The organism is Lentibacillus sediminis (assembly GCF_002763455.1).
In the GTDB taxonomy this organism is placed as follows: Bacteria; Bacillota; Bacilli; order Bacillales; family Amphibacillaceae; genus Lentibacillus_D; species Lentibacillus_D sediminis_A.
Genome location: NZ_NIXK01000013.1, coordinates 1 through 57,671, shown reverse-complemented (window position 1 = coordinate 57,671; position 57,671 = coordinate 1). Strand labels below are relative to the sequence as shown.

The window sequence follows — 57,671 nt, the reverse complement described above, 5'->3', positions numbered from 1 at the left end:
CGGTGGCGTATTTTTATGCCTCTTCCGCTTAATTTCAGCAAACAAATCCTCCTGCTGGTCGGGCGGCAGAGGCGTATTGTTCACATTTATTTGGCCTTCCTGCTGAGCATAGTACGCCATCCATTGATCCAGTTTATTCTCCAGCTGCTGCAAATCTTTTTTCGTTACAGGCTGAGCATCCGGTTTTAATGAATATCCCACCTGTCCGTTCGGCTCGAGTGTTGCCCATTGCACGTCACTGATCCGGGAAACATTCTGCTGTCGCAAATTCATTTCCAGCTGATCTGTTGTCAGCCGCAGTCGCTTCAATGTTTTTTCCTGAATGACACCATCTTCGATCAGTATCTTGGATTTTCCAGTAATCAGGTTTTCAAAAAAGTCTCCCTTAATTTGCAAATATTCCATCACAATCAAACACAATACAAGAACTGCCCCCACTGCCAGAGTCAGCCAGACATTTTCCCCAGCAAGCGGCTGAATGAGCAATGAACCAATACCAATCATGATGGCTGTCTGTGCCAGCGTCATTTGTGAGATGGACTTTCTTCCCGCCAGTCGTAAAAGAAACGTTCCGCCGACAATGATCACTGCCGCTTTCCATATCCAATCCAGTTCCATATGATCCAACCTTTTCTCTCAAAATATATGTCATCTTAGTTTGCCGGTCCCCCGGCTATATTATTCCCCGGGCAATAAATTAAGCGGACAGTTTGCTTGCAATAAGAGTCTCCAGTACTGTAAATTGAGTTATAAATATTCCGTTTTTTCAGGAGGATTGGCATGTGCATTTTGAATTTCTAATGGAAAAGACACCTCATCAGGAATGACATTTTAAGGAGGGCTTTTACATGGAATGGACAAAAGATTTTTACCATCAGCAGCTAGTCTGGTCGATCGATTCAGGAGCCGATTTGCATGGACTGAGGGATGACTTGGTGGATAAAATGGTGCGCCACAAGGAAAATAAGAGGACAAAAGTTTTGGAACTGGGCGGCGGACCAGGGCAATTTGCAGTTGCTGCAGCCAAGCGAGGGTATGAGGTAACCGTTATTGACATCGCCCCTGCTGCTGTCCGACATATTGAAAAGCTGGCCGAAGAGCATCAGGTCGAGCAGCATATCCGCGTGCTGGAGGCGGACTTTTATAAGGTGGTTTTCCGTGAACGATTTGATGTGATTTGTTATTGGGACGGCTTTGGCATTGGGAAAGACGCGGATCAGCAACAACTCCTGCAGCGGATAGCCGACTGGCTCAAGCCGAGCGGTGTCGCTTTGATTGACATCTATACACCATGGTACTGGGCGGCCACGGCCGGGCAGGAAATGCAAATGGGCGATATATCAAGACACTACGGATTTGACGCAGAAGGATCCCGGATGACAGATACATGGTGGCAGACTGGTGATAAGGAAGAAAGTATCAAGCAGTCACTAAGATGCTATTCCCCAGCCGATTTGCAGCTGTTGATGAAGGATATTAATCTGGTGCTTGTGGACTTGGAACCTGGCGGGGCAATGGATTATGAGCAGGGCAGCTACCGGGAACAAGTGCCGCTCGGTGAGGCGATGATGTTTATGGCTAAGCTGAAGTGGGGTTGATGGATGATGCAAGAATTGTTGCTAAAGTAACGATTCTTGCATCATAGGATGACAGTAAAAAACATGATAGCCGCTGTAGTAATATAAAAATAACCCATCTTCTGTTGCTTGTCATAGATCTTCTCGATTCCAAATAGTAAAAACATGACTGGCAAAAAGACAAAGATCATTGCGGAATAATGGATATTCTCGATAAAAAAATGGTAAAAAGCAATGCCCACAACCAAAATTGCAAGAATGAGATTTAGTGTCCTCAATATTTTCAACGTCTCCCCCCCTTTGTTTGACAAGCCAACAAGAAACACAAGGGCTTGTTCTGCCAAGCTTGTCCACTACAATTTCACCCGCTTCTCTTTCGCCCTCAACGCTTCCATCACAATCTCCTTCTCATTAAAAGGAATTTCCTGATCACCGACGATTTGTGTTGTTTCATGCCCCTTGCCAGCTATAAGAATAACATCATCCTCATTACTAACTCGTACCGCATATTCAATCGCTTCTTTCCGGTGAAGGAATGCATGATAATTACCGCCGTTTGCTTTCATTTCCTGGGAAATTTCCCGGATAATCAGCTTGGGATCATGATGCTTAGGGTTGTCCGATGTGACGACAGAGAGATCGGCATAGGTTGCTGCCACCCGTGCCATGCCACTGCGTTTCTCCCTGCCGCTTTCACTCTCATCTGCATAGACGCCGAAAACTAAAATCAGTTTACCCTTAACATAAGGTCGGATGGTTTTGAGTGCTTTTTCCAGCGCATCCTCAGTATGACAAAAGTCCACGACTACCTTGTAATCGCCGCTCGAGTACACTGTTTCCAACCGCCCTTTGATCCCGGCCACATTTTTCAACCCCTGCTGAATCACTTCAAACGAAATGTTGCTGCAATAGGCAGCGGCAGCAGCAGCCAACGAGTTATACACATAAATTTCCCCGGGTAAATTCACTTTTGCCTTAAAATTTCCGGTTGGCGTGTTCACCATGTATGTAGTGCCTTCAAAGGAATAATCAATGTCAGAAGCATAGATATCTGCAGTCGGGTTCAGTCCATAGGTAACCACAGCTGGTTCCTTCCCGCGCACCTTTTCCACCAATTTTTGCCCATAGGGATCATCCATATTGATGACGTTAAATCCGTATGTCTGGTCAAACAGCTTTGCTTTCACATGAAAATATTCGTCCATGCTCTTGTGCAGTTCCAGGTGGTCTGGCGATAAATTGGTAAACACGCCGGTGTGGAATGTGGTATATGCCGTGCGCTTAAGGTCTATCGCATGGGACGACACCTCCATCACACAGTCGCTCACCCCTCTTTTTTCCATCTCGGAAAAGAACTGCTGCAGCTGCAGCGACTCTGGGGTCGTATTCTTTGTTTCCAGCAGCTCACCATTAATTAATGTGCCGATCGTGCCAATGATCCCCGTCGATTTGCCGGTCGCTTCGAGAATAGATTGCAAAAAATAGGCGGTCGATGTCTTTCCGTTCGTGCCAGTGATCCCGATCATATTTAGCTTTTCCGACGGATATTGATAAAAATGTGCGGAAACCTTGGCTAAAGCGAGCCTTGCGTTCTTCACTTGTATCATGGTGACTGTTGCGTCGGAGGACACCGCCTCTCTTTCCACGATAACTGCCGCCGCCCCTCGTTTCACGGCTTCCCCTACATATTTGTGCCCATCAGAGGTGAAACCGGAAATCGCAACAAACAGATTGCCGGGAAGGACTTCCCTGGAATCGCAGGCAACCCCTGTAATCTCTTTTGCTAAATCCCCTTGTACGGACTCATATTCCAGTTCTTTTACAATCGATGCCAATTGCATAGCCAACACTTCTTTCAATGACATTTTTAATTTTTTCGAAGATACTCTGTTGCGATTTCTGCCCCGTCATCCATTCCCTGGCATCCGGCGAGCAGGACGAGGTCATTTTCCCCTGCCTCGGTAAGCGACTCGACAATCGCATCTGGCAGTTCTTTATACATTGTGACGTTAATGCCGGCATGATCCATTACTTCCATAAACGCCTCAACTTCTGCGTCTGTCACCTTATCTTTCGAAGTCGTGTGGGTCTCGCTTCTGGTTGCGGTGATGTGCTTAAGTCCCAAGTCCCCTGCCCACTTGGCAATCACTTCAGCATTATCGCGATTGATCCCAGGACCGCGCTGGCCGCGAATCGCATACACCATATGCAGCTGGTTATAGTCCATTTTATTTAGGGTTTCCAGAGTCACATCGATGTTCCCCGGATTGGCAAAATGGTCATCAACGATTTTGTAACGATCCTCATAAACGAATTGGAACCTGCGCGGAACGCCGTTAAATTCTTTCATCGCCGCCTGAATCGTTGCAACAGGAATTCCATTTAACAGTCCAATCGTAATGGCGACCATGGAATTATAGACGGAATGCAGTCCGGGTACCGAAAGTTCCACCTCGAATGAGCCTGGCTCCACGGTCTGGTCCTTTGCGGAAAATCCTTTGACAATCTCAAAAGTGAATCTCGCCCGCCCTGTTGAAAGATCCAGGTTCCGGCAGCGTATATTCCCTTCCTCATTCTCGATGCCAAAAGTAACAACCTGCGCCTCTGTCCGGTCAATCAACGATGCAGAATAGGAATCATCCAAATTCAGCACCGCCGTACTTTCTGCTGATACTTCCCGAATCAAGCGGGATTTCACTTCAAAATAGCGTTCAAATGAACCATGCGTATCAACGTGTTCCTCACTTATATTGTTCAATGTCACAATGTCATAATTTACGCTTTCCACACGATGCATCTCCATTGCTGCAGAGGAAACCTCCATCGTCACATGCGAGACATTGTTTCCCACCATTTCCTTCAAGAAATACTGCAGATCCAGTGATTCCGGTGTGGTCAGCTCGGACGGAATCGACTGATTCCCGTTTTTTACATTAACCGTACCGATCAGCCCAGTTGTCAGCCCGGCTTTCTCCAAAATTTCATTGGCCATATAAGAGGTCGTTGTCTTGCCATTAGTGGCCGTAATGCCGATCATCTTCATGCTGCTTGATGGCCGGCCGTAAAATTCCGCGCCAAGCCGTGCAAGCGCAATGCGGGCATCTTTTACCTGGTACTGCACGATGTCAATATGATCCTGGATTTCCTCCACAATGGCCACTTCTGCTCCGCGGTTTTTCACATCCTGCAGATATTTATGGCCATCGGTTTTATATCCCCGGATACAGACAAACAAATGCCCTGGTTCCACTTTTTGTGAGTGGTAGGAGATTCCGGAAACCTCGATATCATGCATATCCGGCCCCCCGACTAAATCAATGGAGCGAAATAATTCTTTTACTTTCATGTACTGCTTGCCTCCTCATTCTCATCTCTGATCGCTTTGACTTTTTATAAATGTTCGTGTGATGACTGGTTTATTTGGGATTTCAATGACTGCTTATGTACGTGATGATTCGATTATAACTGCTTTATTATATCATAGGCTGCCTGGCCATCTCCAATCTTTCTGTATCTGAAGGGTGACACCTTTTATTACATGGAAAAAATAAACAACCCTCACTCTTCAATTAGAGTGAGGGTTGTTTTAAACGTTCACTATATTTTTAAAGGGACTGAGCGATTTTACATGTTTTCCGGAAAGCCGAATAGACCGATCCACTAGCATTTCCAGAGCGTCTACACAGTAGGGATAGACAGTGTCACTCCAGTCTATGCAGGATAACTCAGTGCAACCGAGAATAAGACAAGTACACTTTTCCTGTTGAATTAACTGCTGCATAATCACTTCTGCCTCATCAGGCTGAACAGGTTTATCCTGTTTGTAATGATAAATCAGCCGCATGATCTTCTCCTGATTCTGGTCATCCGGCGTCCATGGCAGCAGTTGATGTCTCTCACAGCTTTCCTGATAAACACCGGTGCTGATCGTTCCATCTGTTGCCAGTATCCCCACTTTCGCCCCTTTTCCATATACATTGGCAATATGCTTGACCGTCTCGTCCACCATATTGATAATCGGAAGTCTGGTCATTTCCTGCATTTGCTCCATAAAGTAATGCGAGGTATTACAGGGAATTGCGATATTAGCAACCTCTGCCTGCTCAAACAGCCTCAGATCTTTCTCCACCGCCTGCAGGAACTCCTCTTCTTTCTGCTCCAGAATGACGTCCGTACGGTCAGGCAATGTTGTGTGGTTTAGCACCACTGTGTCAATATGCTCCTGATCTGCTTCGGCTTTTGTTTTCTTCACCATGTTTTCAAAAAAGACGGATGTCGCCATAGGCCCCATGCCGCCTAGTACTCCGAGACGCTTTCCTGTCATTGTTTTGCCAACTTCTTTTTCCTGTTAGCAGGCCGGTTTAAGATTTTCCCGAGTGTCATTTTAGTAAATGAAATGGCTGGCTTCGGATCCTTCCAATCCCAGATGGCATAGACTTTTGGTCGGAAATAGGTTTTCAGCACGTCCCTTGCTGACAATTGTTCTGTCTGTATATACGCTTTGACTGCCAGCATGTCTTCATAGCTGTACCAGAATGCAGTATTGGTGTTTTTCTCCAGCCCTTTTGCCGGGAGAGGATTGCCGGTCAGTTCACGATATTTGATGTGAGGAACATTCATCCCTACTTTGGCAAGCATGCTGTTGAACTTCGTGATGCGGGCATTGATTTCAATCAGGTAAAAATCGCCGGTTTCTGCATCCTTTTTGAATTCGATCTCCGCAAATCCTTTATAGCCGATAGCCTCAAGAAAAGCTGTTCCGATCTTCTCGACTTCCGGGACATGTTTTTGAATGGTGTATACTGAGGCCCCAAAATTAATCGGATACTGGCGGAATTTTTGGCAGGTGACCCAGTTCGTTACCTTGCCGTCCTGGTTCAAATAGGCATCAAAGGTATACATGTGGTCATCAAACCCTGGGATGATCCGCTGCACGATCACTTCCAGCTCAGCATCCCCTGCCTTCTTCAAGGCCTCATTTAGTTCTTCCTTTGTGTGCACTTTAAACAGCTTTCTGCGGAATCTGGCCACGAATGTAGGAGAATCGACTGGCTTAACCAGACATGGGTAGCCAATGGTGCTTTCGATCTTTTGATAAAAGTCAGCGTCATCCAACCTTACAGTCTCCGGCACCTTGACTCCCTTTTCCATGGCGAGCGCATGCAAGGTTTCTTTGTTCATGACACGCGTATAAAGCCCCTGCTCTGTCTGCGGGATGAAATAATGTTCTTTCAGTTGCGGCAAATACTCGTCTACCACCTCAACATACGAGTCATGGCAAGGGATGAGCACCGGCTTTTCTTTCTGCTTTCCAGCAAATTCAATTAGCGCTTCGACAAGTTTATCTGGTTCCCGTTTGTAATGCGGCACGATAATTTTCTCGGAACAGTGTTTGGACAGCGCCCCGTAACGTTCCTCCTCTGAATAATCCGCAGCAACCGTGTGTATTCCATGTTTGCCTAAACAGCGGATAGTGCTCAGACCAATATAGTAATTAGTCCCTAAGATCACGGCTTTGTTTAACATTTGACCCCTCCATTAATAGATTTTTTTCTCTCTCTATCTGTTTTTTTGTTTATCTATGTTGACTGCTTTTGAAAGTGCTTTCATTCTAGCACGTACACAGCAATAGAACTAGTCTATTTCTACTATTTTCTACATTTATTTTCCATTTTGTTCCTGATGGGTTGCTTGGTTAATATGACGTTTGTGGTTAGAAAAGGTTTCAAAAATTATAAGCGATTATCCAAAGTATATAGGGATAACCGCTTATTTCTGTAAAGTAAATTTAATTAAGGTCGGCTAATGGAATTGACTTTGCCACTTCTATTATTTCCTCTGCAGTGAGCCTATAGGAGGCAAGTGTGAAAGCATACTGAGGGGTAACTATATTTACCATTTTCAGGGTCTTCGTTCCGCCTTTTTTCGTGTAATAGATTGGATAATCATCCCATTCCAGCTGCCGGTCTGAATCAGCCTCCATTTGACTGAGTCTTTCTTTTCTGTATGTTTCACTTACCTTACTTATTTTTTCTTGTTGGAAGGTGAACACATCTTCTTTATATTTGTTGATGTATTGTACCGATACATGCGGGACATTCCCAGTTGGTCTTTGACGAATATTGACTGCTTCTGTTTGTTCTATTGGCGAGTATGTTGGCAATCTAACTTCAAAACCTCCCGCCTCAATCTCCTCAATGGCCGTTTGTTCTGCCTCGCTAATCTGTATCTGATCAGTCCCCCTATTGTCTGCGCTCTGTTTGGGTGTCCCCTGCTCTGCAATAGGCTGATCCGTCACCTCGCTTAGGAAGAATACCCCAGTTACCGCAAGAAGCATTATAAAAGCAAGCACAGGCGCCATATATCTTCTAATCCGACTCGCCTTTTCCGGGGAATTTGTATCGTTAAGCTGGGCTGCTAACCTCCGCCGGACTTGTTGCTGCCTGTCTTCGCTCCATCCAATTTTCGTATTCAGATTTCCCAGGGTATGCTCAAAATTCCTTTCTTCCTGTTTTGTCATATACACCCTCCTCACTGAGTCTGCTTTCCAATTTGCCAAGTCCACGGAATAACGTTGATTTCACTTTGCTTTCAGACCACCTCAGAATGCTTGCTGTTTCTTTAATTGAGAAACCTTCCACTTTCCGCAGTATAATTACTTGCCTGTAAGTCGTTTTTAGTGACAGCAGGTCTTCAAACACGTGTTCCGATTCCTCTCTGCCCTCAACGATCAGTTCAATTGATGCTCGACTGTCTTCCCTCTCAAAAAATACGTCCTTGAATAGCTGGATGGGGGAGTGCTTTCTTATATGGTCTACCGTGAGATTGTGAGCAGTACGGTACAAAAACGTTTTTGGGTTGTTTACTGATCTTTCGTTTTTCATATATTTGTATGCTCTTATGAATGTCTCTTGCGTTATATCTTCCGCCTGCTGCACATCATTTAGCATTTTCACGATATACTTGTATATCGCCATGCTGTACATGTCATACCACTCTATAATGTATTTTTGCACTGTATCTTCACTCGGCAATAGGATCCCCCTTTCGTCCTTCATCTTTAAGACGGATGAATGTGCTGGAGGTTGCGTTTTTAAGATAAAAAAACTGGTCTGAAAGAAAATATCTTTCAAACCAGTCTCTGTCCTTATTTATTCATGCTTGAGAAAAAGTCGCCCAATGGATCTTCTTCCTCTGTTTCCACTGTTTCTGCCTGCTCTCCATGAAGATCACCCTGTAAAATATCAAGGTCTACATCATCCAGTGAGGCACCTGTTGCTTGCTTGGGCTGCGGTTGCTCCGGTTCGGCAGTAGCAGCAGCCTCCTGAGGCAGCTCTGATTCTTGCAGATACAGGGCCTCCTCAATATTAGTCGTGTTGCTGTTCAGACCGGCCAGCAGCGTAGTCGCACGCATGGGGTCACTCAGCAAGTGATAGAGGATAGTGCCAATCAGCGCTTCAGAGTGCTCATGCTTCAGCCAACTTTTCTGTTCCTTGGTCAGCTGCTTGGGCATGGGGATCGTGATCGTTTCCTTTTCCCTGGAAGACGTCTCATTCACGCCTTTGAGCACATATTGGGCAATGGCACTGGAAAAATTCCTCCGCTCGGTTTCTTTCAGCTGCTGTAATTGTTTCAATAGATAATCCGGGGTATCAGAGGGAACGCGGAAAGTAATTGACTGCCCCCGTTCAATCCGTTTGTTTACCATCGTCTCACCCTACGATTCTTTGGTTGCTGCTGCTTCGTTTTCCTTGTTGTCAGCTTTTTGCGATTTGCGTACAAAATCCATGATCAGCTTATAGTAAGCATTGGCCATCATCCAGATGCTTTCCTGCTCGTCCTCGAAAAATTCGATATTGTAACCGTCCAGCTTGTTGTTCAGCGCCTTCAGATAATCCTTCAATACAGCAGAACCCCCGCCGACAAAATAGCAGATTTCCGCCTGTGAATTTTTCTGCCAGACATTTCTTAGATAGCGGTATTCTTTTTTCGCCAGTTCTAAGAGGATATGGTCGGTAATATTATGCACATTGGTGCGGCTGCCTTTGACCATGATATGGTGACGGTCGTTTTTACGGGTGATAATATCAACCACATCACGGCGGCTGTCCAGCTCGACACCATGTTTCGTGCGGATCTCCTCGCGAATTTCCTCCAGTGATTCCGATACACCCAAGTTGAAGCCCTGGGCCTTGTCATCATCCACATTGCGGTTGCGAATGACCGCGATATCTGTTGACAGGCCGCCGATATCTTGGATCAGAATTTGTTTGTCGATCAGTTCCTTGTTGATGACATTCAGTTCATTATCCATAATCAAGTTGACATAAGCGGCAAAGCCCTCTGGATAGACTTTCACTTCATCAAATTTAATGTTTACCTTTTTCCCTTGATGCTTTGGAGTGACGAGAAATTCCACCTGATGAACAGAGCCAAGCAGCTGGGAACGGTAGCCCACATCTTTTCCTTCTTTTACTTCTCTAAGCGGCAGCCCTGTGCCTAATGTGTAATTGGCATCAATTACGTCTTTCTTGCCCGGTTTAAAGGCGCCGCTTTCTACTGCGTCCAGTGCAATGGAAGCAAACAACATCACAAGCGTCTGATCCTCTTCTGACTTGCTGCCTCCCGGATCGAGTTCCGTGGAGTTCCCACTCTTGGTGGCCAGATTCCCTACACGGTATACCGCATTGTTTTCTTCCAGGGCTGGGGAGTGGACACGGATATGGAGATTATCCAGTACATCTTTTTCATCCAATTCTTCTATTCCGATAACCGGACGATCCTCCATATCCTGTGCAATCACATTTGGTATGTATAGATCATTCTCCAGCTTCCCGAAATTTGCCTTTAAAGCATCGTTTCCTACATCAACAGCAGCAATTCTTGATTTTGCCATGTTTGTTAACTCCTCTCAAGATAAAGTGAAACTTCATTCAGTGGGGGCTTTGCGGTTTTCCCACTGAATGTTAGTTGAACCAATCGGGCTTTTACAAGCAGTTCCCCCCTACAATATTCGGTCTGTTTCTATTTTTAAGGTGGGGGGCTACTGCCTGTTAACCTGCGATAAATACGTTCTATCTATAGATTAATAGTTTTTCCATTATTAATCAATCATGATTTTTCTTTGCGTGCTTTTTCGTTTTCTTGTTTACTTTTTCGTTTACTTGCATACATTCATGCACACGTTGAATAATCAATGCTTACACGTTTTTGTGTACAAGAAAACATTTTTGTATGCAAAAGAAAACAATCTTGTAAACATGCATACAAAATGTGTTTACACAAAAAAGGATGCCTGTTACATCCCCGCAAACAGAAAAAAGAGACAAGGGAAAATTAACCCTATCTCTTTTTTCTATTCCATATTTATTAAACTGTTTCACGTTCCCAGAAACGATGCTGACTGACAGCGTCAGCAAACCTGGTAACGAATCTATTCACATCATCTTCGGTAATTACGCCAGGCTCGTTGGTATACGCATCATCAAGCACTTGCTTTCCTTCATTCGTAGCGCCTATTGGTTTAAAGTGGGAAAATGCTTCTGATACATAATGTCCGGCATTCTGCATGAACTTTTTATCCATTTCCGCTCCACCGGCGACATAAACTGCATCAAACAGGACGGGATCTGCCGTGTCGAAGCGATGCAATGCTTCCACCTCTTTGCCGTTAGCGCCACTAACAGGGCCCTGCTTCGTACTGACAAATTCAGGCTCCATGCCCTTCTCTTCCAGCCCTTTCACCGCCTTGTTCACTTCAGAATCGTTAAAGCCATCTTTCACCAGCACCGCAACTTTGCGAGACTCTGGCGTTTTCGCTGTGTTCAGCTGACTGAGTGCCGGTGACTCTTTCGTAATATCAGAACCGCCCTCTGTCGGTTCCTTCACGCCAATATTCCCTGCTATTTCCTGGGCCATCCCCAGATTAACGTTGGCAAACATGTCCACGACTTGCTGACGAACATCCTTGCTATCACACTTCCCAAGCTCAAAGCTGAATGCTGCTTTGATATGCTCTTTCTCCGGATCGCTCATGCTATTCCAGAACAAGACTGCCTGAGAAAAATGATCTTTGAAACTGTCACTGCGGGCTCGAACTTTCCGTCCCTCTACTTTTTCAGGATAATGAACATAGCCGCCCTCTTCCTCGCTCGCAGGAGTCGGTGTATTGTCAGCAAGCGAGTTTTTATGGTAGCTTACCTGCCCAGTATTAATCGTCTGTCTGCCGTAGCCCTCTCGCTGGTTGTTATGGAACGGGCACACCGGACGGTTAATCGGCAGCTCATGGAAGTTCGGACCGCCAAGCCTGATCAGCTGTGTATCTGTGTAAGAAAACAGGCGTCCCTGCAGCAGAGGATCGTTGGTGAAATCAATGCCGGGAACCACATGTCCTGGGTGGAATGCCACCTGCTCTGTTTCTGCAAATATATTATCAATATTACGGTTGAGCGTCATTTTCCCGATGATTTTCACCGGCACATCCTCTTCCGGCCAGATTTTTGTCGGATCCAGGATGTCGAAATCCATCTTATGTTCATCTTCTTCATCAATAATTTGTACGCCGAACTCAAATTCCGGGTAATTCCCATTTTCAATTGCCTCATACAGATCAAGCCGGTGGAAGTCCGGATTTTTCCCGGAAATTTTTTGTGCCTCATCCCAGACAACCGAATGGACGCCAAGTTTTGGCTTCCAATGGAATTTGACAAAGAAGGCCTTGCCCTCGTCATTGACAAAACGGAATGTATGAACACCAAACCCTTCCATCATCCGGAAGCTCCTAGGGATGGAACGGTCAGACATATGCCACATGATCATGTGGGCAATCTCCTCGTTATTGGCGACGAAATCCCAGAATGTATCATGTGCAGAAGCAGCCTGCGGAATGCCATTGTGAGGCTCCGGTTTCACGGCGTGCACCAGATCCGGGAATTTATTGGCATCCTGTATGAAAAAGATCGGTATGTTATTGCCTACTAAGTCGTAATTTCCTTCTTCTGTGTAAAACTTCGTGGCAAAACCCCTGACATCACGAGCTAAATCAATTGACCCTTTCTCACCAGCTACCGTAGAAAACCGCACAAACACCGGTGTTTTCGTTCCTGGCTCCTGCAAAAATTTTGCCTTGGTATAGGGTTTCATTGATTCATATAATTCGAACTCGCCATGGGCAGCAGAACCACGTGCGTGAACCACCCGCTCCGGAATGCGCTCATGGTCAAAATGTGTCATTTTTTCCCGGAAATGAAAATCCTCCATCAGTGTCGGGCCGCGCTCGCCTGCTTTCAGCGAGAATTCATCCTCTGACACCCTGAGGCCCTGATTCGTTGTCATCTTCTTGCCCTTATCATCCACTCGGAACTCATCCAGCTGCTTGTCCTTGCTTTTGCCGTCTACTTTGCGCTTATCACTCACGAAACGGTTCCTCCTTTAGATAATAATTTACAGTCTATTGTCTTCCCGGTATATAAGTGGGATAAACTGAAAGTGGTATTTGCAAAAGAAAAAAGCCGCCGTATGGTGACTTTATGCTAAACATTCCTTTATCTTATTAAGTTAATTAACTACCAATGTTATTTCATTATCTTCTTTGTTAGCAGAAATAGTGAAACCTGGATTTTTTATTTTCCTATTTGACCGGATGGAGGCCTCGTACTTCTCTCCAACAATCAAAGTCGCTGTTGTCTTACCGTTCTTATCAGTAGGTTTTAATATTATCCCGTATTCTCCATCGCCTATCCTGCCAAGACTAATTTCCGCATCGCTTAAAGGTGTTTTATTCTCATCGACAACATGAAAAGTCACAAACTCCTCTTCAATTTCACTATTATCATCAGATTGGTTGGATTGTTGTTCTTGACAACCTGCCAAAAGGATAACAAAAAGAAAAAATAAACATAAAGATTGCCTCATAATTTATTCCTTCCAACTCGGAGTATTATCGAAAGCTGTGTCTATTATACATGTAGCTTAGCAATGATTCTAAAATTTGTAAATACAAATGATAAACGTGTACATGTCACAACAAACTAACGACATCCAGAATCAAAAAACGGGAGGCTCACCCTCCCGTCCTCCTATTTATCCGTAACAATTACCCTATCCCAATGCCTATGAGCAGCAATTGCCTCCGTGAACTCATTGACAAACTTCTGGTCATTGCCACTCACTACCCCAGGACTTCCCAGCATGCTATATTCGTCCAGCAATTTGGCGCCAGCTCCTGTTGCTCCAATCGGCTTATAATGCTTGAACGCTTCTTTTACAAAATACGTAGCATTTTGTTGGAATTCATCGTCCTCATCGCTACCGCCAACGATATAGAGCGCATCATACAGCACGGAATCCGTGGTGATAAATGAGTGGTCAACCATCAGTTCTTTGCCGCTTGTACCTTTGAGCATACCCTGCCTGCCGCTGATTATTTCATATACAATCCCATTCGCATGCAGTCCGTGCAAAATATCCGTGACCGCTGTATCATTAAAGCCATCTTTTATTATCACGCCAACCTTCCTCGTTAACGCCGTTTTTACCGTATTTGCCATGCTCACCGCGGGCGATGATTTCGTCACAGAAGATCCGGTTGTTGACGGCGGCTGTGAACCAATATTAGTGGCAAAAGCTGTGGCTAACTCTGTATCAACGTTTGCAAACATTTCTACAACTTGCTGCCTTACATTCATACTTTTCACCTTTCCAACCTCGAAGCTAAAAGCGTCAATGATATGTTTCCGCTCCACAGGACTCATGCTATTCCAGAAGAGTTTCGCCTGCGAGAAATGATCCTCAAAGCTGGCACTTCTCCGCCTGATTTTTCTCCCTTCCACTTTCTCTTCATAATGCACATAACCTCCCTCTGCCTCTGTCGCAGGTTTCGGGTGATTATTAGAGAGGGAATTATTATGGTAAGCTACCGGCCCTTTGTTGATGGTTTGCCTGTGATAGCCTTCACGCTGATTATTATGGAACGGACAAACGGACCTGTTGATGGGAATCTCATGAAAATTCGGCCCCATCAGGCGGATAAGCTGCGTGTCTGTGTAAGAGAATAGCCTTCCCTGCAGCAATGGGTCATTGGAGAAGTCAATTCCTGGGACCACATGCCCGGGGTGGAAAGCAACTTGCTCTGTTTCGGAAAAGAAGTTATCGACATTTCGGTTCAGCGTCAATTTACCAACGATCTTAACCGGCACATCCTCTTCGGGCCAGAACTTTGTCGCATCCAATATATCAAAATCGAAAGCAAATTCATCCTTTTCCTCAATGACCTGCACGCCAAGCTCCCATTCCGGAAAGTTGCCCATTTCGATTTGATCATACAGATCCTGCCGGTTGAAGTCAGGGTTTTTCCCGGAAATTTTCTGTGCCTCATCCCAGACCACGGAATGGACACCCAGTTTCGGCTTCCAGTGAAATTTGACAAAATGGGATTTTCCTTCTCCATTGACAAAACGAAACGTGTTAATCCCAAAACCCTCCATGGTCCGAAAACTTTTCGGTATACCGCGGTCCGACATCAGCCACATGATCTGATTGGCGGATTCCTGATTATTGGCCGCCCAATCCCAGAAGGTGTCATGCGCAGCAGTAGCCTGCGGGATCTCATTATGCGGCTCCGGCTTGATCGCATGGACAATATCCGGAAATTTCATTGCGTCCTGAATGAAAAAGATCGGCATGTTGTTGGCAACCAGATCATAGTTTCCTTCTTCGGTATAAAATTTCGTCGCAAAACCGCGCACATCTCTCGGAATATCTGTTGACCCGCGTTGCCCAACAACCGTAGAGAATCGAGTGAACGTGGGGGTCTTTTTCCCTGGCTCTGATAGAAATTTTGCTTTCGTGTATTGCTCCATCGATTCGTAGGCTTCAAAATAGCCATGTGCAGCAAATCCGCGAGCATGAACGACCCGCTCTGGGATCCGCTCATTATCAAAATGCGTCATTTTCTCCCGGAAATGGAAGTCCTCCATCAAGGTGGGACCGCGTTCCCCCGCTGTTAGGGAAAGTTCATCCTCGGACACCTTCAGCCCCTGATTGGTGGTCATCTTCTTATTCGAATCATCGACTTTATATTGTTCCAGCTGCTCCTGTTTGGTCTTTTCATTCACTTTCTTCTCATCACTCATCACGTGAGCCCCTTTCTATCATTTCTTACCTGTTGGTTAGATTGCCCAAAACGGCTTATTCTATAAAAAAACGAAAAGGATTTTTCTCCATAATTATTTTGAAAAAAATCACATTTCTGCTCTATATTGGACAAATTTATGGTATGATAAGGCAAAATAGGAATTTTTACCTATAAACAGGAGATGGCGGTCATGCGTTTGAAGGTTTTCATCATGAGCCTATTTCTGGGATCCCTCATCGTTGCTTTTACTTACGACGAAATAGGAATAGAAACTTCGGTGTATTTAACAGCTCTATTATTATTCTTGTTCTTCTCATTCCTTTATTCGTATATGAACGTCACCGTAAAAAAAGGGAATATACGATTTGACTATGGGATTTCCTATGGATTGGCATTCGGACTGTTCACCGGTCCGCTGGGCATATTTATCTTTGAAACGATTCACAGGTTCATGGTGTATTTTAACCGGAAACGTACCAAAACAGACGACCCGGATGAGTTTTTACATACGTTTTATAACATTGGGTCATTCTCACTGCGTTATTCCATTGCTTATTTCCTGTTTGTGCATCTCGCTCCTTTCTTTTCTGAGATCCCATTTGGCTTCTGGCTGCTGATTATTCTGCTGGTCATTACGGTCTCTCTGCTATCCGATACGTTTTTGATCGGGGTATTTTATTTACAAGGGGGAATTAAGTCCGTTAACGAAGCAATTGACTTTGTGAAAAGCAGAAACATTTCCGATATGGGAAAAGAGGCATTTTCCAATGGCCTCCTGCTAATGTTTCTTCAACAGCAACAGTGGGAGATGCTCATAGGCCTCTTTGTATTGAATTACCTTGTCAGTCGCTCCTTTATGGTAAAAACCCAAGGGCTGCAGCATAAAATTGAGCGGGATAAATTTGAACAGATGGCCTATACCGATTTCCTGACAGAGGTATACAACCGCACCTATATGAACAAAAAAATGAATGAGCTGGATGCATCCGGCGAGTACCTTGGCATGGTTGTCGCTGATATCGATTCTTTTAAGCGAATCAATGATACATACAATCACACCGTTGGAGATACGGTCATTCAGCATTTTGCCGCCAAACTGCAAAGCTATTTAACGGAGGATGATTATCTGTTCCGCAGCGGCGGTGAAGAGTTCACGATTATCTTGAGGGACCGTTCCTATGAAACGTGTGTGGAGCTGCTTAAGGAAATGCAGATTGGCGTGAAGGAAAATATCGCTAAAGCAGAATACGAGGCAATCATAGTGGAAATTACGGTGACTTCCTCCTTTGGCTTGTACTACTCAAGAGCGATGGAGGAAAATGATATTAAGAAGGCTTATGTTCGTGCTGATAATCTGTTAATGCAATCGAAGGAATATAAGAATAAAATTACAGCAGAGAATGGGGTTGTTGCTGAAAAAGATGAAGTAGCAGCAGCGGCTTTGAAATACTAAGCAATGTTGGCTTTTTGAGTGGCACGTTAGGGTGTGAACTCCTGCATCTTCCCTGTGAACTTCGGCATCTTGGACTGCATCTTTGGCATTTGCTCAAACCAGCCTCCCCGTAGAACCAATAAAAATAGCTGCCGGCATATACCGGCAGCTATTTTTTTACACTGCTTTCGTTTTTCTCGATTCCTTCTGCTTCTTAATCTGTTTACTGCGGAGCTGACCGCAAGCTGCGTCGATGTCAGCACCATTTTCCCAGCGTACACCGGCGTTAATGCCGTTTTCTTTCAGGGTTTCGAAAAAGGCCTGAATGGTTTCCGATTCGCTGCGCTGATACTGGTTATGCTCATCAACCGAATTATACGGAATCAGATTGACATAGGCGAGGTGCCGGTGGTTTTTCAGCAACTTTGCCAGCTGCACCGCTTCCTCCCGGTGGTCATTGACATCCCGGAGCATAATGTACTCATAGGTAATGCGCCGGTTCGTTTTTTCCAGGTAATAATCAACCGACTTCATCAGCTTTTCAATTGGAAATGCCTTGTTGATTTTCATAATCCGCGACCTGAGCTCATTGTTCGGTGCATGGATGGAAATCGCCAGGTTCACTTGTGTGCCAGTATCGGCAAATTCATAAATCTTATGAGCCAGACCGCTCGTTGATACGGTAATATGTCTCGCGCCGATATTAAGTCCGCGATCGTCATTCACCACATAAATGAAATCCATCAGGTTGTTGAAGTTGTCAAATGGCTCGCCAATACCCATAACGACAATATGGCTGACACGTTCGTCTTCACCCATTGCATCCAGGTGTTTCTGCACGTTCATAATCTGCTCTACAATCTCCCCGCTAGAAAGATCGCGGCTTTTCTTAAGAAGCCCGCTGGCACAAAAGGTACAGCCGATATTGCAGCCCACCTGTGTGGTCACACAGACACTCAACCCATAATTGAAGCGCATCAGAACTGTTTCAATCAGATTGCCATCCGCCAATCGGAACAAAAATTTGATCGTCCCGTCCTTGGATTCCTGCTTCACCGCTTCATCCAGCGTATGCAGGACAAAATTTTCTTCCAGTAATTCAATGGTTTCCTTATTTACATTCTTCATTTCGGCAAATTGCCCGACCCGCTTCTTATACACCCAATTCCACACCTGATCAGCACGAAATTTCTTCTGGCCGCGCTCCACCAGCCAATCGGTCAATTGCTCATATGTCAATCCGTAAATGGATGTTTTACTCATGGTATACCCTCTTTCGCTCCTATTGCTAACTTCCATCATACTTCATATAAGGGTTGAAAGGCAAATTGTTTTTTGATGTTCTTGCTGTGAAAGTGTTCGGGTTGCCGCTGTGGTAAGGTTGGTTAATCCTTTGGGAGGTAGTTTGTTCGACTTTGGGTGGTGGTCGCTCGACTTTGCGGGTGGCTCGCTCGACTTTGGGTGGTGGTCGCCCGACTTTGCGGGTGGTCGCTCGACTTTGGGTGGTGGTCGCTCGACTTTGCGGGTGGCTCGCTCGACTTTGGGTGGTGGTCGCCCGACTTTGCGGGTGGGTCGCTCGACTTTGGGTGGTGGTCGCTCGACTTTGCGGGTGGGTCGCTCGACTTTGGGATCCCCTGTTTAAAATCATCCTTTGCAAATTTAATCACTTCCTTCGTTCTCCAAGTTTTAGATAAAAACTACAAAAACCTCCGGGAAGCAACACTTCCCCGGAGGTTTTCATTCTATGGCAAAATAGTCTCACCCATCAAATAACGGTCACATTCTCTTGCTGCTTCTCTTCCTTCATTGATTGCCCAGACGATCAGGCTTTGGCCACGGCGGATGTCGCCCGCTGCGAAGACGCCTTCCACATTTGTCTGGTAGTCGCCATAGACAGCATCAACGGTTGATTTCGCTGTGGTTTCCACGTTCAGCTGCTCGATCAGGCTTTGTTCCGGACCGGTGAAGCCGATTGCCAGGAGAACCAGGTCAGCCGGCCAGACTTTTTCCGTGCCGGGGATCTCTTCGCGGATTTTTTTGCCTTTTTCGTAACGGGTTTTTACGTTAATGGTGTGCACTTCCTTAATATGTCCGTTTTCATCCCCAACAAATTTGGTGGTGGATACGGCATAGGCCCGCGGATCCTCCCCTAGCACACTTGCGGCTTCCGTGTGGCCATATTCTACGCGATGAATGGTCGGGTATTGCGGCCATGGGTTGGCTTCCTCATCACGCAGCAGGTTCTTTTTCTCGTAAATATCAAATTGCGTCAGGCTCTTGCAGTTATGTCGTACTGCTGTTGCAAGACAATCCGTACCGGTGTCGCCGCCGCCGATGACGATGACGTTTTTGTCTTCTGCGGAAATGTAATTGCCATCTGCATGCTCTGAATCAAGCAAACTCTTGGTATTGGCATGCAGGAAATCCATTGCCGGGTGGACACCCTTCAAATTATGCCCTTCCACTTCGATATTGCGGTGGACCGTGGCACCGCCGCAGAGGATGACCGAATCAAATTCTGCGTCCAATTCGGAGGTGGTAATATCTTTGCCCACCTCGGTATTGGTAATGAACTCAATGCCTTCTTGTTCAAGAATATCCACACGACGTTTGACGATCTCATAAGATAGTTTCATTTCCGGGATACCGTATGTCAGCAGGCCGCCGGGACGGTCGTCTTTCTCAAAAACCGTCACCGAATGGCCAGCTTGGTTCAGCTGAGCTGCCGCTGCGAGCCCGGCCGGACCGGAACCGACAACTGCGACGCGCTTGCCTGTCCGCATACGAGGCGGGTTTGGCACGACCCAGCCCTCCTCAAATCCCTTTTCGATCAAGGAGCGCTCCACAGAGCGAATGGCTACCGGATCGTCATTAATCCCGAGCACACAGGCCCCCTCACAAGGGGCAGGGCAAGCGATACCGGTAAACTCTGGAAAGTTATTCTTCTCATGGGCACGTTCCAAGGCTTCCTGCCATCTGCCCTCATAAGCGAGATGATTCCATTCTGGGATCAGGTGATACACCGGACAACCGGTGGTCACCCCATTGATTTCCATTCCGGAGTGGCATGTCGGCACACCGCAGTCCATGCAGCGCGCCCCTTGGATTTGGACTTCTTTGTCGCTCAGCGGTGCGGTATAATCATTCCAGTCCTTTGTGCGAACAGCCGGCTCGCGTCCTGGGCGAGCCTGGCGTTCATATTCCATAAAACCAGTCTGTTTTCCCATCAAAATCCTCCTCCTTTACTTTACTGCCACTTCTTCCATTTCTTCTTCTGGTAGTGGGTTTTTGCTTTCTTCAAATGCCTGCATTTCGGCATCAAATTTCGTTAATCCATTTGCTTGCAGTTCCTGAATCCGGTTCTGCACACGCAAGTACGCCTTTGGCACCACACGCAGGAAGCGGTCTTCATATTTCTCCCAGTAGGTCAAAATACGTTCAGCATGCTTGCTGCCGGTATAGGCAATATGTTTTTCAATCATCTGTTTGACTGCCGCCGTTTCCTCCACATTTGTCAGTGGCTCCACATTGACCAGATCCGGATTGACATGTGCCTGGAAATTTTCGTCCTCGTCGAATACATAAGCGACACCGCCGGACATACCGGCTGCAAAGTTTTTGCCGGTTTCTCCGAGAACGACTACCCTTCCGCCTGTCATGTATTCACAACCATGGTCACCGACTCCTTCGACAACGATATTGGCACCGCTGTTGCGGACGGCAAACCGCTCTCCGGCAACCCCGCGGATGTAAGCCTCGCCGCTGGAAGCACCGTAAAAGGCTACATTGCCGATAATGATATTTTTCTCCGGCGGGAAAGTCACAACGGAATCAGGATAGACGATGATCTTTCCGCCTGAGAGTCCTTTTCCGACAAAGTCATTGGCATCCCCGATTAAATTCAGCGTCATTCCCCGGGGAATAAAGGCGCCGAAGCTTTGCCCTGCCGAACCGTTAAACGACAGCTTGACGGTATCCTCCGGCAGTCCATGCTCGCCGTAGCGTTTTGTGATTTCACTGCCCAGCAGGGTGCCGGTTACCCGGTTGATGTTGCGGATGGCGGTAGTGAATTCGGCCATCTGGTCATTGCTCATCGCCTGCTGCCAGTTCTGGATCAGCTCCTGGTAGTCAATGCTTTTCTTAACCCCATGTTCGTGTGTCTGAGTCCGGTAACGTCCGACACTCGCAGGAACGTCAGGCTGGTACAGGAGTGGCGAAAGATCCACGCCCTTTGCCTTCCAGTGATCAATGGCTTCATTTGCCTCCAGCACATCGGTCCGGCCAATCATTTCGTTGATCGAGCGAAAACCGAGTTCTGCCATCACTTCACGCACTTCCTGGGCGATAAATCGCATAAAGTTGACGACATGGTCCGGGTCGCCGCGAAATTTTTTGCGCAGTTCCGGGTTTTGTGTCGCGATTCCGACCGGACAAGTGTCCAAATGGCAGACACGCATCATCACACAGCCCAGCACAGCAAGCGGGGCGGTGGAAAATCCGTACTCCTCCGCACCAAGCAGGGCGGCATGGACGACATCTTTTCCGGTCATCATTTTTCCGTCGGTCTCCACGACAATCCGGTCACGCAGCCGGTTCAAAAGCAGCGTCTGATGAGTCTCGGCTAAGCCAATTTCCCATGGCAGGCCGGTATGTTTCAAACTGGTACGCGGCGCGGCTCCCGTCCCTCCGTCATAACCGGAGATCAGGACGAGGTCGGCTCGGCCTTTGGCTACTCCTGCTGCGATTGTTCCTACACCAACTGCGGAAACAAGTTTCACACTGACCCGTGCATCCGGATTGGCGATTTTCAGATTATGAATCAACTCAGCCAAGTCTTCAATCGAGTAAATATCGTGATGCGGCGGTGGAGAAATTAATTCCACACCAGGGGTTGACCCCCTTACCTCGGCAATCCAAGGATACACCTTCTTGCCAGGCAGGTGTCCGCCTTCTCCAGGCTTAGCCCCTTGCGCAATTTTAATTTGAATTTCATCGGCATTCACCAAATAATGGCTGGTGACCCCGAAGCGTCCGGATGCTACCTGCTTGATGCCGCTCCGGCGGGAATCGCCGTTTTCATCCGGAGTGTAGCGGTCAGATGCTTCTCCGCCTTCCCCGCTGTTGCTTTTTCCGCCGATCCGGTTCATGGCAATGGCTAAAGCCTCATGCGACTCCTGGCTCAGCGCTCCGTAGGACATGGCCCCTGTTTTGAACCGGGTCATAATCGTTTCAACAGGCTCCACTTCGTCAATTGGCACAGACTGGCGCTTTTTAAATTTCAGCAGCCCGCGCAGTGACTGCAGATTGCTTGTTTCATCGGTTAATAGTTCCGTATATTCCTTGAATAAATCATAGTTTCCAGTCCGGCAGGCATGCTGCAGGGTCATGACCGTCCGAGGGTTATACTGATGATCCTCGCCATCTTCGCGGTATTGGAATTCATCCCCTGCGTCGAGCTTTTTACTCGGACCACGATTTTCCCGGAACGCCACTTCATGGCGCATGAGCACTTCTTTTTCGATCATATCCAGCCCAATGCCGCCTAGCCGGGAAGCCGTTCTCGTAAAATACTTATCTATTACGTCAGTATGAATGCCCACTGCTTCAAAAATCTGGGCACCGCGGTAGCTTTGAATTGTCGAGATCCCCATCTTGGATAAAATCTTGATGATTCCGTCGGTGGCTGATGCGACATATTGAGACACAGCTTCTTCCTCCGTGACGTTCTCAATATCGTCTATTTCCACCAAATCCCCAATCGTGTCAAACGCGAGGTACGGGTTAATCCCTTCAGCACCATATCCAATCAGTGTAGCGAAATGATGCACTTCCCTGGCCTCAGCCGATTCGATGATCAGACTCACCTTGGTACGAACACCTTGACGAATCAAATGGTGATGCAGCCCGGAAGCAGCCAGCAATGCTGGGATGGCCGCCTGATCCCTGGTCACACCACGGTCCGATAAAATAAGCAGCACGGCACCATCCTCCATCGCTTGATCCGCTTCTTTAAACAGCCGATCCAGCGCCTTTTCCATATTGTCCTGCCCAGCATCCGCAGAAAACAGGGTGGACAAAGTGACCGGCTTGAACCCTTCCATGTCATTATGGCGGAGTTTTTCCATCTCGCTATTGGTTATTATCGGTGTTTTCAGACGAATATGTCTGGCGCTTTCCGCATCTGGCTGCACCAGGTTGCCCTCTCTGCCAATCGTCGTTTCCGTCATGGTGATGATCTGTTCCCTGATCGCGTCAATCGGCGGGTTGGTTACCTGAGCAAAAAGCTGCTTGAAATAGTTGTACAGAAGCTGCGGTTTTTTCGACAATACCGCAAGCGGTGAATCATATCCCATGGACCCAATCGGATCCTTGCCGTCTGTCACGAGCGGCTTGATGATCTTCTCCAGCTCTTCCTTGGTATACCCAAAGGCAAGCTGCTGTTCAAGCAATCTCTCTCCTCTGATCGGCGGCTGGATCACGCCCGCTTCCGCCACGTCTTCCAGCTCCGTCAGGTTTTCCAGCCATTCCTTGTACGGTTTTTCCGAGGCGACCTGTGTTTTAATATCCTCATCCGGGACAATAATGCCTTTTTCCAAATCAACCAGCAGCATTTTCCCCGGCTTCAGACGGTCTTTGTACAAAATATCATCGGCAAAAATATCGAGCGCGCCAACTTCGGAGCCAAGCACAATCATGCCGTCTTTCGTGACATAGTAGCGCGCAGGCCGCAGTCCATTTCTGTCCAGGCAGGCACCGATCTGCGTGCCGTTGGTAAACACAAGCGCGGCAGGTCCGTCCCATGGCTCCATCAGTGTGCTGTGGTATTCATAGAAATCACGCTTTTCTTCTTTAATCGAGGCATCATTCGCCCATGGCTCCGGCACCATCATCATTGCCGTATGCGCGAGTGAGCGTCCAGACATGTGCAAAAATTCAAATGTATTATCAAAAATGGAAGAGTCACTGCCATCCGCATCAACGACCGGCAGAATTTTTTCCATATCTTCTTCGCTGAAATATTCCGACTTACTAAGCTTCTCCCGTGCAAACATCCAATTAACATTGCCGCGAAGTGTATTGAATTCCCCATTGTGGATGGAATAGCGGTTTGGATGCGATCGTTTCCAGCTCGGGAAGGTATTTGTACTGAAACGGGAATGTACAAGCGCCAGTGCAGATTTAAAGTCAGGGTGGTTCAGATCAATGTAGAACGAGTCAAGCTGTTCCGGGACAAGCATGCCTTTGTAAACAATCCTTCTGGTAGAAAGGCTGCTGATATACACATCTTCAAACTCAGCCTGTCCGGCGAAGTGCTTTTCGACTACTTTCCGGATCACGTAAAGCTTTCGTTCAAACGCCATCTGATCCTTCAGATCGGCTGATTTTCTGATAAACACCTGACTGATCACCGGCTTGCTTTTGGATGCGACTTTTCCGATAAAGGAATCATTCAGCGGCACCGGACGCCAGCCTAAGAAGACCTGTCCCTCTTCCCGGATGATCTGTTCAAAGATGTCCTTGCTTTTCCTTCGAAGATCTCTATCTTGCGGGAGAAAGACCATTCCCACACCATATTCTCCCGCGTCCGGCAGGGTGATGCTCTCTTTCCTGCACTGCTTTTGGAAAAAACGGTGCGGAATCTGCGTCAAAATGCCGGCCCCGTCCCCTGTTGAGACATCCGCAGACTGGCCACCCCGGTGCTCCAGGTTGCACAGCATATTAATCGCATTCTGCACGATGGTATGTGTCTTTTTTCCATTGATGTTGGCAATCATTCCAATCCCGCAAGCTTCATGTTCAAAATCGGGATGATACAGCCCCTGTGGTTTTGGATATCCTTGCATTGTCATCACAACAGCTCCTCTCTGGAATTTATATGTGTTTAAAGAAAACCCGGCTATGCGCCAAGTTAATTGTTTTACTTTTTGTCTGTAAGTACGCGCTTTGGTACGTTTCGTGTACTTGCTTAATCGCTGCTGCGTCTGGGGTATGCCTGCTGATTGGCTCATTCTCTCGGCTTAATGGAGTGTGGGAAATGCCTTTTCTTGATTAGAAACTTGGCTTGTTTCCAAACGTTTATGACGGTCCTCTGCCACGTGAAGACATTCACCTATTTTTTTAGGGTTATATCATTATAGCACAAAAATCGTCTTAGCATAAAATTCAGATAAGTAATTTGGGGGTGTTTTGCTTAATTTTCGTTAAATGAAAACGCTGACATTTTGAGAATATAGCGAATTTATTTATAGCTTGAACCCCGCAGTGATAGGGGTTCACTGGATTTGTCAGTGTGATCAAAAAATTTTTCATGATTTTCCTGCAGATTTTTTTCTTTATAAGCCGATAATTGGACGTGTTTCCTACTTCATCGTATCCTTTTTAATAAGACATGTGTGGATTTTTTTGCACACAGCATTAAGGAGTGGAAATTTTGACAACAGAAGCTAAACGATTTAATCAAATACCTTTGTCTGTTCTGGATCTGGCGCCTGTCAAAGAAGGCGGCAATCCAAAAGAATCATTTAAAGAAAGTGTGGCGCTGGCGAAGCATGTGGAAGAGCTTGGCTTTAACCGTTACTGGCTGGCGGAGCATCATAATATGCCGGGCATTGCCAGTTCGGCAACATCGGTCATCATCGGCCATATCGCCGGACACACGAAGCGGATGCGCGTCGGGGCTGGCGGGATTATGCTGCCGAATCACGCTACCTTGGTCATTGCGGAACAGTTCGGCACCCTGGAGTCGCTTTACCCAGGGCGCATCGATCTCGGCCTTGGCCGTGCGCCTGGCAGTGACCAGGGAACGGCATTTGCACTGAGACGCACGCTGAATATGGGGCCGGAAGAATTTCCAAATCAAGTGAATGAACTGCAGGATTATTTCTCGGATGAACCGGTATCCCGCGTGCGGGCGATTCCCGGCCAAGGACTGGACATCCCGCTTTGGCTCTTGGGATCGAGTGATTTCAGTGCCAGACTGGCCGCGCAAAAAGGGCTCTATTTCTCCTTTGCCAGCCATTTCGCCCCGGCATATACTATCCCGGCGCTGAAGCTGTATCGTGATCGCTTCCAGCCGTCCGCTACACTGGACAAGCCATATGCCATGGTCGGCGTCAATGTAATCGCAGCAGATACCGATGAGAAAGCACGCTATTTAGCCACCTCTCAGCAGCAGCAGTTTTTGGATATCCGAAAAGGCAAGACAAGAAAGCTGCAGCCACCGGTGGAGGACCTTGGCTTGAGTCCGATGGAGAAACAAGCAGTGGAAGAATCACTGGACCCGCGCACAACCATCATCGGCAGCCACGAAACGGTTCGCCGGGGACTTGAAAGCTTCCAGGAAGAGACCCAGGCAGATGAGATGATCATCACCTCGCAAATTTTTGATTTGGAGGCGCGTCTGCGGTCTTATGAGATTGTTGGGGAGTTAATGGATTAGTGAATGACCGCGGAGCTTGGAGCTCTGCGGTTTATTTAGTATATAAAAAAAGAGCATCCCTCAGGCGAGAATGCTCTCATCTATAAAATTTAACTTGTAGCACCCATTCCGCCATCAACCCGGTATTCCGCCCCGGTGATAAATCTGCTTTCGTCGGATGCCAAAAATAGTACCAGGTTTGCAATGTTTTCCGAGTCCGCATAGTGTCCTAGCGGGATGGTTTTTTTAAGTTCTTCCTTCACTTCTTCATCGCTGGTTCCCTGACTTGCACCTTGTCCTTTTTCTACGGTTTTCATCATACCTCCTGAAACCGGAGCAGGGTGGATCGAGTTTACCCGAACATTATTTTCCGCTACTTCCAAAGAAGCTGTTTTCGTTAGTCCAACAACCGCATGCTTGGAGGTTGAATATGGCGCCATATTCGGGCTTCCTCTCAGACCATCCACGGACGATGTATTGATAATGCTTCCACTTTGCTGTTTTTTCATCACAGGGATAACATGTTTCATGCCAAGGAAAATTCCTGTGGCGTTAATGGATAGAACCTTGTTAAAATTATCGAGGGACTGTTCGTCAATAGCTCCTACGTCCCCGATGATTCCTGCATTATTAAAGAAAATATCTACTGAACCAAACTTATCCACTGTCTGATCAACATATTTTTTTACATCATCTTCTTTGGTAACGTTTGCTTCGATTGTAAGAACATTATCATCGGATAAATCTTTTTTTACCTCTTCCAGCTTTTCCTTGTCCATATCAACTAAAGAGACTTTGGCACCTTCACGCAAAAAGATTTCCGCTGCTTTTGTTCCGATGCCTCCAGCACCGCCTGTAATTATTGCTGTTTTTCCTTCTAATCTTCCCATGAATATCTCTCCTTTTTGTACTATTTTATATAGGACTTTTCCCCTGTTTATTTAAAGTAAAACACTACTTCAAAGTAGCCTGTTTCAGAAAGTGACAATGGTGGAATAGCGTAAATATTTGCCGGACAGACAGGAGGACAATCATGGAACAATATTTTCCGATCGATTATGAACAGTCGCGTGCTGTTTTTCGCAGTCATCTGAAAAAGGTGCAGAAAAAATGGCCTGATGCCACGCTTTTTGCCAGGTCGATTGGCAAAGATGCGGATAATACGATTGATGGGATCTGGGCAGAGGCTACAGAGCGAAACGAAAAGGTGCTGTTTCTTTCCGCCGGCGAGCACGGGATCGAAGGCTATGCGGGTGCTGCGGCCATTCATTTGTTTGTCGACGAATATATCGAGCAGCTTGACCCAAGGACAACCGGCATTTGCCTGATTCATGCACTTAACCCATGGGGCATGCGCCATTTCCGTCGGGTGACGGAAAACAATGTGGACCTTAACCGCAATTATGTCTATAACCGTTCTGTGATGCCGGATGATATCAATAAAAATTATGAGAACGCAGAAGATCTTTTCGTACCTGTTTCATCCATTCGTGATTTAACAAAGGAAAAGGCGGGGCTGTATGCCATTTTAATGAAGGATCTTGCCAAAGAGGGCTATGGCGGACTGCAGGAAGCTAAGAAAATGGGGCAGTATGAATTTCCCAAGGGAGTGTATTATGGTGGTCAGGCTGCGGAGGAATCAGCCATTTTCCTCAAGCAAATTCAGCAGGACCTGCTTGGCGGCTATAGGCAGATCGTGCACATGGACTGGCATACCGCGCTTGGACCAATTAATGAGCTGACCGTTGTGCTGCCGGCCAAAGACGGACGTGACCCGGAAACCATTAAACAACAATATGGGCTGAAACATGTCATCCAGTCCAGCGCTGATCAGGTAAAAGGTGATTCGCACGATCATTTTTACCTCGTTCAAGAGGATTACCCTGATACGTATTTATTCTCCGCTTTATTTGAATTCGGGACCTTTGGGGAGGGCAAAAGAGCCGAACTGCGCGAACTGATGGCGATTGTATTTGAAAACCAGATGTACTGGGAAGGTGCGCAGAAGCCTGAGGATCGGCGGTACATTCTGGAGGAGGTGCAGGCGATGTTTTATCCGGTTGAAAAGGAATGGCGTGAGGAACTAATAAAAGAAGCCAGGCGGGGACTGGAAGGTGTTTTGAAGGCTGAGAGGTTTATATGAAGAAAAGCTTGAGGCAGATGGGATGAGAAGCCTCAAGCTTTTTTCTGTCTTATATTTTATTCGTTTGCTTGAACGAATTTTCTCACGTGATAAAATCCAGGCCAAATACGGTCCCAACACCAAAAATGACTGCCCATAATCCAAGGCTGACGGTCATCCAGATCATCGCGCTGTATTTTTGCGCGCCGAGGCTCATCGCAATAAACGCAGCAATATGAATGCCTGTCAGAACCGGACCCAATAAGGCAAGTCCAGGGAGTCCGTATTTATTCCAAATCCGCTTTCCTCTATCCCTGCGGCTGGAAGGCTCTTTTGCCGGCTTTCCTTTTTGCTCCCTACGTCTTTTCAACCAAGCCTTGACTCGATCAAAACTGGCGCAGATCGGCAGGACCGTAACCAGATTGCCAACAAAGGCGACCAGCACCACCCAGAATGGCGAGAGTCCTCCCAAGATGCCGAGTGGAATTACCAGTCCAATCTCAAACCAGGGGATCGCAGCCCCGATAAATATCAATGCATACTCGAGCAGCAGCATACCATCCACCTCCCCGGCAAATTTTCCGTGAGCACCATTATACACCATCTTTTTAGTGGTAAGGAAGGAAAGGAGCTTAGCGGATTAAGGTATGGAGGGCTGACGCTTGGGATGAGTGGGAGTCTCGTGGACATCTAGGCGGGGCCGACGGGCGACTTTGCCTGAGAAGACGGTTCTCATAGACATTTGGGCAGATTCAGCGGGGTGTTACGGAAAAGGCTCACCAGCCGCCCAGATTCGACAAAATTCGGGAAGTGACAGGCACCGTCCGAAAAAGAGAGCGAACCACAAGGTCCGCTCTCTTCACCATGCTATTTATCTTCCGGTTGATGTGGATGCAGGGGCGGGTGGACGATCCAGCCTTTTTCCTTGTTGAGTCGGAGAAATTTGCCGCCAAGAGTAGCTTTTTGATTATGGAAGTTGGCAAACATCGTTATGATGTCTTCACGAATGGACATCCCCATCATATCGCTGCAGGCAACCAACCCGGCTGCAATTCCTGCAGAAGCCGTTGCGGAAATTTCCGGATCCTGCATGCGTGCGCCGACTGGAATATCTTCCAGTTTGGCATCCGGCCGCTCAGGAGGTGCCGGAGGAAGTCCCACTCCGTTTTCTTTCAGCAAAGGTTCCAGTTCTTTTAATTCAGTTCTGGCTTGTTCTATTGCTTCTTCCAGCAGTTTCTTCAAGTCCTTGTCCCCTGTATGGTTGATGGCGATTTGATGACTCGTGATAGCGGATTGCGCTGTTAATACAGCAGCCCAAATCCCGCTCACTTCACCATAATGCATTGGTTCGTCTTTTGGATTACCACTTAATATACCCATGAATTTCCTCCTATGTTTATGTTCTGTGTCGGTCTGTGTTGCACATGGTTATCTTCTCATGTTGAAAAAAATTTATTCGTCTGTTTGGCAAAATTTAAATCGGCCTCTTCTGTTATCGCAAAATTTTCAACAGCGGAAATACACTTCTCGAGCAATTTTTGACAGATTTCGGTAGTTTGAAGTCCTTTTTTTTGGTAATCTAGATAATAGAAGAAAGAAAACGCTTTTACATAAGTTATTCATACATGGGGGTTATAGCATGAAAAGGTTAGCCATATTAGGCGGAGGCTATGGCGGGCTGCGGATTCTTCTGGATCTGTTGGAAAAACAGCTGCCAGAAGACATAGAAATTACGATAATAGACAGGAATCCGTACCATTCGGTGAAGACGGAATTTTATACGATTGCTGCTGGGACGTCTGCCGAGCGTGATGTGCGGATGGATTTTCCGCAAGACGAGCGCGTCCGTTATGTATATGGAGAAATTCAGCAGATCGATACCTCCAATGAACAGATTCACCTCACCGGGCACGATCCTGTCCCTTATGACTACCTGGTGATTGCGCTGGGATGTGAGGATAATTATCACGGGGTTCCTGGTGCAGCCGAGTTCACGGAAAGTGTACAAACCTTCCGCCGGGTGCGGCATACCGGGATGGCTGTCGGCAATTTACCAGCTTACGGAAAAGTTACGATTGTCGGTGCCGGCCTGAGCGGGATTGAGGTCGCAGCGGAAATCAGAGAGAGCCGCTCTGATCTGAACATCCGGGTGCTTGACCGCGGAGCCACAGTGCTGAAGGCGTTCGACCCAAAAATTCAAGAGCATGTTACCGATTGGTTTCGGTCCAATGATGTCGATGTGTTTCATAACTCCAGTGTGGAATATGTGGAGCATGGCGGGGTGTGCAATAACGGCGTCTGCTATATCAACGACGTGACGATCTGGACGGCCGGGGTGCAGCCAAATCAGCTGGCCAGGGACCTGCCATTTGAAAAAGACAATCAGGATAAAATCGTCGTCAATGATTATTTTCAAGTGCCGGCACAGAAAAATGTCTATATTGTCGGCGACTGTGCATCCTCGGTTCATTCACCGAGCGGCCAGCTGGCAGGGCAGCAGGGTGAACAGATCGCGGAGGTACTGCTTGCCGTGCTCACAGGCGGCCGGCCCAAACGTCCAAAAGAGATCAAGCTCAAAGGAACGCTTGGCTCGCTCGGAAAAACCGATGGCTTCGGCAACATGATGCAAAAACCGGTCACCGGCTACCTGCCACGCATGCTGAAATCGGGCGTGCTTTGGCTGAATAAGCGGCATTAGAGTGTGCGTTAGCTTACAGGTCGCATAACACACACCGAGCCGTCATCCCCAGCAGATGACGGCTCGTACACTTAACAAAAACTTTACGCTCAATTCTCATTAACTTAAACTTCCTGTCGTATGATTGCAGTAGGGACAAAGTAACAGATTGATGTCCCGCTGAACAAGCAGACACTTACATGTTTCCATAAAGATCATCCAGGGCTTCTTTCTCCGGAGCCCGCCCCCCTTTTTTACCCTTCTTTCACGTTTTTCAGCCGAACTGCATCACACCCGGCTTCTCACCGCTTCATACTCCGCCTTCAGCAAAGAAAACACCACCGTATCATGATAGCGCTCCCCGTCAAAATCCGTCTGCCGCAATACACCCTCTTTACGAAAACCGAACTTGGCAAGCAGCCGCTCCGAACCCTCATTATGGGCAAAAATATCTCCAACTATGCGGTTCAGCTTAAGCGGTCCGAAGCCAAATTCCAGAATTTCGCCAATGATTTCACTCATCACCCCTTTTCGCTGAAAGTCTTCCCGGATCACTGCCCCCATCTCGGCTTTCCGGTGAAACAGATGCAGTTTATGCAGGCTGAAGGTGCCAATCAGCTCCCCTGCCGCTTTCGTCTCAATCACCCAGGGAATTTCTTTGCGCATGCCATATTTTTCCAATCTATCTTCAATCTCCTGAAGCATCTCCTGTTGGTTCTGCACCGGATCCGGCTTAATAAATTTCATTGTCTGTCTATCTCCCATAAACTGGAACATCTCCCGGGCATCCTTCTCTGTCATCCCTCGCAATATGTAATGATCCGTCTCCAGCACAGGAATCCGGGTAAAAATCTCTTCGATGCTCATTGTTTCCCCTCCAAAAAAATAACGGTATGGCTTCATCATACCATACCGTCTCATCTCTAATCCTTCTTGTTGACATATTCATTCGGCTCGTCGCCGCCATGAACGCTGCTGTTTTTAAACTGGCTTTTTCGGCCGTTTCGGCGCTCGCCATGCGGTTTGTTTTCCTTGAACTGATTATTGAATTCTTTTTCTTTGTTGACCATTAGCTGTACGCTCCTCTCTATCCATCATTACGATTAGCTTTTAACGGAACGCACATTTTATGCACCTACCCTTTTCCTCAAAATTTAATCCAGCAACCTGACAAATTTACAAAAGCTTAACATTAGTAACATACGTATTTTACATTGGGCTACTATACTAGCAGTTGAGGGCGGACAACGCCTAAAAAACAAACAGCTTTAAAGGGAGGACAATTTTGATGAAAATGAAAAAATATTTGCTGTTCCTGGCAATCGCTGCATTGGCCGTTGTGCTTGTTGCATGTGGTGGCGGATCCGATGATGGAAATGCAGAAGGGGACAACACAGAAGATACCGGTACAGAAGAAGAAACCAGTGGATCGGATGGAGAAAATACTTCTGAAGGATCAGAAGAACTGTCAGGCGAAGTAATTATTGATGGATCAGGAACTGTTTTTCCTTTAATGTCGGTTTTGGCGGAAGAATATCAGGTTAACGAACAGCCGGGTGTAACGGTTGAGGTAGGACGTGCAGGAACTGGTGGCGGATTTGAACGTTTCCTGAATGGAGAAACGGACTTCAACGACGCATCCCGTCCTATCAGTGAAGAAGAACAAGCGACAGCAGAAGAAAATGGAATTGAATACCAGGAAATGAAATTGGCATTGGACGGATTGACCATTGCGATTAATCCGGAAAATGACTGGGCAACAGAAATGACATCAGATGAGGTTATCGGCATCTTCACTGGTGAATATACAAACTGGTCCGATATTAATTCAGAATGGCCAGATGAGAAAATCCAAACTTACGGTCCGAACGAAAACCACGGTACGTATGAGTTCATGTTCGAAACCATTATGGAAGAAACACCTTTTGTTGAAGATGTTAATCTGCAGCAGGAATATCCAACATTGGTCAGCCTTGTGGCAGATGACGTGAACGGCATCGGATTCTTTGGCTATGGCTACTATGAAGCTAACCAAGATAATCTGCAGGCAGTAAGCATTGATTTCGGTGAAGGACCTGTTGAGCCTTCCCTTGACACAATTGCTGAAGATGGCCCATATGCTGGCTTCACCCGTCCAGTGTTCACTTATTTAAACACTGCCCATGCACAGGAAAAACCGCAAGTTTTGGATTACGCTATTTGGACAATGAATAATGTTAGTGATTTTGTTGCAGAAACAGGATTTGCTCCAATTCCTCAAGAAGAAATTGATGCTGAGGTAGAGGAACTCGAAGGACTTCAGCAATAACAACTTCATCCAGTCTTATAGCAAAGCCAATAAGGTGAGAGCACATTGAATGCTCTCATCTTATTGTGACTTTAAAGACACTTGAAAGGAAGCTGCAAGAATGGCAAATAATAACGATTTAAATAAAAACAGCAAAGTAAATGTCAGGGAAATGATTGCAAACAATAAGGAGAAAAACAGCCTGTCTAATATTACCGAAAAACTGGTTCCTACGCTGCTTTTCCTTATTACAGCCGTTTCTATCCTGACCACGATCGGAATTATTTATACACTGCTGTCTGAAGCAATCGAATTCTTCAGACGGGTACCAATATGGGAATTCTTCACAAGTGTCGAGTTGGATCCATTTGGACCAGACCCCGAGTTTGGGATATTGCCCCTGATAAACGGTACAATCATTTCCTCTTTGATTGCGATGGCTGTCGCTGGTCCAATTGGATTGATGACAGCTGTATACTTGAGTGAATATGCTTCAGAGAAAGTCAGAAGAACCTTAAAGCCGCTGTTGGAGGTGCTTGCCGGCATACCGACCATCGTGTATGGTTTTTTTGCCTTTACCTTTGTAACACCTATTTTACAATTGATTATCCCTGGTCTTTCGCTTACAAACATTCTCAGCCCCGGCCTTGTCATAGGGGTAATGATTATCCCCATGATCGCCTCTCTCTCGGAAGATGCAATGACATCTGTTCCCAATTCTATGCGGGAGGGCGCGCTTGCACTCGGGTCAACAAAATTGGAGGTTGCCTTAAAAGTCGTTATACCGGCTGCATTTTCCGGGATTATCTCTTCCTTTGTTTTGGCAATTTCCAGGGCGATCGGCGAAACAATGATTGTGGCCATCGCCAGCGGAAGCTCCAAGGACTTCACCTTTGACATTACAGAATCGATGCAGACGATGACTGCATATATTGTCGAGATATCAAGCGGCGATATTTCGACTGGTACAACCATGTATTACAGTTTGTATGCCGTTGCTATAACCTTGTTTGTTTTTACCCTTATCATGAACCTGCTTGCAAGGTACATCTCTCGCAAATTCAGGGAGGAATATTAAAATGGAGCATATGAATGCAAACCAAGTTCAAAATAAAATGAGCACCCGTATTAGAAAAAACAGTATTGCAAAAGGATTATTCTTTCTGTCAACGATATTCGGTCTTATTATACTCGTCATTCTTTTGGTTCGCGTCTTCTCACAGGGGATTGGCTGGCTCGACTGGAATTTCCTTACAGGCAGACTATCAACAGACCCTGAAAAGGCTGGTATCATGGGTGCATTCCTCGGAACAGCCTGGATGATGCTCGTTATCATTCCAGTTACCTTCATTTTAGGTGTAGGTACAGCGATTTACATTGAGTTATATGCGAAAAAGGGACGTGTTCAATCCATCATTCAGACGAATATTGCCAACCTTGCAGGTGTACCGTCTATCGTATACGGGCTCTTGGGACTGACCATTTTTGTACGATTAATGGACTTAGGGAATATTGTTTTAGCTGGCGGATTAACATTGTCTCTATTAATCATGCCTATCTTGATTGTCTCCGCACAGGAGGCTCTCCGTGCGGTACCCCAGGAGTTGAGCGAAGCGTCTTACGGGATGGGTGCAACAAAATGGCAGACCATCAAAAAGATCATCCTGCCCGCGGCACTGCCCGGAATCCTGACAGGAAGCATTTTGGCCCTGTCGCGTGCGATTGGTGAAACAGCGCCACTGACAGTACTTGGCATACCTGCACTCTTAATTCCATTCCCAGAAGGTCTGTTTGACTCATTTACCGCATTGCCGATGCAGATTTATTACTGGACACTTGACGCTGTGCTTACAGAAGAGTATGCATATCTGGCAGCTGCAGCCATCATTGTATTGCTGGGTCTTATGTTACTGTTAAACTCGATTGCCATTATTATCCGTAACAAATTTCAGCAGAGATTATAAGTGAAGCGCAACTATAACAAGGAGTGATTTAAAATGAGTCCTGAAAAAGGAATTAATATAGATCCGCAAACAAAGGCTTCATCCTCATCCAACAATAAAAAAGTTGTTTACCATACAAAGGATTTTAACCTTTGGTACGGGGATAACCATGCATTAAAGGATATTAACTTGTCCTTCAATGAGAAAGAGGTAACTGCGATTATCGGTCCATCAGGCTGTGGGAAATCTACCTATATTAAATCACTGAATCGTATGGTCGAACTTGTGCCAAGCGTCCGGACATCCGGCGTCATTTCCTATAGTGACAAGAACATTCTGGACAAGACGTTTAAGGTGGAAGATCTAAGAACCCGTGTCGGCATGGTTTTTCAAAAACCGAATCCATTTCCCAAGTCGGTTTTTGAAAATGTCGCATATGGCCCGAAAATCCATGGCATTCGCAACAAAAAAGTACTGAATGAAATTGTGGAACGCAGCTTGCGCGGGGCCTACCTCTGGGACGAGGTAAAAGACCGCCTGAACGAAAATGCATACGGCCTCTCCGGGGGCCAGCAGCAGCGCCTGTGCATCGCACGGTGCATGGCTATTGAGCCGGAAGTAATTTTAATGGACGAGCCGACATCAGCACTTGACCCGAAATCAACCCTGCACATTGAAGAACTGGTGCAGGAGCTGAAAAAGGAATATTCCATTATCATCGTTACGCACAACATGCAACAGGCAGCACGTATTTCGGACAAGACGGCATTCTTCCTGAACGGAGAAGTCGTGGAATTCGATAAAACAGATACAGTGTTTACCAATCCAGCGGACAGTCGGACGGAAGATTATATTTCCGGCCGGTTTGGGTAGGGAATTGAGTCAATTGATAGGATGAAAAGCAATGCTCGGTTAGCGGGCATTGCTTTTTTTCGTTTTGAGGAGTTCTGAGTCGAATTGAGAGAGTTAGCATCAGCTTTAGCGAATAACTTCACGAATCAAGCGAACCTCGTACCGAATCGTCACCCCTAAAACCGTGAGACGGCGCCCCTCAAGTCAATTTCTGTGAAAATAGTAGTAGGATATTAGCAGGGGAAAATTTCATAGATTCTATACAGTCAATTTATTTTCTCTTAATCTATGCCTGTTATGCTTGGGTTGCATCAAAAATTGAGAGGAGCGGATCAAATGTTCAAGAAATTTGGAGTCGTTGCGCTTAGTGCAGGAATTGTTTTGTCTGGAGTGGGCGCTAGTACGGTTGTAGCGGACAAGCCGGATTGGGCTGGAAATGGCAAACCGGAATGGGTCGAAACTGGAAAAGGCAATGGAAATGGAAACAATGGAACTAAAAAGGTAGAAAACGTCATTTATATGATTCCAGACGGTTTCAATGCAGATTATGCGACAAATTACCGGTTGTATAAAGGCGAAGAAGCTGTTTGGGACGAGCATATGAAAGGCATGTATACCACCCATTCGGCTAATTCCAGCATTACCGATTCTGCGGCAGCGGGCACTGCGATGGCAAGCGGGGTAAAAACGAACAACGGCATGATCGGTATGGATCCTGAAGGCAACGAGGTAGAAACGATCCTGGAAGTTTTACAGGAGGATGGGAAATCATCCGGTTTAGTAGCTACTTCTACCATCACCCACGCGACGCCGGCTGCGTTTGCTTCTCATGTGGAAGACCGTAATAATGAGACGGAAATCGCCAAGCAATTGCTGGCAAACGAGGTTGATGTTTTACTGGGCGGAGGCAAAAATAACTTCCTGCCAGCCTCTGAAGGCGGTAATCAGGAAGAGGCCAACCTGCTTGAACAGGCAGAAGAGCAAGGCTATGATTTTGTTGAAACGCGTGATGAATTACTAGATTCAGACATAGAAGTAGAAGATGGGGAAAAACTGCTTGGCCTGTTTGCAGACGGTGCTCTTTCTCCAGAAATGCACCGTGACGCTGAAGAAGAGCCAAGTCTTGCAGAAATGACAGACAATGCGATTGATGTACTTGAAGAAGATCAAGATGGATTTTTCCTCATGGTGGAAGGCAGCCAGATCGATTGGGCAGGCCATGATAATGATGCTGCATGGGCGATGACAGATGTAGAAGCGTTTGAGTTGGCAGTCGAGGAAGCAATGGAATTTGCTGAAGAAGACGGAGAAACCCTTGTTATTGTAGGCGGTGACCATGAAACAGGCGGCATGACCGTTGGCGCCAATGGATCTGGTTCCGCCAATCCGGAAGTGCTGCAAAATGTTAGCGCTACTGGTGAGCACATGGCATCAGAATTGAATGAAGACCGCTCCAATGTTAATGAAGTTTTTGAAACGTATACGGACTTTGAACTGAATGAAGAAGAGATTCAAGCGATCCAAGAGGCAGACGATGCGAAATCGGCTATCAACAAAGTGATCAGTGACAGAGCCAACATTGGCTGGACAAGCACCAACCATACCGCGGTGGACATCCCAGTTTATGTTTACGGCCCCCAGGCGGATGAATTTACCGGATTCTACGACAATACTGACTTGCCGAAGAAGATTGCTGAGGCGATGAAAGTTGATTTCGGGAATTAAAAAATAGTTGTGTGAGGAAAGCCCGCCAGGTGTGGCGGGCTTTTTTTGCTGAAAAGGGTTCCGCTGGTGAATATTTTAGTGAAATACTTTAGGTCAGCACTTTCTTTGCTGCCTGGAACTCCGATTCTCTTCTAACACCCATCACCCAAAAACTATCGATCAAACCCCATATTCTCCCGGCGATCTCCCAGGGTAACCGTCGTCTTAGCCGGCTTCGTCTCAGCCAAAACCTTCCCATTACGGAAAGAATACCTGAGAGCAGCCTGCTTGCGGATCGCTTCAAATTCGTCCCGCGCATCCAGCACGATAAAGTTGGCCGAATTTCCTTCTTCTATACCATAAGTATCCTCTATGTGAAGCGTTTTTGCGCTGTTGACGGTAATCAGATCCATCGCATCAACAATCTCTTCATACCCCATCAACTGTGCAGCGTGGATCCCCATATGGAGCACCTGCAGCATATTGCCTGTTCCCAGTGGATACCACGGATCAAAAATATCATCATGACCGAAGCAGACATTCATGCCAGCCTCCTGCAGTTCCTTTACCCGTGTCAGGCCGCGGCGTTTCGGATAGGAATCAAATCGCCCCTGCAAATGAATATTGACCAGCGGATTGGCGACAAAATTTATCCCGGACATTTTCAGCAGTCGAAACAGCTTAGACGTGTAAGCATCATTATAAGAACCCATTGCAGTCGTATGGCTTGCCGTTACGCGAGACCCGAGGCCGCGCTCATACGCTTCCGCTCCTGCTACTTCCACAAATCGGGACTGCTCATCATCAATTTCATCACAATGAATATCTACCAAGCGGTCATATTTTTCCGCCAAATCAAAGGCTGTTTTTAACGATTCCACCCCATACTCCCTTGTGAACTCAAAATGCGGGATGGCACCAACGACATCAGCGCCCATTTTCAATGCCTCTTCCAGCAGTTCCGCTCCATTTGGAAACGACGGAATGCCCTCCTGAGGAAAAGCGACCAGCTGCAGATCCACATAGGCCGCCATTTCTTCTTTTACCTCCAACAGTGCTTTTAAAGCTGTAAGTTTCGGATCCGTCACATCGACATGTGTGCGCACATGCTGAATCCCTTGAGCTACCTGCCATTTCAATGCTTTCGTCGCCCTTGTCTTGACATCCTCCACCGTCAGCGACTTTTTCCGTTCCGACCAGCGCTGAATCCCTTCAAATAACGTGCCGCTCTTATTCCATTCCGGTTCGCCGGCCGTCAATGTGGTATCAAGATGAATATGCGGCTCGATAAATGGCGGAAGCACGAGCGCTCCCCCCACATCCAGCTCCTCCTGCCCCTCTCTTGCAGAAAGCTGTCTCGCTACGCCCGAAAATTTACCATTTTTTATCTCTATCTCCCAGAGTCCTTCTTTTCCTCTAAGTGCTGCCTGTTTAATAATCATCGTACTAATTCTCCTTTTTCATCCAGTTGCTGGAAGGATTTTGCTTCGATCTGGGAAGCGATTTTCATGCCTGCCACGTAAATCACCGCAGAGCCAAGAAGTGCATTGACCGGCGGAATCCCCGGCGCCAGATTCGCCAGCGCCACACCCCCGGCCCAAGCAGCAATCGCAATCCAGTTCACCTGTTTAAATTTCATTGTAGCAAACGCTGGGTATTTCCCTTTGCGAACAAGGAAATAGTCCGCAAGAATAATCGCCCCGATCGGCGGCAGCGATGCCCCCAATATCGTCAAAAAGCCCATAAAATTGCTGTACAGCCACATTGCTGCAATCGTACCAATAACTCCATTGAAAATCACAAGTTTCCCCTTAGCGATTTTCGTGATATTGGAAAACCCAAGACCTGAAGCGTAGAGCGCATTATCGTTTGTCGTCCAGATGTTGAGACCAAGCACGAGGATCGCCGGCACCATTAACCCTTGTGCAAACATCACCTCGGAAATATCGGCAACACCAAAGGCAAAGGTACCAATCGCGCCGAATAGAAACATCAGGGAATTTCCGATAAAGAAGGCAATCACCGTCGTACTGACAGCAGAACGCTTCGTTTTAGCAAACCGGGCAAAATCCGGAGTCAGCGTGCCCGCACTGACAAATGAACCGATACAAATGGTCAGTGCAGCAGCAATCCCCATCATTTCCGCAGGCTGGTATGCCATTAATGCCTGCAGCCCGCCAGCCGTTTCCGTTGCCTGGATCGCAGAAAAACTTCCGAGAAGAGCAATTGCCGGTACTGCGATGATGCTCAGAATCGTCAGGGCTTTCATCCCAAAAAAAGCAGTTGCTGTCATGAGGAGTCCGATGCCAGCAATCAGCACATACACAGAAATGCCAGTCACTGCCTGCACCGGAACCGCAAACATCGCTACCCCGACGCCAAACCAGCCTACCTGTGTCGCTCCAAGCAAAAAGGAAGAGATGTATGACCCTTTCTCCCCAAAAGCGTAGCGTGCCAAAAGATGCGTGGACAACCCGGTTTTCGATGCAATGAATGCCAAGGTGCCAGTATACGCTCCCAAAATCAAATTTCCTGCCAAGACAATCAGAATAAATTGGGTAAAGGTAAGCCCCATCCCCAGCTGCCCGCCTGAGAGCATACTGGCAGAGAAAAACGTCAGCCCCATCATCACCGCAAGCATTTGCCAAAAGCCATTCCGCTTCGACTGTGGTACCGGTCTTAATGAATACTCTTTGTCTACCATCTTCATACCAATTCCTCCATTCATTTGTTAGAACTGATACCGCCTGGAATACAAGGTCTGGTGTTCAAACAGAAAAAGGCCTCCTGCCATTACTGACAAGAAGCCTTTTCCCAAAATGATCGAGGATGCATGCGTATTGCTTACACATCACCCGCCATCATTTTTCCGCCGTCCTTGTCAGCCTCTCTGGACTGATTTAAAGGTACCAGTATGTAATTAGTGATAGTATGGCAGGTTGGGAGAGGATTGTCAAGGGGGACCCGCTTCATTCCCGCGCATCCGGAAGAAACTGATACTCCCCTAAATCCACTCGCCCGCCGCTCGTCACTTCCACCCCTTCATCCTCGAGCATAATCCGCTGATCCATCGCCCTAATTTCATCTTTCAGGGCAATCTCTCCCTTAGCATTGATCACCCGGTGCCATGGCAGATGGTGTTTTCTGCTCATCGAATGAAGAATCCTCGCAACCTGCCTCGCCCCACGCGGATGACCAGCCACACGCGAAATCTGCCCGTATGTCATCACCTTCCCCGCTGGTATTTTTCGTATTACTGTAATAATATCCTCTGTGAATGGCTGCATCTTCCCGCCTCATTTCCGTTTGTTTTCGAGTATATCAATCATAGCACGGATGACATCGGTGTTTCATTCGACAAACTCCGCTCTTCTTAGCTGGTGACTGTCCCACATCAGTACGTTATAATGGAAAGATGGAGGGGATACAATGGACCTTTTAAACGTTATAGCAAAATTAAAGAACCGGCAGCCTTCGATTCTTGGGTCGGAGAAGTTTCGCAAATCTGCTATCCTGCTGCCGCTTTTGGAAATAGATAACGAGATACATATTTTGTTTGAAGTCCGCTCGATGCAGATGCGTTCTCAGCCCGGCGATACCTGCTTCCCCGGAGGCAGAATCGAGCCCGAAGACAGCGGTCCCCTGGCTGGTGCCATCCGGGAAACCACTGAAGAGCTGGGGCTGCCGGAAACAGCCATTCAGAACATTGTTCCCCTCGATTATATCGTGTCGGATTCCGGCAGGCTGATCTATCCGTACGCAGGCATACTTACGCAAACTGATAAACTTAACCCGAACCCGGAAGAAGTCGGCGAAGTATTTACCGTTCCGCTGGAATACCTGCTTCAAACCGAACCCGAAGTGTATAAAGTAAATCTGCAAGTGATCCCGGAAGATAATTTTCCGCTGGACTTGATAGTCGGAGGGGAAAATTACAACTGGCAGACACGCCATGTCAATGAAATATTTTACCGTTACGACGGCAAAGTCATCTGGGGGCTGACTGCGAAGGTTCTTACACATTTTCTGGATCTGGTGCGGGGCTAGGCAATGGGAGGGCTTGCGGATGTATAAGGGCGTGGGTTCCTCAATACGGTTTTCCTGAATTATCGTTTTGCTGACAGAAGTTGCTCGCAGAAACTGCGCCTGACAAAAAAGTCATCCCCTGGAGGCTCATCCCAATGAAAATTAACAACACAACAGAGGACTTTTTCAGAATGTATGAAGCAGATACGTCTTTTCAACTAGATGACTACCACCAGCACCATCTGGAAATCTTCACAACCTACTTCCATAGCTATTGCAAAAAGACCGAGCAAAAATTAACCGCTGCGAAAGAACGCTATCCCCAGGATTACGAGAATTGAAGGAAGTTGCAGCAGTGTTGCCTGGCGTAATCGAGGAACTTTCGGAAAAAGGAGAATCCTATTTTGGCTTCTCCCTCCCTGTCTCTGCCCATATTTTCACAGGTTTGTATGCCTCCAATGCATTTGTTGATCATCAGATGGAAATGTATTTCGCGATCGAAAAATTATCGCAGGATCCAAGCCTGCTCCGAGTGATCGTCGCACATGAAATGATTCACAGCTATCATTATCATTTGCTTGGCCATGCTGGCATCGACTGGCAGGCAATTGACTGGTCGGACGTTCGCAACTCCCTGTATTTGGAAGGTGTCGCGACCTATCTTTCCGAAAAACTCGTACCCGGTCACCCGCAGCATGTATATTTTTCCTATGAGGATGAAGGAGAGGACTGGCTGGATTTCTGCAAGCAGAATCATAAGAAAATTGCCGCTGCATTCCTTGCTGATTTGGATAGTGAGAATGTAAACATGGAAAAGGAATGGCTCCGTTTGTCCGGCGGGCAGCATTTCGGATACAATCGCCTCGGCTATTACCTCGGCACCACGCTTGTTCGTGACCTGCTTGAAGAGTTGCAGGAAGAAGAAATGCTGAAGATGCTTGCTGAAAAGGATGTCGCAGGTGAAGTGGATCGGTGGCTGAGGCAGTGGGGGTAATTAACTCCCTCTCTGAGACGTCCTCTCATCCCAGCATTCACTGTATGTGATCTCCCCTTCATTATCGATAAATTTTCTAATACTTGCAGCCCCATTATTTGAAGGGTAGCGCATTTTTACCTAGATCTGTTTTTTCTTCCCGCACTTTACGCAGTACGGGGGCTTTTGAATGGATTGAGACTCACTTTTTACCTCCCATATCATTTGCTCTACAAAAAAGGCCAGCAAGTCCATAACAGACTCCCTGGCTCATCCTTATCTCCACTCTACTGTCGTCGGCAGCACATCCTCCAGTTGCTGCTGATAATGCTGCTTGTCATCCCCAGTCATCCATAAATGAATCACGCCGGCATCTGAATTGGTGCGAATCAGGCGACCGACGCCCTGACGCAAACGCAGCAGCATGTAAGGTGTGTCGACTTCTTTGTCCGGGCTCTCCGCATGTTTGCGTTTTGCCTGGAAGACTGGATCTCTCGGCGGGAACGGCAAAGAGGCAATCAGCACCTGTGTCAGAGTCTCGCCAGGCACATCCAGCCCCTCCCATAAATGGTAGGCGCAAAGCACCGTAGCTTCCTCTGTCTGGAACTGCTTCACCGTCTCGCTGATCTCCCGGTCTCCCTCATAAAGCAGGGTGAATGGCAAATCTTTCTCCGCTATCCAGCCGCGGAATCGGTTCATTTCTTCTGCCGTAGAAAACAGTACCAGCGACCTGCCCTCGTTTTCTTGCAACTGCTCCGCTATTTTTTCCCATTTCTGCTGTTCTTCTTCCTCGACATGTCCGATTAGATCCATTTTCTCGTCATAATCGAATGGCGAATCCACCGTGAAGGAGTCATAGGACGCAATCCCCAAGCTGTTTGCCAGGTAGGAGAAATCTCCACCCTGCGCCAAGGTCGCGGAGGAAAACACAAACGGAATATCCTGAGAAAATACTTCCTGTCGCAGCACGTTTTCCACCAGCCGTGGCATAATGACCAAGCTTGTTGTGGTTTCATTTTCCTCAAGCCAATAGATGCCCTCATCACTTTTCAGCAAAATAGACAGCCCACGCGAGAAAAATTCTAAGTATTCCTCGATGATCTTGATATGATAGTCATCCATCGTGAACAGTTCCGCATCAAACACTAGCTGTTCCAATAGTTGATCCACCTTCTGCTGCAGGTTTTCCGCAATTTGAACCGCTTGTGGCTCGAGGCTGACCTCTTGCCGGTTGGACCCCTCCACGAGCACGGCACTCTTTTTCAAGGTATCAAACCACTGCTCATGCAGGTCGATAATTTCCTCAACGAGCACAAGGGATTCCTCACGCACATCCTGCCCCATGTAGCCTGTCAGGACATTCGTCAGCGCATCAAAATTGAATCGGTACGTCAAACCCTTCTGCGCTGCAAATTCCAGCAGATGCCCCTCGTCAAATATGACACAGCTTGATTCGGGCAAGAGCGGCATCTGCCCCTCGCGCTTCCGGGAATCCTTTGTCCAGATATGCTCCATGTAAAAATCATGCGAACAAATAATCAGGTCTGTCGCATGTCGGTAATAGTCCCGGTTCAATGTCTGGCCGCTCCGGTGGCGCCACTCACAGGTCGAGCACTGTTGAAGCGGATCCCAGGCAATTGCTTCCCATTTTTCATCAGGCACCCAGGGATATTCTTTCCGGTCGCCATACCGCTCAAACGCCTGCATCGACGCCCCTGTATCAAACACAAAATCGGGAATCTCGTCATGGACCCTTAAAATATCCTCATCATCTGTCTGCAGGCTGATCGGGTCAAGCTTTTTCATACATACATAGTTCTCTCGCGCTTTCGCCAGCCGTACATCGATGTTCAGTCCAAGCGACTCTTCCAGCTTCTCAATATCCCCGCCCCGCTTCACCAGCTGCTCAATCAGGGTTTCATCGGCACAGGAAATGATCGCGGGTTGTCTGCGGTATCGCGCATAACAAATTGCATAGATCAGGTAGACAAGTGTTTTTCCCGTCCCCACACCGGCTTCCGCAAAAATCGTCCGTTTATTTTTAAAAGCCTGTTCCAGCTGGAAGGCCATATAAATTTGCTCATCGCGCAATTCAAAGCCTTTCTCAGGCAATATATCGTAAAAAACATCGCCGACATAATCGCCCAGTCGGTCAAAGAAATTATCTGTCTTTCCTACAGTAAATGGAAGTGAACTGGTTCTTGTCATCTTAAACTCCTTTTTCGATCATTGAAAGGGCTATTATACGTGATTTGAGGCCGGTTGTCACTTATGGGGTTCGGGTTTGGGGAGAGGGTGAATTGCTGTGATGAATAAAAACACTTACTCAGGCGAGGAAAAACCCGGTCGAGCACTTCTAAAGACCTAAACCTCTCCTTGAGCAGTGGAAAAGTTCCATAAAACGTTTCTAAAGGCCAGAATTTCTCCTCTAGACAAAGTAAATGAAGTCATAGGAGCATTCTAAAGATCAAAACAGCCCACCCAAATGCTAAAAATGTCCAATAGAGGGTTTCTACTAGACAGAACAGCCCGGCCAGACGGCAGAAATGTCCAGTAGATCTCGCTTCCGACGAATGAGGCAGTCCTTCCGCTGAAACGCCAGCCTCCCACTCTACCTAAACCCAAAGGAAACCCGCCACCGCGGGTTTCCAATTTATTTCCCCTTCATATAATCCAACACTTCCTGGTCAATTTTCCCCCGCTCCAATTCCCGGCCTTCAAAATTTTCGACATGGAGGAAGGATGTCAGTGCTTCATACAATGTATCCCCATTCACGTCCGTCCCTTGCAAAAATCCCAGCCGCTGAAGGTGCTGTGCTATCTCTTCTCTAACCTCTCCCTCTATGGTAAGGATATTTTCTTCCTTCACATGGCCGAAATACAGCTGATGCAGGCGATACACCCGGATCAGTTCCTTGATCGGATCGGGATGTTCATCGACACGCAGATCGATGTAGCGGTCATTTGCTCCCAGGTAGCCGCCTTTTTCCTTCACCACATAAATGGCTGCGGCCTGTTTTCCCCGGCTGTCTCCTCCTGCTTCCTGGCCGGCATCCAGAGCTTCCAGCAGGCGTTCGGCGAGACTGCCGCTTGTCCGTTCAAATGTGCTCCCCATTGCTTCGACGGTTTCCTCACTTACCAGAATATTTCCCTGGGCGGCATAATGCTTACCTGTTTTTCCGCCAGCCCAGTCCAAGCAGTTGTCGCCGGTGAAAGTTGCCGCATTGCCGCGGGCATCGACCACACCAACCTGCCTGTCCTGTTTGCCGTCATCCGCCTCGGTCAAAAGCTGTATCGTTTCCTCTGCGGTTTTCCCTTGCTCGAGCAGTTCCAAGCCATCCGGGCCATATGTCGGGTTCGCAAATGCCTGTGTTGCCACAGCGCCAACGCCTGCTTTTGCCCATGGCACCACGGAACCTACCCCAATAAATTTGGATTGCACAGCAACGCCCCATTCTCTTGCTTCCGGATCAAATCCAACGATAGAAAATGTCATCTTTGCTTCTCTCCTTCATCTGTCGCCTGTATTGTCAGAAAAATTATATATTCATTTTACCATGTTTTTACCGATCGTCCATGCCCCTTTTTATCAAAATAGTTTAGAAACAGCGGCACACCTGCATTTGTCCTTTTAAAAAATATATTTTTCCAGCTGATGCCACCAAACAGGCTTTTGTTTCGATTGTAGTTGCAGAAGGGGGTGGCAGGAATGGATTTATCGCGTTAGAAGGTTGAGCGACCATGCAAATTCGACATTCTTCAATAAACTGTTATTGGAACAAAAATAATTTAATGGAGGAGATAATGATGAAGCTTTATCTTGATCCCGGACATGGCGGCGGAGATCCCGGCGCACAGGGAAATGGACTAAATGAAAAGGACGTTGTGCTGGATATTGCGTTGCGAATCCGCAACATCCTGACAAGTGATTATGAGAATGTAAATGTAAGGATGAGCCGCACCGGTGACGAAGGTGTCAGCCTCAGCCAAAGGACAAATGAGGCGAACGCATGGGGAGCGGATTACTTCCTATCCGTGCACTGCAATGCCTTTAACGGAGCGGCTTCCGGCTATGAAGACTTTATTTACAGCGGACTGTCGGATGCGTCCCAGACTGCGTATTATCAGGATTTGATGCATGCCGCGATCTCTGATGTGAACCAATTGCGCAACCGCGGGCAGAAAAAGGCGAATTTCCACGTATTAAGGGAGAGCGCCATGCCGGCCTTGCTCACCGAGAATGGGTTTATTGACAATGATGGAGATGCCGCACTGATAAGCTCCCCATCCTGGAGACAGACGGTAGCACAGGGGCATGTCAACGGCCTGGCTGATGCGTTCAACCTGCAGCGAAAAGAACAGGATAGCGGCAATGTCTACCGGATTATCGCCGGATCTTTCAAATCCCGTGACAATGCAGATGAGCGAGTGGACTTTCTCGACGGTCGTGGTGTCAATTCCTTCGTCGATACTGTTACAGTTGACGGCGAAAACTGGTATCGTGTTCAGGCCGGCGCTTTCACCAATCGGGAAAATGCCGAAAACCATTTGCAGACAGTGAGAAACGCTGGCGTCCCGGATGCCTATATAGTCACAGAACCACAATAAATGAAACATCCGGGTAGTCCTTGCTATCCGGATGTTCTCTTTTTCCGTGCATAAAAACCGGAATCCTGCAAAAAATGAGGAAAAAGGAGGAACATACATGAGCCATATGAAACTGCTAGCAGTAAAATTCATTGCCTGTCTCGCACTATTGTATATCGTATTAGGTTTAGGATTTGGCATGAATTTCGGCAATGTACTTATGATTACGCTAGTGCTTGGGGTGTTTGCTTATGCCGGGGACATGCTGATTATGCCCCGAATCGGCAACATAGCGGCCACGATTGCTGATTTTGCGCTCAGCTTTGTTGTTATTTACTTTATGAGCTATGCCCTGGCAGATGGCGGCAACTGGTTTACTGCATCATTGATTGCCGCAGCCGGCACAGCGGTTTTTGAGTATTTTTATCATCGCTATGTTAGATCGGAAATGCACGAAGGACGTAAAGAGCGTAAGCTGCGTCAAGGACATACCATGCAGACCGAAGCCTCGGAAGAAAGTTTTCCATTTGACCAGAACAAGAAGGATGAGTAGTTGGCAAGGAATCTGCCGTCTATCTGGCGGCGGATTCCCTGTATTTACATAAAAGTGGGAGCCACGGGCCTGTTCATTGCTTACATAAAAACCATCACAAGCAGCGGTACAATAATAGAAACGGCCACTGCACTGACGACCATGGCAATTGTCGCAATCGAGCCTTCCAATTCGCTGTTTTCCATCGCAGAGGCAGTGCCGATTGCGTGAGAAGCACTCCCAATGCCAATACCCCGCCCTATTGAATCAACAGGACCAAACAGCTTGAATACAAACGAACTGATCATGACACCGCCAACCCCTGCAATCATCACAAAAACTGCAGCCAGTGACCCCACGCCGCCCAAGCTGACTGCTACATCCATCGCCACAGCAGTAGTAGCATTTTTCGGGAGCAGGGAATAAAAAATGGCTCCATCCACGTCGGCCCAGACTGCCAGCAGCATGCCGCTTGCCACACCGACGAACGCTCCCACCAAAGTTCCCGAGAGGAGCGGCACGGTCAGTTTTTTCAATGTAGACCAGTGCTGGTAAAGCGGATAGGCGAGTGCCACTACCGCAGGACCAAGCAGCTGATTAATCCATTCGCCGCCGATCATGTAAGTTTCATAAGGAATATCGAAGCTAAGCAAGAAAATAATGACAATTGGTGTTGCGACAATCACCGGTGCTGTGAAGGAAACGGGCCATTTTTTATGGACAAACTGCCCGATTTGATAACAGACAATCGTCCCCAATACAGCAGCTATCCCAATCCAAATTTCATTCATGCTCCGCTTCCCTCCTTCTCATTAATGCCTGACTCACATGCCCGCCTGTCACCATCACCAGCGCTGTGCTAATGAGGCCGATCAGTATAAGTACGACCCCTTTTCCGGCGAACAGGTCAAAATAATTCATCACCCCGGCCGTCACCGGAATAAAAAAGAAAGCAAGATGTTTAATAATGAAGGCAGTTCCCGCTTCAATCCACTGCACCTTCAGCACCCCGCTGATCAATAAAGTAAATAGCAGCACGAGACCGATGACACTCCCCGGGATAAACAAATTAAATAATTGCTGAATCCACGTTCCCGCTATAAAAATGATATATAGTACAGCTATATGAAAAGCTACCGTAAAGAATTTAAGCACGTATATCCGCTCCAATGTTTTTCTCAACAGATACCAGTATAGCAAAAAACACGGGCGGGATGGGGTTATCGGGCATGAAAAACGGCTGCCAACCAAAGTTGACAGCCGTTTTTATTAGTAGTGTATGCCTTTTCCGCTCCATGCTGCGGCTGAAAGGTTTAGGGTCGATTCACCCCTCCACCTTCTCCTCAAACCTCGCAATCAATGCAAAAATATAAGCAGTATTCTTTGAAGCGTTTGATGCCTTGCTCCTCACACCCTTTTCTCCGTCCTGCCAACGGTCATAGAAGGCGTGAACCCGCTCAAACTCTTTCAGTCCGATTTTCCGCTCTTTGGACAGGCTCACACTTGGCTTTTGAAAGGTTGCCGGTTTGATCAGCAATACTTCTTCAGCGGGCCGGACGGCAAACCATAGCGGCTTTTGGTGGTTTTTCGTTACAGTATGAATTTCAAATTCGTAATCCCTCTGATGTATAAGATTCCATAGCTGTTCTGCATCCATATTCCACTCCTCCAATCATCCGTCATGCATTCCGTTTGTCTTCCTGCAACATACGCCGCGTTTTAATGTACGTCACAGCTTCCAATAATTCATCCTCTTTGACTTCCACGTTGTCTACAAGCAGTTTGAATTGCCCAACATCTCTTTTATTCTGCAAATTGAGCACAGCTTGCTTGCTGTCCCTGCCTTGCAAGTATTCCAGCGAGACATTGAAATAATCAGCGATTCGCTTTAGATGGTTGGGGCCCGGCTCCTTCTTGTTCATTTCGTAGCCCCATATAATGCTTTTGGCAAATTTAATTTCTGCAGCCAGTTCATCATGGGAAAGCCCCCGCTCCTGCCGCAGTTCTTTTATTCTAGTTCCAATATTGGACATATGTCTACCCCCGATTTTCTATCTTCTATGTTTTTTTACTATTTTATTTATTGTAATTTTATCATAAGGGGCGAGATATTGATAGTCTATTGCCCGAAAAACCGGATATAAGTAAATTTTGATTTTTCAAAACTTCAGGCTAATATATTTCCAGCAGCCCACCGATATATCCAGAAAAACCCCGTTTCCTTTCCATACACGAAAGGCGGGGTTTTTAAACTTGATCGAGCGATCTGTCACTTACTTCCTTAACTCACAAAAATCGAGCGACATGCCGCTGGGTGGGCGCTGTCGCTCGATTTGGGATTGTGTTTCGCTAGATTTTAGGTACCGCTCGCCCGATTATCCACCTAGCAGCCTCCACACCACTCATCAACCACTAATTATTGATATACTTCTCAAATACGTCGCCGAAGTCTTTTTCATGATACTGTTCTCTGATCGATTTAAGCCAGTCAAAGCCGAACTCAGTCAGCTCCTTGTATTGCCCGGCAAGCTGAGGTTCGGAGGTACGGGAATTCTGCAGGATGGACACTGCTTTATCCAGACTTTGGCCTGCCATGCCTTGGATAATTTCATTTTCATGCGTGATTTCAGCGATGTAAAGCAGGGCTTTGTAGAGATCTTTTAATTTCTCAATCTCATCTTTATGTACATCAATGTGGAATACCTGGTTGCCGAGCTGGAAGGCGATTTCGATATCCAGGTCAATCCGCCCTGCTGTCTCCAGCACGACATTGGAAAGTTTGTGCTGGGAATACGGATAGCGCTTCAGGGTCTGCTTGGATGAGCTGGCTTTCTCCCCGTCCACGTGAATCAGCGCCAGATTGGTAAAGCAATATTCATCGGCTTTCGTTTTGATCAAGAAGTAAATTTTTTCGTTGTCTTCATCTCTGACGTAATCATCCGCATCTGTTTTGTCATAATCATGCGGTTCGATGATTCTCCCGATATCGGACAGCCCGAGCGCATCGGAGGCGATTTTTTTAAACATAGTTACATCTCCCTCTCTTTATCTGATTTTTTAATTCAGAATTATTATATCACTTTTTCACCTGCAAAAGACACCCTTTAATCCAGCCGCCGGTCACAAAAATTAAACAGCGGGCAGCCCTCACATATCGGGGTTGCCTTGCAGTGCGCTTTTGCATGCTCGTCAATCAGGGCGTGGAATTCGTTGTGAAGTTGGAGATCGCCTGGGACGGCCTCCTCCACCTTTTTGCGGAAGGCATCATAGCTTTTCGGCATATTAAAGCCGACGCGGTAAAAAATCCGCCGTGCATAGGCATCTACAACAAACACTGGCTTGTCCAGCGCATACAGAAGAATGACATCCGCGGTTTCCCGGCCGATGCCGTTAATTGCCAGGAGTTCCTCGCGAAGCTGATCTTTTCCCGCTTTGCTGGCTTCCCGGACGGAATAATCATAGCTGCCAAACCACTCCATAAATGCCTTAATGCGTTTTGCCTTTATATTGAAAAAGCCGCTGGAGCGAATATGTCCAGCAAGCTCCTCCACAGGCATTCGAGCAATCAATTCAGGATCCAAGTAGGTACGCAGGTTATTCAGTGCTTTAGCAGCATTGCGCCAGTTGGTATTTTGCACAAGAATAGAGCCGGTCATCATCTCAAACGGCGTATCGGCAGGCCACCAATACTGCGGTCCGTAGTAATCAAGCAACTTATCATAAATGACGCGATAGCCCCGTTCCATCAGCTGCTTTCCAGCTCCAGAAGTTTTTCTTTCATGGTCAGGCCGCCGCGAAACCCTGTCAGCTTCCCGCTTTTGCCGACGACGCGATGGCAGGGAACGACAAGCATAACAGGGTTAGCCCCGATTGCTGCACCTACCGCTCGGACCGCACGTGGTCTGCCGATTTTTTCGGCGATGTCTCCGTAAGTAACCGTGTCTCCGTAAGGAATACGCATGAGTGCCTCCCAAACAGCTTCCTGAAATTCCGTGCCGCGCAGATCGACAGGCAGCTCGAAACTGCGGCGCTCACCGGTTAAAAATTCACCCAGCATTAAGGCATAGGGAGCCACTTTTCCCTCGTCTTCAATCAGCTCAGACCCAGGTCGCTTGGCGGTACACCATGCTTCTACCTCTTCTCTTTCCTTGTCCTCGGAACCGACAAAGCAAAGCCCGGCTTCTGTGACAGCAAGGTAGAGCGACCAGTTTTCCACTGCTAAACGCCCAAGATAAATTCGTTCTACTGGCTTGTTCAACGCTGTCCCCTCCTTTTGGCGTAAACTTAAATCACTTCTGCTTCCTTCAACATTTCCTCAATCGCTGCCGCCACACCATTTTCGTTGTTTGTATTTGTCGTGTGACTGCAAAGCTGCTTGACTTCCTCCATCGCGTTCCCCATCGCAACCGCGCGGCCAGCCTTTTGCAGCATGCTGACATCATTGAAGTTATCACCCATTGCCATGACATCTTCCATTCCGACTCCAAGACGTTTTGCGAAAAGCTCAACAGCTGTTCCTTTTTGCGCATCGGGATGGTTGAATTCCAGGTTAATCTCCCCGGACGAGGTGATCACCATATCCCTCACATCTTCCAATTGCTTGTACACCTTAAGCCGATTTTCTTCTTTCAGGGAAAAGCCGAGCATCTTATAGATCAGCAGGTCTTCCGCGTGAAACAGTTCCTCTGCAGCGCCGATAAACTGCATCTTCTCAATTTCCAGATACTGCTTAGCGCCTTCATAAATTTGTTCGTCTGTCGCTTTCGGGTTAGCAGTGGCAATGATGTCCATGATTACTTTCATAAATTGCTCCCGGCTGTCGGCATACACGCCTTTGCTGGTAAAAAACACGGTATGCATGTCACTCTTGCGGCAGCCTTCAAGGACTTTTTTGCAGACAGCTGTGTCCATTGGCACTTCACGGATCATCTGTCCATCTTCGTTTGAGGAAATCGCTCCATTCAAACTGATGATCGGACAGGTGATTCCCGCTTCCTGAAGCGGCAGATTTGCAGATTGCCAGGTTCTTCCTGTCACGGCCATAAACGTGATGCCGTGCTCTTGGGCCCGCATGATCGCCTGGGCATTCTCTGGGCTGATTTTCCCGTTTTCATTTAACAATGTTCCATCTAAGTCACTGGCAATAAATTTCATGTTTTCCTCCTGTAGGTTAGCTGGATGATGTATAGTCAAGCACAAAAATTCGACAAAATTCGGGAAGTGACAGGCACTAACCCACAGGCACTAACCCGAGCTGGTGACTTTTCCCATGCGTTTGCTGATATCAATCACATCTTCGGCTAGCTTTCTCAGCCGGAAAAGAATCTCACCATCAATGATTTCTTTTTTCTCGTTAAAAAACCTTTCTTCAACAAACACGTATTGCGGCAGCACCATGCCTTTTAGGTAAGAAAGTATTGGTTTCAGCTGATGCTCAACGACGAGATGATGATGGGAAGAGCCTGCAGTAGAGACGATTCCAATGGTTTTATTCATGATTGCATCCACCGGCAAAAGGTCAAAAAGATTCTTTAATGCGCCGGGAATGGATGCCTGAAAAACCGGTGTGCCGATGATCAACGCATCTGCTTCGGTGATTTTTTCAATGACCGTCCGGGTATCCCCGGTGTAATCTTTGTAAAAGCGGCCGTCGCAGAATTCCAGCTGGTAATCCTTCATATCCAAGAGTTCTACCTCAATTTCTTTGTTGAGGTCTGTTATATTATCTAAAACCTTTTCTACTGTGACCCGGGTTTTGGTGCCGACAATAGATCCGGATAGTCCTATCACTTTCATTTTTTTACCCCCGTTGCATCGTACCTGATTACTTTTCATTTCATGTCTCTTTTTATTATACGTCATTTGCCGATTTAGTTCTTTTCCGACGACTTGCCAGGAAAAGCAGCGAAAAGCTCATGGCTGAAAGGCCCCGTCCTGCTTCATAAATTTTTCCAGACTGGCGACGTTCTGCGGGCAAATTATTCGGATAAATGATATAATTAAAAACATAAATGACCGCAATGCCCTCTGTTTCCCTTATTGATTATCCATATAAATTTCAGAGAATCGCTGATACTTGGAGGTTCCTGCAAAAAAACCATTTTACTGCATGACAGCTAAATTCCCTTTTTGGCATCTCGTCCATCTTTTTATACCAAATCCTTAGGCCGAAAAACCTGGTACGAGCCAGCTTTTCCCGCAACAACCCATTTTAACAGTACAGGTATGAGCAAAGGGAAGTTTGGCGATAAGGCAAGATTTCTAAGCCGATAGGAAACTGATCCATACTTTCTTATTCTGCGTAAGCACAACAAAGGATTGTCACGACAAGGTTTATTGTGGCAAACCAAGTTTCATCACGAAATATTACTAGAAGGTGTGTTGTAATGGACAACATTAAAGATACGATACTCGAAGTTATTTATTCTATTATCCCCATCACGATTGTGATTACCATCCTGCAGTTTACGCTGATTGGATTGCCGGCGGAGACATTTATCCAGTTTATGATTGGCGTGGTGATGGTCGGTTTCGGTCTGGTCCTGTTTCTCCTCGGGGTCAATGTCGGACTATTGCCGGTCGGCGAATTGATCGGCTCCGCTTTATCCAAGTCGAAAAAAGTTTGGATGATCGTCCTGTTCGGCTTTTTGCTTGGTGTTGTTGTTACGATTGCAGAACCGGATGTACGGGTGCTTGCCAGTCAGGTTGATACCGTGTCCGGCGGGGAGATCCCGCAAAGCGTGCTGATTCTCGCAGTAGCCCTAGGGGTGGGGATTTTCGTGGCGCTTGCCATGCTGCGAATTGTATTCAATATCAGCATCGTCGTTATTCTGGCGATTGGCTATGGCTTAATCTTCACGATAGCTGCATTTACACCCCCTGTCTTCGTGCCGATTTCCTTTGATTCCGGCGGAGTGACGACCGGACCGCTGACGGTGCCGTTTGTCCTCGCCTTAGGGGTCGGAGTTGCTTCCGTGATACGAGGCAAAACCGCTTCAACGGATGGCTTTGGACTGGTGGCGCTGGCTTCCATTGGACCGGTGCTATCCGTGCTGATTTTAGGAGTGATTTACGCATGAATTTGCATATATTTGAAGGGTTTGGCGCCACTATGGAGGAAGTCGCCATCGCATTATTGCCTCTATTGCTTCTCTTTTTCGTGTTTCAGATCTTCTTTTTAAGATTGCCGAAAAGAAAGCTGCTAGATATTGGTGTTGGATTTCTGCTGACATTTTTCGGTTTGTCCTTTTTCCTGCAGGGCGTGCATATCGGTTTCCTTCCTGTTGGCGAACTGATGGGTGAAAGACTGGGAGCCATGGATCATAAATGGCTCCTGCTGCCGATTGGCTTTTTCCTGGGTTTTTTTGCGATTTATGCCGAGCCTGCGGTGAGCGTATTGATTCACCAGGTGGATAAGGCTTCCGGGGGCTATATTCCAGAGAAGGTTCTCTTGTACACGCTATCGATTGGAGTCGGACTGGCAATTGTTTTGGCCATGATTCGTATACTATTGGGAATTTCCCTATGGTATTTCGTCCTTCCAGGCTATATAATAGCATTAATATTAGTAAGGTTTTCATCAAAGACGTTCACATCGATCGCTTTCGATTCAGGCGGGGTGGCGACAGGACCGATGACAGCCACCTTTATTCTGGCGATGTTCGTCGGGATCGCTTCGGTTACAGAGGGCAGGGATCCGCTCTTAGACGGGTTTGGCATGGTTGCGCTTGTGGCACTTGCTCCTATCCTGTCCGTCTTAACCCTGGGAATTCTGTTTCAGCGAAAGGAGAAGGCTCAAGATGGCAAAAGTAAAGAGCGGGCAAAAACTGCTCATCACGATCGTTAGAAAAGAAAAAGCCAAAAAGGTCATCCAGGCCTCCAAAAGGGCAGGCGCTCAGGGCGGAACTACCCTGTACGGCAAAGGTTTTCGCGTAAATGACAAACACAGCTTTCTGGGCATCCCGGTGGAACGGGAAAGAGAAGTTATCCTGACGATGGTCCCGGAGGATATTTTCCCGGATGTCATGAATGAAATTATTTACGCGGTGAAACTGGAAAAACCACGGCAGGGAATCGGGTTTGTGGTCGACCTCAAACAGTTCTCAGGTATTGCGCATATGCTTGATGTGGAAGCGGAAATTGAGGAAACAGGCAATGAGGGTGGGTATGACATTATGGAAGAAAAAAAACCGTTGTATGATCTGATCGTTACCATTGTCAATAAAGGAGATTCGGAAAAGGTTGTGGATGCTTCCAAGGATGCAGGAGCAGAGGGCGGGACCATCCTGCACGGCCGGGGCACCGGCATTCATGAGCAGGCAAAGCTGTTCAACATCCAGATCGAGCCAGAAAAAGAGCTTGTGCTTACCCTGATTACCCGCGACAAAACGGAAACGGTTCTGAGAGCAATTGAAGAGGGTGCCTCCCTTAACAAGCCAGGAGTTGGGATCGCCTTTGTGTTGAAAGTGGAGAAAACGGTAGGAATTAATCATGTGTTGAATAAGATGATGAGTGATCGGTTTGACGAATGAGCCGCGCGATTTGGCGGTGTGAGTGCGCGATTTGGGGCGTGGGCGCGCGATTCGGCCCTGTGTTTGCGCGATTTGAGGCGGTGTCCGCGCGACTTTCAATGAAGGTTGCGCGATTAAGCAGGCGCTCGTCCGTCAATCTTAAAAATCCCAATTTCCCACCTCATAGATGGGACATTGGGATTTTTTTAAGGAGCATCAAATCAGCCTAAATAGTTCTTTGCAATAGCTTTATAAATCTCGATACACTCTAAGTATTTATCGATATCAACGTGTTCATCGGGTTGATGAGCTTGTGCGGTGACACCAGGCCCTAATACAACGACGGGAAAATCCTTGTCTGCCTGCACAAATTGGGAACTGTCGGTATAGCCTGTGATTCCGCCAAGTTTTGTACTGCCACCCATTGACCCCACTGCGACTTGTACCGTTTTGACAAACGGATCATCATCAGACGTCGTCATCGAGGATTGGTCGTTTAGAATACGAATTTCTGACTTTAGGTCGGGATATTGCTGTTTAACATTTTCGATGACCCCTTCAATTTGTCCGATAATTTGGTTATGATCCTGGGAAGGGACCGTGCGTATATCAATATTGGCAGAACATCGATCCGGAACCACATTCGTGTTTGCTCCGCCCTGGATGACATTTATGCTGAAGGTCGGGCCGCCCAGCTTGCTGTCTTCTTCGTACTGTAATTTAAAATTCTCGCCCAACAATTGATGGATGATTTCATTCATATGGACGATCGCGTTCACGCCCGTTCGTATTATAAGGTCAGCCAGTCATTTCTGGTTGACCTATTTTTAATGGGTTTTATGCTTGAAGTAGCCGGGGTAGAACGTTCGCGCCCGTGGGACACCGATCCCGTCCGTA

54 protein-coding genes (1 of these 54 running past the window's edge) are annotated in these 57,671 nt (G+C 47.1%); 18 read left to right on the top strand and 36 right to left on the bottom strand.

Annotated elements, in window-relative coordinates; translation table 11 throughout:
- Positions 1-618: the 5' portion of a DUF421 domain-containing protein gene (locus CEG13_RS17045; protein ID WP_100013096.1), read on the bottom strand. The gene continues 15 nt to the left of window position 1, outside the view; 618 of the gene's 633 nt are visible here — the first part of the coding sequence; its start codon is at positions 616-618; the stop codon falls past the left edge of the window.
- A 230-nt stretch (positions 619-848) separates the two neighbouring features.
- Here CEG13_RS17045 and CEG13_RS17040 point away from each other — a divergent pair, with 230 nt between their 5' ends.
- Entirely contained in the window at positions 849-1,598 is a 750-nt protein-coding gene (locus CEG13_RS17040) for a class I SAM-dependent methyltransferase (protein ID WP_100013095.1), read from the top strand.
- Positions 1,599-1,639: 41 nt separating this feature from the next.
- On the opposite strand, the gene CEG13_RS17035 is transcribed toward CEG13_RS17040, so the two are convergent.
- The 12 genes from CEG13_RS17035 to CEG13_RS16980 form a co-directional block, all read right to left on the bottom strand.
- Positions 1,640-1,864: a hypothetical protein gene (locus CEG13_RS17035; protein ID WP_100013094.1), complete on the bottom strand. Its 225-nt coding sequence runs from the start codon at positions 1,862-1,864 to the stop codon at positions 1,640-1,642.
- A 66-nt stretch (positions 1,865-1,930) separates the two neighbouring features.
- Positions 1,931-3,418: a UDP-N-acetylmuramoyl-L-alanyl-D-glutamate--2,6-diaminopimelate ligase gene (locus CEG13_RS17030; protein WP_100013093.1), complete on the bottom strand. Its 1,488-nt coding sequence runs from the start codon at positions 3,416-3,418 to the stop codon at positions 1,931-1,933.
- 26 nt (positions 3,419-3,444) lie between these two features.
- Complete coding sequence (locus CEG13_RS17025; protein WP_100013092.1) at positions 3,445-4,923, bottom strand: UDP-N-acetylmuramyl-tripeptide synthetase; 1,479 nt, start codon at positions 4,921-4,923, stop codon at positions 3,445-3,447.
- A 240-nt stretch (positions 4,924-5,163) separates the two neighbouring features.
- Positions 5,164-5,901 (bottom strand): aspartate/glutamate racemase family protein, encoded by a 738-nt coding sequence (locus tag CEG13_RS17020; protein WP_100013091.1) that lies wholly within the window; start codon positions 5,899-5,901, stop codon positions 5,164-5,166.
- Positions 5,898-7,103, bottom strand: coding sequence for a carboxylate--amine ligase (locus CEG13_RS17015; protein WP_100013090.1), 1,206 nt, complete (start codon positions 7,101-7,103; stop codon positions 5,898-5,900). Before CEG13_RS17015 ends, CEG13_RS17020 begins: the two co-directional genes overlap by 4 nt.
- A gap of 262 nt (positions 7,104-7,365) precedes the next feature.
- A complete protein-coding gene (locus tag CEG13_RS17010) occupies positions 7,366-8,097 on the bottom strand; it encodes a hypothetical protein (RefSeq protein ID WP_100013089.1) in 732 nt (243 codons plus the stop codon).
- Complete coding sequence (locus CEG13_RS17005; RefSeq protein ID WP_239984696.1) at positions 8,069-8,611, bottom strand: RNA polymerase sigma factor; 543 nt, start codon at positions 8,609-8,611, stop codon at positions 8,069-8,071. Before CEG13_RS17005 ends, CEG13_RS17010 begins: the two co-directional genes overlap by 29 nt.
- Before the next feature lie 113 nt (positions 8,612-8,724).
- Positions 8,725-9,285: a hypothetical protein gene (locus CEG13_RS17000; protein ID WP_100013088.1), complete on the bottom strand. Its 561-nt coding sequence runs from the start codon at positions 9,283-9,285 to the stop codon at positions 8,725-8,727.
- Between the two features lie 9 nt (positions 9,286-9,294).
- Positions 9,295-10,473 carry an Alp7A family actin-like protein gene (locus tag CEG13_RS16995; RefSeq protein ID WP_100013087.1) on the bottom strand — a complete coding sequence of 393 codons (1,179 nt, stop codon included), beginning with the start codon at positions 10,471-10,473 and terminating at the stop codon, positions 9,295-9,297.
- 473 nt (positions 10,474-10,946) lie between these two features.
- A complete protein-coding gene (locus CEG13_RS16990; protein ID WP_100013086.1) occupies positions 10,947-12,992 on the bottom strand; it encodes a catalase in 2,046 nt (681 codons plus the stop codon).
- Positions 12,993-13,133: 141 nt separating this feature from the next.
- Complete coding sequence (locus tag CEG13_RS16985; RefSeq protein WP_100013085.1) at positions 13,134-13,490, bottom strand: DUF2606 family protein; 357 nt, start codon at positions 13,488-13,490, stop codon at positions 13,134-13,136.
- Between the two features lie 164 nt (positions 13,491-13,654).
- Positions 13,655-15,709, bottom strand: a complete 2,055-nt coding sequence (locus CEG13_RS16980) for a catalase (RefSeq protein WP_100013084.1) — start codon at positions 15,707-15,709, stop codon at positions 13,655-13,657.
- A gap of 192 nt (positions 15,710-15,901) precedes the next feature.
- On the opposite strand from CEG13_RS16980, the gene CEG13_RS16975 reads away from it, so the two are divergent.
- Positions 15,902-17,164 (top strand): GGDEF domain-containing protein, encoded by a 1,263-nt coding sequence (locus CEG13_RS16975; protein WP_239984695.1) that lies wholly within the window; start codon positions 15,902-15,904, stop codon positions 17,162-17,164.
- A gap of 156 nt (positions 17,165-17,320) precedes the next feature.
- On the opposite strand, the gene rlmN is transcribed toward CEG13_RS16975, so the two are convergent.
- The 3 genes from rlmN to gltB form a co-directional block, all read right to left on the bottom strand.
- Positions 17,321-18,406, bottom strand: a complete 1,086-nt coding sequence (gene rlmN, locus CEG13_RS16970; protein WP_100013082.1) for a dual-specificity RNA methyltransferase RlmN — start codon at positions 18,404-18,406, stop codon at positions 17,321-17,323.
- Between the two features lie 479 nt (positions 18,407-18,885).
- A complete protein-coding gene (locus CEG13_RS16960) occupies positions 18,886-20,370 on the bottom strand; it encodes a glutamate synthase subunit beta (RefSeq protein WP_100013080.1) in 1,485 nt (494 codons plus the stop codon).
- Positions 20,371-20,385: 15 nt separating this feature from the next.
- Positions 20,386-24,993 (bottom strand): glutamate synthase large subunit, encoded by a 4,608-nt coding sequence (gltB, locus tag CEG13_RS16955; RefSeq protein WP_100013079.1) that lies wholly within the window; start codon positions 24,991-24,993, stop codon positions 20,386-20,388.
- A 578-nt stretch (positions 24,994-25,571) separates the two neighbouring features.
- On the opposite strand from gltB, the gene CEG13_RS16950 reads away from it, so the two are divergent.
- On the top strand, positions 25,572-26,582 hold the full coding sequence (locus tag CEG13_RS16950; protein ID WP_100013120.1) for an LLM class flavin-dependent oxidoreductase: 1,011 nt from the start codon (positions 25,572-25,574) through the stop codon (positions 26,580-26,582).
- An 89-nt stretch (positions 26,583-26,671) separates the two neighbouring features.
- On the opposite strand, the gene CEG13_RS16945 is transcribed toward CEG13_RS16950, so the two are convergent.
- On the bottom strand, positions 26,672-27,451 hold the full coding sequence (locus CEG13_RS16945; protein ID WP_100013078.1) for an SDR family NAD(P)-dependent oxidoreductase: 780 nt from the start codon (positions 27,449-27,451) through the stop codon (positions 26,672-26,674).
- A gap of 143 nt (positions 27,452-27,594) precedes the next feature.
- Here CEG13_RS16945 and CEG13_RS16940 point away from each other — a divergent pair, with 143 nt between their 5' ends.
- Positions 27,595-28,704: a M14 family metallopeptidase gene (locus CEG13_RS16940; protein WP_100013077.1), complete on the top strand. Its 1,110-nt coding sequence runs from the start codon at positions 27,595-27,597 to the stop codon at positions 28,702-28,704.
- Between the two features lie 82 nt (positions 28,705-28,786).
- On the opposite strand, the gene CEG13_RS16935 is transcribed toward CEG13_RS16940, so the two are convergent.
- Entirely contained in the window at positions 28,787-29,239 is a 453-nt protein-coding gene (locus CEG13_RS16935) for a small multi-drug export protein (RefSeq protein ID WP_100013076.1), read from the bottom strand.
- 311 nt (positions 29,240-29,550) lie between these two features.
- A complete protein-coding gene (locus CEG13_RS16930) occupies positions 29,551-30,063 on the bottom strand; it encodes a DUF3231 family protein (protein ID WP_100013075.1) in 513 nt (170 codons plus the stop codon).
- A gap of 259 nt (positions 30,064-30,322) precedes the next feature.
- On the opposite strand from CEG13_RS16930, the gene CEG13_RS16925 reads away from it, so the two are divergent.
- Positions 30,323-31,381: an NAD(P)/FAD-dependent oxidoreductase gene (locus CEG13_RS16925; RefSeq protein WP_100013074.1), complete on the top strand. Its 1,059-nt coding sequence runs from the start codon at positions 30,323-30,325 to the stop codon at positions 31,379-31,381.
- 267 nt (positions 31,382-31,648) lie between these two features.
- Here CEG13_RS16925 and CEG13_RS16920 read toward each other — a convergent pair whose 3' ends face one another.
- Both CEG13_RS16920 and CEG13_RS18950 read right to left on the bottom strand, forming a co-directional pair.
- On the bottom strand, positions 31,649-32,281 hold the full coding sequence (locus CEG13_RS16920) for a GNAT family N-acetyltransferase (RefSeq protein WP_239984694.1): 633 nt from the start codon (positions 32,279-32,281) through the stop codon (positions 31,649-31,651).
- A gap of 2 nt (positions 32,282-32,283) precedes the next feature.
- Complete coding sequence (locus CEG13_RS18950; RefSeq protein ID WP_192869565.1) at positions 32,284-32,430, bottom strand: hypothetical protein; 147 nt, start codon at positions 32,428-32,430, stop codon at positions 32,284-32,286.
- Between the two features lie 218 nt (positions 32,431-32,648).
- On the opposite strand from CEG13_RS18950, the gene CEG13_RS16915 reads away from it, so the two are divergent.
- From CEG13_RS16915 to CEG13_RS16895, 5 genes are all read left to right on the top strand, one after another.
- Positions 32,649-33,668: a PstS family phosphate ABC transporter substrate-binding protein gene (locus CEG13_RS16915; protein WP_100013073.1), complete on the top strand. Its 1,020-nt coding sequence runs from the start codon at positions 32,649-32,651 to the stop codon at positions 33,666-33,668.
- A gap of 100 nt (positions 33,669-33,768) precedes the next feature.
- On the top strand, positions 33,769-34,725 hold the full coding sequence (gene pstC, locus CEG13_RS16910; protein WP_100013072.1) for a phosphate ABC transporter permease subunit PstC: 957 nt from the start codon (positions 33,769-33,771) through the stop codon (positions 34,723-34,725).
- A gap of 1 nt (position 34,726) precedes the next feature.
- Positions 34,727-35,611: a phosphate ABC transporter permease PstA gene (gene pstA, locus CEG13_RS16905; RefSeq protein ID WP_192869564.1), complete on the top strand. Its 885-nt coding sequence runs from the start codon at positions 34,727-34,729 to the stop codon at positions 35,609-35,611.
- Between the two features lie 33 nt (positions 35,612-35,644).
- Positions 35,645-36,463 carry a phosphate ABC transporter ATP-binding protein PstB gene (gene pstB, locus CEG13_RS16900; protein ID WP_100013071.1) on the top strand — a complete coding sequence of 273 codons (819 nt, stop codon included), beginning with the start codon at positions 35,645-35,647 and terminating at the stop codon, positions 36,461-36,463.
- Positions 36,464-36,778: 315 nt separating this feature from the next.
- Complete coding sequence (locus tag CEG13_RS16895) at positions 36,779-38,167, top strand: alkaline phosphatase (RefSeq protein ID WP_100013070.1); 1,389 nt, start codon at positions 36,779-36,781, stop codon at positions 38,165-38,167.
- A gap of 152 nt (positions 38,168-38,319) precedes the next feature.
- Here the strand turns inward: CEG13_RS16895 and CEG13_RS16890 are convergent, their stop codons facing one another.
- The 3 genes from CEG13_RS16890 to CEG13_RS16880 all read right to left on the bottom strand — a co-directional run bounded on the left by CEG13_RS16890 (position 38,320) and on the right by CEG13_RS16880 (position 41,433).
- Positions 38,320-39,588: a cytosine deaminase gene (locus CEG13_RS16890; RefSeq protein WP_100013069.1), complete on the bottom strand. Its 1,269-nt coding sequence runs from the start codon at positions 39,586-39,588 to the stop codon at positions 38,320-38,322.
- The gene (gene codB / locus CEG13_RS16885) at positions 39,585-40,856 is read right to left on the bottom strand and encodes a cytosine permease (RefSeq protein ID WP_100013068.1); all 1,272 of its coding nucleotides are present in this window, start codon (positions 40,854-40,856) and stop codon (positions 39,585-39,587) included. Before codB ends, CEG13_RS16890 begins: the two co-directional genes overlap by 4 nt.
- 259 nt (positions 40,857-41,115) lie before the next feature.
- A complete protein-coding gene (locus tag CEG13_RS16880) occupies positions 41,116-41,433 on the bottom strand; it encodes an MGMT family protein (protein WP_100013067.1) in 318 nt (105 codons plus the stop codon).
- Positions 41,434-41,575: 142 nt separating this feature from the next.
- Here CEG13_RS16880 and CEG13_RS16875 point away from each other — a divergent pair, with 142 nt between their 5' ends.
- The 3 genes from CEG13_RS16875 to CEG13_RS16865 all read left to right on the top strand — a co-directional run bounded on the left by CEG13_RS16875 (position 41,576) and on the right by CEG13_RS16865 (position 43,166).
- Positions 41,576-42,193, top strand: coding sequence for an NUDIX hydrolase (locus CEG13_RS16875; RefSeq protein ID WP_100013066.1), 618 nt, complete (start codon positions 41,576-41,578; stop codon positions 42,191-42,193).
- A gap of 134 nt (positions 42,194-42,327) precedes the next feature.
- Positions 42,328-42,513, top strand: coding sequence for a hypothetical protein (locus CEG13_RS16870; RefSeq protein WP_100013065.1), 186 nt, complete (start codon positions 42,328-42,330; stop codon positions 42,511-42,513).
- Entirely contained in the window at positions 42,510-43,166 is a 657-nt protein-coding gene (locus tag CEG13_RS16865; protein ID WP_100013064.1) for an aminopeptidase, read from the top strand. Before CEG13_RS16870 ends, CEG13_RS16865 begins: the two co-directional genes overlap by 4 nt.
- A 255-nt stretch (positions 43,167-43,421) precedes the next feature.
- On the opposite strand, the gene CEG13_RS16860 is transcribed toward CEG13_RS16865, so the two are convergent.
- Positions 43,422-45,353 (bottom strand): ATP-dependent DNA helicase, encoded by a 1,932-nt coding sequence (locus CEG13_RS16860; RefSeq protein ID WP_100013063.1) that lies wholly within the window; start codon positions 45,351-45,353, stop codon positions 43,422-43,424.
- Between the two features lie 445 nt (positions 45,354-45,798).
- Complete coding sequence (locus CEG13_RS16855) at positions 45,799-46,641, bottom strand: DUF1028 domain-containing protein (protein WP_100013062.1); 843 nt, start codon at positions 46,639-46,641, stop codon at positions 45,799-45,801.
- Between the two features lie 308 nt (positions 46,642-46,949).
- Between CEG13_RS16855 and CEG13_RS16850 the strand changes: the two genes are divergently transcribed.
- Together CEG13_RS16850 and CEG13_RS16845 are read left to right on the top strand one after the other, a co-directional pair.
- Complete coding sequence (locus CEG13_RS16850; RefSeq protein ID WP_192869563.1) at positions 46,950-47,753, top strand: N-acetylmuramoyl-L-alanine amidase; 804 nt, start codon at positions 46,950-46,952, stop codon at positions 47,751-47,753.
- Positions 47,754-47,850: 97 nt separating this feature from the next.
- Positions 47,851-48,285: a YndM family protein gene (locus CEG13_RS16845; protein ID WP_100013060.1), complete on the top strand. Its 435-nt coding sequence runs from the start codon at positions 47,851-47,853 to the stop codon at positions 48,283-48,285.
- 80 nt (positions 48,286-48,365) lie between these two features.
- On the opposite strand, the gene CEG13_RS16840 is transcribed toward CEG13_RS16845, so the two are convergent.
- The 9 genes from CEG13_RS16840 to CEG13_RS16800 form a co-directional block, all read right to left on the bottom strand.
- The gene (locus CEG13_RS16840) at positions 48,366-49,055 is read right to left on the bottom strand and encodes an LrgB family protein (RefSeq protein WP_100013059.1); all 690 of its coding nucleotides are present in this window, start codon (positions 49,053-49,055) and stop codon (positions 48,366-48,368) included.
- Complete coding sequence (locus tag CEG13_RS16835; protein WP_100013058.1) at positions 49,048-49,419, bottom strand: CidA/LrgA family protein; 372 nt, start codon at positions 49,417-49,419, stop codon at positions 49,048-49,050. The genes CEG13_RS16840 and CEG13_RS16835 overlap by 8 nt, the downstream gene beginning before the upstream one ends.
- Before the next feature lie 169 nt (positions 49,420-49,588).
- Positions 49,589-49,921 carry a hypothetical protein gene (locus CEG13_RS16830; RefSeq protein ID WP_100013057.1) on the bottom strand — a complete coding sequence of 111 codons (333 nt, stop codon included), beginning with the start codon at positions 49,919-49,921 and terminating at the stop codon, positions 49,589-49,591.
- 22 nt (positions 49,922-49,943) lie between these two features.
- Positions 49,944-50,297 (bottom strand): helix-turn-helix domain-containing protein, encoded by a 354-nt coding sequence (locus tag CEG13_RS16825; RefSeq protein ID WP_100013056.1) that lies wholly within the window; start codon positions 50,295-50,297, stop codon positions 49,944-49,946.
- Between the two features lie 379 nt (positions 50,298-50,676).
- A complete protein-coding gene (locus tag CEG13_RS16820; protein WP_100013055.1) occupies positions 50,677-51,291 on the bottom strand; it encodes a PH domain-containing protein in 615 nt (204 codons plus the stop codon).
- A 77-nt stretch (positions 51,292-51,368) separates the two neighbouring features.
- Positions 51,369-52,010, bottom strand: a complete 642-nt coding sequence (locus tag CEG13_RS16815) for an endonuclease III domain-containing protein (protein ID WP_100013054.1) — start codon at positions 52,008-52,010, stop codon at positions 51,369-51,371.
- Positions 52,010-52,522 (bottom strand): methylated-DNA--[protein]-cysteine S-methyltransferase, encoded by a 513-nt coding sequence (locus CEG13_RS16810; RefSeq protein WP_204758498.1) that lies wholly within the window; start codon positions 52,520-52,522, stop codon positions 52,010-52,012. The genes CEG13_RS16815 and CEG13_RS16810 overlap by 1 nt, the downstream gene beginning before the upstream one ends.
- A gap of 26 nt (positions 52,523-52,548) precedes the next feature.
- Positions 52,549-53,418 (bottom strand): Cof-type HAD-IIB family hydrolase, encoded by an 870-nt coding sequence (locus tag CEG13_RS16805; protein ID WP_100013053.1) that lies wholly within the window; start codon positions 53,416-53,418, stop codon positions 52,549-52,551.
- Positions 53,419-53,508: 90 nt separating this feature from the next.
- The gene (locus CEG13_RS16800) at positions 53,509-54,060 is read right to left on the bottom strand and encodes an NADPH-dependent FMN reductase (RefSeq protein ID WP_100013052.1); all 552 of its coding nucleotides are present in this window, start codon (positions 54,058-54,060) and stop codon (positions 53,509-53,511) included.
- Positions 54,061-54,650: 590 nt separating this feature from the next.
- Here CEG13_RS16800 and CEG13_RS16795 point away from each other — a divergent pair.
- The 3 genes from CEG13_RS16795 to CEG13_RS16785 are packed head-to-tail and all read left to right on the top strand — an operon-like array spanning position 54,651 to position 56,795.
- A complete protein-coding gene (locus tag CEG13_RS16795; RefSeq protein WP_100013051.1) occupies positions 54,651-55,343 on the top strand; it encodes a DUF1538 domain-containing protein in 693 nt (230 codons plus the stop codon).
- Positions 55,340-56,110 (top strand): DUF1538 domain-containing protein, encoded by a 771-nt coding sequence (locus tag CEG13_RS16790; protein WP_100013050.1) that lies wholly within the window; start codon positions 55,340-55,342, stop codon positions 56,108-56,110. Before CEG13_RS16795 ends, CEG13_RS16790 begins: the two co-directional genes overlap by 4 nt.
- Complete coding sequence (locus CEG13_RS16785; protein WP_100013049.1) at positions 56,064-56,795, top strand: P-II family nitrogen regulator; 732 nt, start codon at positions 56,064-56,066, stop codon at positions 56,793-56,795. Before CEG13_RS16790 ends, CEG13_RS16785 begins: the two co-directional genes overlap by 47 nt.
- A 200-nt stretch (positions 56,796-56,995) precedes the next feature.
- On the opposite strand, the gene CEG13_RS16780 is transcribed toward CEG13_RS16785, so the two are convergent.
- A complete protein-coding gene (locus tag CEG13_RS16780; protein WP_275661817.1) occupies positions 56,996-57,553 on the bottom strand; it encodes a M20 family metallopeptidase in 558 nt (185 codons plus the stop codon).
- Positions 57,554-57,671: the final 118 nt, after the last annotated feature.

Coding starts and splice junctions, on each gene's coding strand:
- CEG13_RS17040 (WP_100013095.1), top strand. CDS start 849: ATGGAATGGACAAAAGATTTTTACCATCAGCAGCTAGTCTGGTCGATC.
- CEG13_RS17030 (WP_100013093.1), bottom strand. CDS start 3,418: ATGCAATTGGCATCGATTGTAAAAGAACTGGAATATGAGTCCGTACAA.
- CEG13_RS17025 (WP_100013092.1), bottom strand. CDS start 4,923: ATGAAAGTAAAAGAATTATTTCGCTCCATTGATTTAGTCGGGGGGCCG.
- CEG13_RS17020 (WP_100013091.1), bottom strand. CDS start 5,901: ATGACAGGAAAGCGTCTCGGAGTACTAGGCGGCATGGGGCCTATGGCG.
- CEG13_RS17015 (WP_100013090.1), bottom strand. CDS start 7,103: ATGTTAAACAAAGCCGTGATCTTAGGGACTAATTACTATATTGGTCTG.
- CEG13_RS17010 (WP_100013089.1), bottom strand. CDS start 8,097: ATGACAAAACAGGAAGAAAGGAATTTTGAGCATACCCTGGGAAATCTG.
- CEG13_RS17000 (WP_100013088.1), bottom strand. CDS start 9,285: ATGGTAAACAAACGGATTGAACGGGGGCAGTCAATTACTTTCCGCGTT.
- CEG13_RS16995 (WP_100013087.1), bottom strand. CDS start 10,473: ATGGCAAAATCAAGAATTGCTGCTGTTGATGTAGGAAACGATGCTTTA.
- CEG13_RS16985 (WP_100013085.1), bottom strand. CDS start 13,490: ATGAGGCAATCTTTATGTTTATTTTTTCTTTTTGTTATCCTTTTGGCA.
- CEG13_RS16980 (WP_100013084.1), bottom strand. CDS start 15,709: ATGAGTGATGAGAAGAAAGTGAATGAAAAGACCAAACAGGAGCAGCTG.
- CEG13_RS16975 (WP_239984695.1), top strand. CDS start 15,902: ATGCGTTTGAAGGTTTTCATCATGAGCCTATTTCTGGGATCCCTCATC.
- rlmN (WP_100013082.1), bottom strand. CDS start 18,406: ATGAGTAAAACATCCATTTACGGATTGACATATGAGCAATTGACCGAT.
- CEG13_RS16960 (WP_100013080.1), bottom strand. CDS start 20,370: ATGGGAAAACAGACTGGTTTTATGGAATATGAACGCCAGGCTCGCCCA.
- gltB (WP_100013079.1), bottom strand. CDS start 24,993: ATGACAATGCAAGGATATCCAAAACCACAGGGGCTGTATCATCCCGAT.
- CEG13_RS16945 (WP_100013078.1), bottom strand. CDS start 27,451: ATGGGAAGATTAGAAGGAAAAACAGCAATAATTACAGGCGGTGCTGGA.
- CEG13_RS16940 (WP_100013077.1), top strand. CDS start 27,595: ATGGAACAATATTTTCCGATCGATTATGAACAGTCGCGTGCTGTTTTT.
- CEG13_RS16935 (WP_100013076.1), bottom strand. CDS start 29,239: ATGCTGCTGCTCGAGTATGCATTGATATTTATCGGGGCTGCGATCCCC.
- CEG13_RS16930 (WP_100013075.1), bottom strand. CDS start 30,063: ATGGGTATATTAAGTGGTAATCCAAAAGACGAACCAATGCATTATGGT.
- CEG13_RS16925 (WP_100013074.1), top strand. CDS start 30,323: ATGAAAAGGTTAGCCATATTAGGCGGAGGCTATGGCGGGCTGCGGATT.
- CEG13_RS16920 (WP_239984694.1), bottom strand. CDS start 32,281: ATGAGACGGTATGGTATGATGAAGCCATACCGTTATTTTTTTGGAGGG.
- CEG13_RS18950 (WP_192869565.1), bottom strand. CDS start 32,430: ATGGTCAACAAAGAAAAAGAATTCAATAATCAGTTCAAGGAAAACAAA.
- CEG13_RS16915 (WP_100013073.1), top strand. CDS start 32,649: ATGAAAATGAAAAAATATTTGCTGTTCCTGGCAATCGCTGCATTGGCC.
- pstC (WP_100013072.1), top strand. CDS start 33,769: ATGGCAAATAATAACGATTTAAATAAAAACAGCAAAGTAAATGTCAGG.
- pstA (WP_192869564.1), top strand. CDS start 34,727: ATGGAGCATATGAATGCAAACCAAGTTCAAAATAAAATGAGCACCCGT.
- pstB (WP_100013071.1), top strand. CDS start 35,645: ATGAGTCCTGAAAAAGGAATTAATATAGATCCGCAAACAAAGGCTTCA.
- CEG13_RS16895 (WP_100013070.1), top strand. CDS start 36,779: ATGTTCAAGAAATTTGGAGTCGTTGCGCTTAGTGCAGGAATTGTTTTG.
- CEG13_RS16890 (WP_100013069.1), bottom strand. CDS start 39,588: ATGATTATTAAACAGGCAGCACTTAGAGGAAAAGAAGGACTCTGGGAG.
- codB (WP_100013068.1), bottom strand. CDS start 40,856: ATGAAGATGGTAGACAAAGAGTATTCATTAAGACCGGTACCACAGTCG.
- CEG13_RS16880 (WP_100013067.1), bottom strand. CDS start 41,433: ATGCAGCCATTCACAGAGGATATTATTACAGTAATACGAAAAATACCA.
- CEG13_RS16875 (WP_100013066.1), top strand. CDS start 41,576: ATGGACCTTTTAAACGTTATAGCAAAATTAAAGAACCGGCAGCCTTCG.
- CEG13_RS16870 (WP_100013065.1), top strand. CDS start 42,328: ATGAAAATTAACAACACAACAGAGGACTTTTTCAGAATGTATGAAGCA.
- CEG13_RS16860 (WP_100013063.1), bottom strand. CDS start 45,353: ATGACAAGAACCAGTTCACTTCCATTTACTGTAGGAAAGACAGATAAT.
- CEG13_RS16855 (WP_100013062.1), bottom strand. CDS start 46,641: ATGACATTTTCTATCGTTGGATTTGATCCGGAAGCAAGAGAATGGGGC.
- CEG13_RS16850 (WP_192869563.1), top strand. CDS start 46,950: ATGATGAAGCTTTATCTTGATCCCGGACATGGCGGCGGAGATCCCGGC.
- CEG13_RS16845 (WP_100013060.1), top strand. CDS start 47,851: ATGAGCCATATGAAACTGCTAGCAGTAAAATTCATTGCCTGTCTCGCA.
- CEG13_RS16840 (WP_100013059.1), bottom strand. CDS start 49,055: ATGAATGAAATTTGGATTGGGATAGCTGCTGTATTGGGGACGATTGTC.
- CEG13_RS16830 (WP_100013057.1), bottom strand. CDS start 49,921: ATGGATGCAGAACAGCTATGGAATCTTATACATCAGAGGGATTACGAA.
- CEG13_RS16825 (WP_100013056.1), bottom strand. CDS start 50,297: ATGTCCAATATTGGAACTAGAATAAAAGAACTGCGGCAGGAGCGGGGG.
- CEG13_RS16820 (WP_100013055.1), bottom strand. CDS start 51,291: ATGTTTAAAAAAATCGCCTCCGATGCGCTCGGGCTGTCCGATATCGGG.
- CEG13_RS16815 (WP_100013054.1), bottom strand. CDS start 52,010: ATGGAACGGGGCTATCGCGTCATTTATGATAAGTTGCTTGATTACTAC.
- CEG13_RS16805 (WP_100013053.1), bottom strand. CDS start 53,418: ATGAAATTTATTGCCAGTGACTTAGATGGAACATTGTTAAATGAAAAC.
- CEG13_RS16800 (WP_100013052.1), bottom strand. CDS start 54,060: ATGAAAGTGATAGGACTATCCGGATCTATTGTCGGCACCAAAACCCGG.
- CEG13_RS16795 (WP_100013051.1), top strand. CDS start 54,651: ATGGACAACATTAAAGATACGATACTCGAAGTTATTTATTCTATTATC.
- CEG13_RS16790 (WP_100013050.1), top strand. CDS start 55,340: ATGAATTTGCATATATTTGAAGGGTTTGGCGCCACTATGGAGGAAGTC.
- CEG13_RS16785 (WP_100013049.1), top strand. CDS start 56,064: ATGGCAAAAGTAAAGAGCGGGCAAAAACTGCTCATCACGATCGTTAGA.